This window comes from Pseudomonas sp. SD17-1 (assembly GCF_029201585.1).
Taxonomy (GTDB): domain Bacteria; phylum Pseudomonadota; class Gammaproteobacteria; order Pseudomonadales; family Pseudomonadaceae; genus Aquipseudomonas; species Aquipseudomonas palmensis.
Genome location: NZ_CP104044.1, coordinates 5,540,903 through 5,598,573 on the forward strand (window position 1 = coordinate 5,540,903; position 57,671 = coordinate 5,598,573).

49 protein-coding genes and 1 pseudogene (2 of these 50 running past the window's edge) are annotated in these 57,671 nt (G+C 64.1%); 20 read left to right on the top strand and 30 right to left on the bottom strand.

Annotation, left to right across the window (positions count from 1 at the left end; genetic code table 11):
- A protein-coding gene (locus N0B28_RS25365) for a class I adenylate cyclase (RefSeq protein ID WP_275729510.1) crosses the window boundary here: on the top strand, positions 1-162 show its 3' portion. 2,688 nt of this gene lie to the left of the window's left edge; the window shows 162 of its 2,850 coding nt (coding positions 2,689-2,850); its start codon lies beyond the left edge, outside the window; it ends in the stop codon at positions 160-162.
- On the opposite strand, the gene rnk is transcribed toward N0B28_RS25365, so the two are convergent.
- The 3 genes from rnk to cyaY all read right to left on the bottom strand — a co-directional run bounded on the left by rnk (position 163) and on the right by cyaY (position 1,285).
- Positions 163-582, bottom strand: a complete 420-nt coding sequence (gene rnk, locus N0B28_RS25370; RefSeq protein WP_043863363.1) for a nucleoside diphosphate kinase regulator — start codon at positions 580-582, stop codon at positions 163-165.
- Between the two features lie 153 nt (positions 583-735).
- The gene (locus N0B28_RS25375) at positions 736-951 is read right to left on the bottom strand and encodes a DUF1289 domain-containing protein (protein ID WP_043863362.1); all 216 of its coding nucleotides are present in this window, start codon (positions 949-951) and stop codon (positions 736-738) included.
- A gap of 1 nt (position 952) precedes the next feature.
- On the bottom strand, positions 953-1,285 hold the full coding sequence (gene cyaY / locus N0B28_RS25380; protein ID WP_043863361.1) for an iron donor protein CyaY: 333 nt from the start codon (positions 1,283-1,285) through the stop codon (positions 953-955).
- Between the two features lie 195 nt (positions 1,286-1,480).
- Here cyaY and N0B28_RS25385 point away from each other — a divergent pair.
- The 6 genes and pseudogenes from N0B28_RS25385 to N0B28_RS25410 form a co-directional block, all read left to right on the top strand.
- Positions 1,481-1,612 (top strand): annotated as a pseudogene (locus tag N0B28_RS25385) (lipoprotein); the annotation flags it as partial.
- A 16-nt stretch (positions 1,613-1,628) separates the two neighbouring features.
- Complete coding sequence (gene lysA / locus N0B28_RS25390) at positions 1,629-2,876, top strand: diaminopimelate decarboxylase (RefSeq protein ID WP_043863359.1); 1,248 nt, start codon at positions 1,629-1,631, stop codon at positions 2,874-2,876.
- A 4-nt stretch (positions 2,877-2,880) separates the two neighbouring features.
- Entirely contained in the window at positions 2,881-3,711 is an 831-nt protein-coding gene (gene dapF / locus N0B28_RS25395; RefSeq protein ID WP_058541735.1) for a diaminopimelate epimerase, read from the top strand.
- Between the two features lie 13 nt (positions 3,712-3,724).
- Entirely contained in the window at positions 3,725-4,462 is a 738-nt protein-coding gene (locus N0B28_RS25400; protein ID WP_043863357.1) for a DUF484 family protein, read from the top strand.
- Positions 4,462-5,361, top strand: a complete 900-nt coding sequence (gene xerC / locus N0B28_RS25405) for a tyrosine recombinase XerC (RefSeq protein WP_078480655.1) — start codon at positions 4,462-4,464, stop codon at positions 5,359-5,361. The genes N0B28_RS25400 and xerC overlap by 1 nt, the downstream gene beginning before the upstream one ends.
- Complete coding sequence (locus N0B28_RS25410; RefSeq protein WP_123753391.1) at positions 5,358-6,053, top strand: HAD-IA family hydrolase; 696 nt, start codon at positions 5,358-5,360, stop codon at positions 6,051-6,053. Before xerC ends, N0B28_RS25410 begins: the two co-directional genes overlap by 4 nt.
- A 159-nt stretch (positions 6,054-6,212) precedes the next feature.
- Here N0B28_RS25410 and sutA read toward each other — a convergent pair whose 3' ends face one another.
- The 3 genes from sutA to glnK form a co-directional block, all read right to left on the bottom strand.
- Positions 6,213-6,536 carry a transcriptional regulator SutA gene (gene sutA / locus N0B28_RS25415; protein ID WP_043863351.1) on the bottom strand — a complete coding sequence of 108 codons (324 nt, stop codon included), beginning with the start codon at positions 6,534-6,536 and terminating at the stop codon, positions 6,213-6,215.
- Positions 6,537-7,001: 465 nt separating this feature from the next.
- Complete coding sequence (locus N0B28_RS25420) at positions 7,002-8,327, bottom strand: ammonium transporter (RefSeq protein ID WP_043863350.1); 1,326 nt, start codon at positions 8,325-8,327, stop codon at positions 7,002-7,004.
- A gap of 41 nt (positions 8,328-8,368) precedes the next feature.
- Positions 8,369-8,707 carry a P-II family nitrogen regulator gene (glnK, locus tag N0B28_RS25425; protein ID WP_002555808.1) on the bottom strand — a complete coding sequence of 113 codons (339 nt, stop codon included), beginning with the start codon at positions 8,705-8,707 and terminating at the stop codon, positions 8,369-8,371.
- A 341-nt stretch (positions 8,708-9,048) separates the two neighbouring features.
- Here glnK and N0B28_RS25430 point away from each other — a divergent pair, with 341 nt between their 5' ends.
- The 4 genes from N0B28_RS25430 (at position 9,049) to N0B28_RS25445 (ending at position 12,914) form a co-directional block, all read left to right on the top strand.
- Positions 9,049-9,312, top strand: a complete 264-nt coding sequence (locus N0B28_RS25430) for an accessory factor UbiK family protein (protein ID WP_043863349.1) — start codon at positions 9,049-9,051, stop codon at positions 9,310-9,312.
- 313 nt (positions 9,313-9,625) lie between these two features.
- The gene (locus tag N0B28_RS25435) at positions 9,626-11,116 is read left to right on the top strand and encodes a YifB family Mg chelatase-like AAA ATPase (RefSeq protein ID WP_043863348.1); all 1,491 of its coding nucleotides are present in this window, start codon (positions 9,626-9,628) and stop codon (positions 11,114-11,116) included.
- Between the two features lie 121 nt (positions 11,117-11,237).
- Entirely contained in the window at positions 11,238-11,375 is a 138-nt protein-coding gene (locus N0B28_RS25440) for a hypothetical protein (protein WP_196932072.1), read from the top strand.
- A gap of 147 nt (positions 11,376-11,522) precedes the next feature.
- Positions 11,523-12,914: a PAAR domain-containing protein gene (locus N0B28_RS25445; RefSeq protein ID WP_275729524.1), complete on the top strand. Its 1,392-nt coding sequence runs from the start codon at positions 11,523-11,525 to the stop codon at positions 12,912-12,914.
- 484 nt (positions 12,915-13,398) lie between these two features.
- Here the strand turns inward: N0B28_RS25445 and N0B28_RS25450 are convergent, their stop codons facing one another.
- From N0B28_RS25450 to N0B28_RS25465, 4 genes are all read right to left on the bottom strand, one after another.
- Positions 13,399-15,213 (bottom strand): M48 family metalloprotease, encoded by a 1,815-nt coding sequence (locus N0B28_RS25450; protein ID WP_058541728.1) that lies wholly within the window; start codon positions 15,211-15,213, stop codon positions 13,399-13,401.
- Positions 15,214-15,218: 5 nt separating this feature from the next.
- Positions 15,219-17,219: a DUF4034 domain-containing protein gene (locus N0B28_RS25455; protein WP_116052415.1), complete on the bottom strand. Its 2,001-nt coding sequence runs from the start codon at positions 17,217-17,219 to the stop codon at positions 15,219-15,221.
- A 245-nt stretch (positions 17,220-17,464) separates the two neighbouring features.
- Entirely contained in the window at positions 17,465-18,751 is a 1,287-nt protein-coding gene (locus tag N0B28_RS25460) for an FAD-binding oxidoreductase (protein WP_058541726.1), read from the bottom strand.
- 112 nt (positions 18,752-18,863) lie between these two features.
- Positions 18,864-20,354 (bottom strand): aldehyde dehydrogenase family protein, encoded by a 1,491-nt coding sequence (locus N0B28_RS25465; RefSeq protein ID WP_043863343.1) that lies wholly within the window; start codon positions 20,352-20,354, stop codon positions 18,864-18,866.
- Between the two features lie 139 nt (positions 20,355-20,493).
- Between N0B28_RS25465 and N0B28_RS25470 the strand changes: the two genes are divergently transcribed.
- Together N0B28_RS25470 and N0B28_RS25475 are read left to right on the top strand one after the other, a co-directional pair.
- Positions 20,494-21,393 (top strand): LysR family transcriptional regulator, encoded by a 900-nt coding sequence (locus N0B28_RS25470; RefSeq protein ID WP_275729528.1) that lies wholly within the window; start codon positions 20,494-20,496, stop codon positions 21,391-21,393.
- Between the two features lie 95 nt (positions 21,394-21,488).
- Complete coding sequence (locus N0B28_RS25475; protein ID WP_104572799.1) at positions 21,489-22,889, top strand: VOC family protein; 1,401 nt, start codon at positions 21,489-21,491, stop codon at positions 22,887-22,889.
- Positions 22,890-22,951: 62 nt separating this feature from the next.
- Here N0B28_RS25475 and N0B28_RS25480 read toward each other — a convergent pair whose 3' ends face one another.
- On the bottom strand, positions 22,952-24,937 hold the full coding sequence (locus N0B28_RS25480; protein WP_275729530.1) for a methyl-accepting chemotaxis protein: 1,986 nt from the start codon (positions 24,935-24,937) through the stop codon (positions 22,952-22,954).
- A gap of 153 nt (positions 24,938-25,090) precedes the next feature.
- On the bottom strand, positions 25,091-26,035 hold the full coding sequence (locus tag N0B28_RS25485) for a LysR substrate-binding domain-containing protein (protein WP_043863339.1): 945 nt from the start codon (positions 26,033-26,035) through the stop codon (positions 25,091-25,093).
- Between the two features lie 150 nt (positions 26,036-26,185).
- On the opposite strand from N0B28_RS25485, the gene N0B28_RS25490 reads away from it, so the two are divergent.
- Entirely contained in the window at positions 26,186-27,571 is a 1,386-nt protein-coding gene (locus N0B28_RS25490) for a NorM family multidrug efflux MATE transporter (protein WP_100634197.1), read from the top strand.
- A 59-nt stretch (positions 27,572-27,630) separates the two neighbouring features.
- Here N0B28_RS25490 and N0B28_RS25495 read toward each other — a convergent pair whose 3' ends face one another.
- Positions 27,631-29,295, bottom strand: a complete 1,665-nt coding sequence (locus N0B28_RS25495) for a bifunctional diguanylate cyclase/phosphodiesterase (protein WP_275729535.1) — start codon at positions 29,293-29,295, stop codon at positions 27,631-27,633.
- 265 nt (positions 29,296-29,560) lie between these two features.
- On the opposite strand from N0B28_RS25495, the gene rep reads away from it, so the two are divergent.
- Together rep and N0B28_RS25505 are read left to right on the top strand one after the other, a co-directional pair.
- Complete coding sequence (gene rep, locus N0B28_RS25500) at positions 29,561-31,570, top strand: DNA helicase Rep (RefSeq protein WP_043863336.1); 2,010 nt, start codon at positions 29,561-29,563, stop codon at positions 31,568-31,570.
- A 62-nt stretch (positions 31,571-31,632) separates the two neighbouring features.
- Positions 31,633-32,205, top strand: a complete 573-nt coding sequence (locus N0B28_RS25505) for a xanthine phosphoribosyltransferase (RefSeq protein WP_043863335.1) — start codon at positions 31,633-31,635, stop codon at positions 32,203-32,205.
- A gap of 84 nt (positions 32,206-32,289) precedes the next feature.
- On the opposite strand, the gene N0B28_RS25510 is transcribed toward N0B28_RS25505, so the two are convergent.
- The 6 genes from N0B28_RS25510 to dadA all read right to left on the bottom strand — a co-directional run bounded on the left by N0B28_RS25510 (position 32,290) and on the right by dadA (position 38,246).
- Positions 32,290-34,149 (bottom strand): acetyl-CoA hydrolase/transferase C-terminal domain-containing protein, encoded by a 1,860-nt coding sequence (locus N0B28_RS25510; RefSeq protein ID WP_275729538.1) that lies wholly within the window; start codon positions 34,147-34,149, stop codon positions 32,290-32,292.
- A gap of 123 nt (positions 34,150-34,272) precedes the next feature.
- A complete protein-coding gene (locus N0B28_RS25515) occupies positions 34,273-34,680 on the bottom strand; it encodes a c-type cytochrome (protein ID WP_043863333.1) in 408 nt (135 codons plus the stop codon).
- Between the two features lie 168 nt (positions 34,681-34,848).
- Complete coding sequence (locus N0B28_RS25520) at positions 34,849-35,397, bottom strand: cupin domain-containing protein (protein ID WP_043863332.1); 549 nt, start codon at positions 35,395-35,397, stop codon at positions 34,849-34,851.
- Positions 35,398-35,505: 108 nt separating this feature from the next.
- Positions 35,506-36,579: an alanine racemase gene (gene alr, locus N0B28_RS25525; protein WP_088514602.1), complete on the bottom strand. Its 1,074-nt coding sequence runs from the start codon at positions 36,577-36,579 to the stop codon at positions 35,506-35,508.
- Between the two features lie 40 nt (positions 36,580-36,619).
- Positions 36,620-36,973, bottom strand: coding sequence for a RidA family protein (locus N0B28_RS25530; protein WP_043863330.1), 354 nt, complete (start codon positions 36,971-36,973; stop codon positions 36,620-36,622).
- Positions 36,945-38,246, bottom strand: coding sequence for a D-amino acid dehydrogenase (dadA, locus tag N0B28_RS25535; RefSeq protein ID WP_043863329.1), 1,302 nt, complete (start codon positions 38,244-38,246; stop codon positions 36,945-36,947). Before dadA ends, N0B28_RS25530 begins: the two co-directional genes overlap by 29 nt.
- A gap of 156 nt (positions 38,247-38,402) precedes the next feature.
- Here dadA and dadR point away from each other — a divergent pair, with 156 nt between their 5' ends.
- On the top strand, positions 38,403-38,891 hold the full coding sequence (dadR, locus tag N0B28_RS25540) for a transcriptional regulator DadR (RefSeq protein ID WP_042121505.1): 489 nt from the start codon (positions 38,403-38,405) through the stop codon (positions 38,889-38,891).
- A 3-nt stretch (positions 38,892-38,894) separates the two neighbouring features.
- Here the strand turns inward: dadR and N0B28_RS25545 are convergent, their stop codons facing one another.
- Positions 38,895-39,248: a YkgJ family cysteine cluster protein gene (locus N0B28_RS25545; protein ID WP_043863328.1), complete on the bottom strand. Its 354-nt coding sequence runs from the start codon at positions 39,246-39,248 to the stop codon at positions 38,895-38,897.
- A gap of 117 nt (positions 39,249-39,365) precedes the next feature.
- Here N0B28_RS25545 and N0B28_RS25550 point away from each other — a divergent pair, with 117 nt between their 5' ends.
- Positions 39,366-40,643 carry an FAD-binding oxidoreductase gene (locus tag N0B28_RS25550; protein ID WP_275729543.1) on the top strand — a complete coding sequence of 426 codons (1,278 nt, stop codon included), beginning with the start codon at positions 39,366-39,368 and terminating at the stop codon, positions 40,641-40,643.
- Here the strand turns inward: N0B28_RS25550 and N0B28_RS25555 are convergent.
- Positions 40,640-40,855, bottom strand: a complete 216-nt coding sequence (locus N0B28_RS25555) for a DUF1127 domain-containing protein (protein WP_078480636.1) — start codon at positions 40,853-40,855, stop codon at positions 40,640-40,642. The genes N0B28_RS25550 and N0B28_RS25555 overlap by 4 nt on opposite strands.
- A 177-nt stretch (positions 40,856-41,032) precedes the next feature.
- On the opposite strand from N0B28_RS25555, the gene N0B28_RS25560 reads away from it, so the two are divergent.
- A complete protein-coding gene (locus tag N0B28_RS25560) occupies positions 41,033-42,463 on the top strand; it encodes a PLP-dependent aminotransferase family protein (protein WP_043863325.1) in 1,431 nt (476 codons plus the stop codon).
- 93 nt (positions 42,464-42,556) lie between these two features.
- Positions 42,557-44,080 (top strand): phospholipase D family protein, encoded by a 1,524-nt coding sequence (locus N0B28_RS25565; RefSeq protein WP_058541849.1) that lies wholly within the window; start codon positions 42,557-42,559, stop codon positions 44,078-44,080.
- Positions 44,081-44,593: 513 nt separating this feature from the next.
- On the opposite strand, the gene N0B28_RS25570 is transcribed toward N0B28_RS25565, so the two are convergent.
- From N0B28_RS25570 to N0B28_RS25610, 9 genes are all read right to left on the bottom strand, one after another.
- Positions 44,594-45,091, bottom strand: coding sequence for a hypothetical protein (locus tag N0B28_RS25570; protein ID WP_275729545.1), 498 nt, complete (start codon positions 45,089-45,091; stop codon positions 44,594-44,596).
- Positions 45,092-45,238: 147 nt separating this feature from the next.
- Positions 45,239-45,688 (bottom strand): hypothetical protein, encoded by a 450-nt coding sequence (locus tag N0B28_RS25575; RefSeq protein WP_275729547.1) that lies wholly within the window; start codon positions 45,686-45,688, stop codon positions 45,239-45,241.
- 1 nt (position 45,689) lies between these two features.
- Complete coding sequence (locus N0B28_RS25580) at positions 45,690-46,178, bottom strand: RHS repeat-associated core domain-containing protein (protein WP_275729548.1); 489 nt, start codon at positions 46,176-46,178, stop codon at positions 45,690-45,692.
- 167 nt (positions 46,179-46,345) lie between these two features.
- A complete protein-coding gene (locus N0B28_RS25585) occupies positions 46,346-46,963 on the bottom strand; it encodes a hypothetical protein (protein WP_146095031.1) in 618 nt (205 codons plus the stop codon).
- Positions 46,960-51,606, bottom strand: coding sequence for an RHS repeat-associated core domain-containing protein (locus tag N0B28_RS25590; protein WP_275729549.1), 4,647 nt, complete (start codon positions 51,604-51,606; stop codon positions 46,960-46,962). The genes N0B28_RS25585 and N0B28_RS25590 overlap by 4 nt, the downstream gene beginning before the upstream one ends.
- Complete coding sequence (tssI, locus tag N0B28_RS25595; protein ID WP_275729551.1) at positions 51,603-54,458, bottom strand: type VI secretion system tip protein TssI/VgrG; 2,856 nt, start codon at positions 54,456-54,458, stop codon at positions 51,603-51,605. The genes N0B28_RS25590 and tssI overlap by 4 nt, the downstream gene beginning before the upstream one ends.
- A 99-nt stretch (positions 54,459-54,557) precedes the next feature.
- A complete protein-coding gene (locus tag N0B28_RS25600) occupies positions 54,558-55,076 on the bottom strand; it encodes an Hcp family type VI secretion system effector (protein ID WP_043859617.1) in 519 nt (172 codons plus the stop codon).
- Positions 55,077-55,435: 359 nt separating this feature from the next.
- Positions 55,436-56,575 carry an MFS transporter gene (locus N0B28_RS25605; RefSeq protein ID WP_043859849.1) on the bottom strand — a complete coding sequence of 380 codons (1,140 nt, stop codon included), beginning with the start codon at positions 56,573-56,575 and terminating at the stop codon, positions 55,436-55,438.
- Positions 56,576-56,693: 118 nt separating this feature from the next.
- Positions 56,694-57,671, bottom strand: partial view of an aldehyde dehydrogenase gene (locus tag N0B28_RS25610; protein ID WP_043859850.1) — the 3' portion only. 516 nt of this gene lie beyond the right edge of the window; 978 of the gene's 1,494 nt are visible here — the last part of the coding sequence; its start codon lies off the right edge, out of view — the gene reads right to left on this strand; its stop codon occupies positions 56,694-56,696.

Consider the following 57,671-nt stretch of genomic DNA (forward strand, 5'->3'; position numbering starts at 1 on the left):
GAGATCGTCGGCCAGCGCCGTGACGCCCAGCGCTACCGCTGCTACATCACCGACCTGGACCTGTCCGACCTGCTTGCCGAAGGCCAGGGCTCGAGCATCCTGTACCTGCGCTACAAGCAGGAACTGGAGCGGGTGCTGAACCAGGCGCTGGAAGCGGCCTGATCAGAGGTCGAAGTCGCCTGCGGCTTCGGGCTGGTACTCGACTTCGAGCAGCTTGAGCTTGAGGGTCTTGCCGCCGGGCACCGGCCAGTCGATCTGCTCGCCCACCGACAGGCCGAGCAATGCGCTGCCCATCGGCGCCAGGATCGAGACCGTGCCTTCGGCGCCGGCGTCCTTCGGGTACACCAGGGTCAGGTGGTAGTCCTTGCCGCTGACTTCATCGCGGCAATGCACGCGCGAGTTCATGGTCACGACACCGGCCGGAACCTCCTCGTGGCTCACTACCTGCTCGGCGCGGTCCAGCTCGTCCTGCAGGGCGAGCACACCCGGCGAGTCCTGCGTCTTTTCATCGAGGCCATCGATCAGACGCTCGAGACGCTGTACGTCCAATCGGGTGAGGATAAGGGAAGGCTTGGTGCTCATGATCCAGTCAGACTCCTTGTTCATGGGTAAAAGTGCTGGGCGTTATAAAGCAAAACCCCGCCCAAGGGCGGGGTTTGCATGTTTTTCGGCCAGGCCGATCAACCTCGACACTACCACAGCACAATAAATACACAAGAGGCTCGCCGTCGCAGCCTAGCCGGCCGCCTGGCGTCGTACCTGTGCCTGGGCGCAGATCTCGCGGCGGCGCTGGTCGTCGGCGCTGCGCCACTGGCGAATGTCCTCGACATGGCGAAAGCAGCCCAGGCACACCTTGGCCTCGTCCAGCCGGCAGAGGCTGATGCAGGGCGACGGCACCGCCGGGCTGACATTGCTGTACAGCGGCTTGGCCGGTTTGGCAGCAGTGCTCATCTCAGATCTCGTCGAAGTCGAGCTTTTCGCCGACCCGCTCCCAGACGATGCGCTCGAGCATCTCGCCGAGCAGTTCCTCGGTCTTCTCACAGGTCCATTTGCCGCTGGCTTCGTCATAGTCGAAATGGAAACCACCCGACTTGTCGGCCAGCCACAGCTGGCGCAGCGGCTCCTGGCGGCTGAAGATCAACTGGCTGCCGTTGTCGAACTTGATGGTCAGAACGCCCGCCGAGTTCTCCATGTCCAGGTCCAGGTCGGTTTCATCGAACAGGTCTTCCAGGGCCTGTTGGGTCGCGTCGACCAGGTCGTGAAAACGCGCTTCGCTCAAACTCATTGCAAGAACCTCGAAAATGTCTGCACACACGCAAGCCGGGCAAGATACGAGCGCCGCGCCACGAATGCAAAGGTTAACGCCCGCAGCCGACACCCTGCACGGGCGCCTGTCCGACGGCGCAGCGGCTACATAGGCAAGGCGCCGGGCGCTCGGTATACTCGGGCGCAATACTGCTTAAATTCAAAGGATTTCGCCATGAAGCGCCTGATTTCCTCCCTCGCGGCGCTAGTCGCGATTGCCTGCCTCGTCTCCGCTTGCGGTCAGAAAGGCCCACTGTACCTGCCTGAAGACGGCAAAGACGGCAAAAAGTCGCAATCGCACCAGCACTGATTAAGGGATCCCCATGGACGCTTTCAACTACCGCGACGGCGAGCTGTTCGCGGAAGGCGTGGCGCTGTCGGCGATTGCCGAACGCTTCGGCACGCCTACCTACGTGTACTCGCGGGCGCATATCGAAGCCCAGTACCGTAGCTACGCCGATGCATTGCAGGGTGTTTCGCACCTGGTGTGCTTCGCCGTAAAAGCCAACTCCAACCTCGGCGTGCTGAACGTGCTGGCACGACTGGGCGCAGGCTTCGACATCGTCTCGGGCGGTGAACTGGAGCGTGTGCTGGCCGCCGGCGGGCGCGCCGACCGTGTGGTGTTCTCCGGCGTGGGCAAGACCCGCGACGACATGCGCCGCGCCCTCGAAGTGGGCGTGCACTGCTTCAACGTCGAGTCCACCGACGAGCTGGAGCGCCTGCAGGTGGTTGCCGCCGAAATGGGCGTACGCGCGCCGATCTCGCTGCGGGTCAACCCGGATGTCGATGCCGGCACCCACCCGTACATTTCCACCGGCCTCAAAGAGAACAAGTTCGGTATCGCCATTGCCGATGCCGAAGAAGTCTACGTGCGCGCCGCGCAGCTGCCGAACCTGGAAATCGTCGGCGTCGACTGCCACATCGGTTCGCAGCTGACAACGCTGGAGCCCTTCCTCGATGCCCTCGACCGCCTGCTGGCGCTGATCGACCGCCTCGGCGAGTGCGGCATCTACCTGCGCCACCTGGACCTGGGCGGCGGCGTGGGCGTGCGCTATCGCGACGAAGAGCCGCCACTGGCCGGCGACTACATCAAGGCCATCCGCGAGCGCGTGGGCGACCGCGACCTGGCGCTGGTATTCGAACCGGGCCGCTACATCGTGGCCAATGCCGGCGTGCTGCTGACCCGCGTCGAGTACCTCAAGCACACCGAGCACAAGGACTTCGCCATCGTCGACGCGGCGATGAACGACCTGATCCGCCCGGCGCTGTACCAGGCCTGGATGGACGTGACCGCCGTGCAGCCGCGTGATGGCGAGCCGCGCAGCTATGACGTGGTCGGCCCGATCTGCGAGACCGGCGACTTCCTGGCCAAGGACCGTGCGCTGAACCTGGCCGAAGGCGACCTGCTGGCCGTGCATTCGGCCGGTGCCTACGGTTTCGTCATGAGTTCGAACTACAACACCCGTGGTCGCTGCGCCGAAGTACTGGTGGATGCCGATCAGGCCTTCGAAGTGCGCCGTCGCGAAACCGTGGCCGAGCTGTTTGCCGGCGAAAGCCTGCTGCCGGAGTGACCCCATGCTGCTGCGTTTTACCAAGATGCACGGCCTGGGCAACGACTTCATGGTCCTCGACCTGGTCAGCCAGCACGCGCACATCCTGCCCAAGCACGCCAAGCAATGGGGTGACCGGCACACCGGCATCGGTTTCGACCAACTGCTGATCGTCGAGGCGCCGAGCAATCCGGACGTGGACTTTCGCTACCGGATCTTCAACGCCGACGGGTCCGAAGTCGAGCAGTGCGGCAACGGTGCGCGCTGCTTCGCGCGCTTCGTGCTGGACAAGCGCCTGACGGCGAAAAAGCGCATCCGCGTCGAGACCAAGAGCGGCATCATCGAACTCGATGTGCGCGGCGACGGGCAGATCAGCGTCGACATGGGCCCACCGCGCCTGGTGCCGTCCGAGATCCCCTTCGACGCCCCTGCCCAGGCCCTGAGCTACCCGCTGGAAGTGGCCGGTCGCACGGTCAACCTGGCTGCTGTGTCGATGGGCAACCCCCATGCGGTGCTGCGCGTCGACGACATCAACAGCGCCCCGGTGCACGACCTCGGCCCGCAGATCGAGAACCACCCGCGCTTCCCGCAGCGGGTCAACGTCGGCTTCCTCCAGGTCATCGACCGCCACCGCGCCCAGTTGCGCGTGTGGGAGCGCGGCGCCGGGGAAACCCAGGCCTGCGGCACCGGTGCCTGCGCCGCGGCGGTGGCTGCCATCAGCCAGGGCTGGATGGATTCGCCGCTGCTGATCGACCTGCCCGGAGGGCGCCTGTCCATCGAATGGGGCGGCCCGGGCCGGCCTGTAGTGATGACAGGCCCTGCCGTACGCGTGTATGAAGGACAGGTTCGCCTATGAGTGAGTACCAGCCATGACCGACCAGCCCCACACGCCCACCGCAGAGCCCGACGCCTCCGACGCCCAGGGCTCGACGCCCAGCGTCGGGGCCCAGGACGTGGTGGCTTACCTGCGTGCCAACCCGGCGTTCTTCGCCGAGCATGACGACCTGCTGCTGGAGCTGCAGGTCCCTCACCAGCGCGGCGACAGCGTGTCGCTGGTGGAGCGCCAGCTCAAGCTGCTGCGCGACCGCAACATCGAGATGCGCCACCGCCTCTCGCACCTGATGGACGTGGCCCGCGACAACGACCGGCTGTTCGAGAAGACCCGCCGGCTGATCCTCGACCTGCTCGACGCCGACAGCCTCGAGGCCGTGGTGATGGCCGTCGAGGACAGCCTGCGCCAGGAGTTCAAGGTGCCGTTCGTGAGCCTGATCCTGTTCGGCGATACCGTGGCCCCCGTGGGCCGCTGGGTCAACCCGACCGAAGCGCAACAGGCCATCGGCGGCCTGCTGTGCGCGGGCAAGACGGTCAGCGGCACCCTGCGCGACCACGAGCTGGACTTCCTGTTCGGCGAGGCCCAGCGCCCCGAAGTCGGCTCCAGTGCCGTCGCCGCGCTCGACTATCAGGGCCTGCATGGCGTGCTCGCCATCGCCAGCCACGACCCGCAGCACTACAAGAGCAGCGTCGGCACCCTGTTCCTGAGCTACATCGCCGAAGTGCTCGGCCGCGTGCTACCGCGCTTTACCCAGACCCTGCGCCCGGTACGCTGATGGAGCGCCAGCTGGACGCGTTCATCGCGCACCTGCGCAACGAGCGCCAGGTGTCGGAGCATACCCAGCTGGCCTACCGGCGTGACCTGGCCAACGTGCTGGCCTACTGCGAGAAAACCGGCATCGCCAGCTGGAGCGCCCTGCAGATCCAGCACCTGCGCCAGTTCGTGGCGCGCCAGCACCATGCCGGGCAGTCGTCTCGCAGCCTGGCGCGCATGCTTTCGGCGGTGCGCGGCCTGTACCGCTACCTGAACCGCGAAGGCCTGTGCGACCACGACCCGGCCAACGGCCTGGCCGCGCCCAAGGGCGAGCGCCGGCTGCCCAAGACCCTCGATACCGACCGCGCGCTGCAATTGCTCGAAGGCGCTGTGGACGACGACTTTCTCGCCCGCCGCGACCAGGCCATGCTCGAGCTGTTCTACTCCTCGGGCCTGCGCCTGTCGGAGCTGACCAGCCTCGATCTCGATCAGCTCGACCTGCCAGCCGGCCTGGTGCAGGTGCATGGCAAGGGCAGCAAGACCCGCGTGCTGCCGGTAGGCCGCAAAGCCAGAGAGGCATTGGAAAAGTGGCTGGCGCTGCGCGGCATCAGCGCCCCGCAGGACAACGCGGTGTTCGTCAGCCAGCAAGGCCGGCGCCTGGGCCCGCGGGCGATCCAGCTGCGGGTCCAGGCGGCGGGCAGCCGCGAGCTGGGGCAGAACCTGCACCCGCACATGCTGCGCCACTCCTTCGCCAGCCACCTGCTCGAATCGTCCCAGGACCTGCGTGCGGTGCAGGAAATGCTCGGGCATGCCGACATCGCCACCACGCAGATCTACACTCACCTGGACTTCCAGCACCTGGCGAGCGTCTATGACAGCGCCCACCCAAGGGCCAAACGCAGCAAGGACAGTGACTCATGAGCATTCAGCTGATCACCTTCGACCTGGACGACACCCTGTGGGACACCGCCCCGGTCATTGTCAGTGCCGAGGCCGTGCTGCGCGACTGGCTGGCGGCGAATGCACCCGACCTGGGCGCGGTGCCGGTGGAGCACCTGTATGCCATTCGCGAGCGCCTGGTGCAGGCCGAGCCGGGCCTGCGGCATCGCATCAGCGCCTTGCGGCGCAAGGTGCTGTTCCATGCCATGAGCGACGTCGGCTACAGCGAAGCCAGGGCCCACGCCCTGGCCAACGAGGGCTTTGAAGTGTTCCTGCATGCGCGCCACCAGGTGGATATCTTCCCCGAGGTGCAGCCAGTGCTGGAGGTGCTGCGCCATCGCTACACCCTGGGCGTGGTCACCAATGGCAATGCCGACGTGAGGCGCCTGGGGCTGGCCGACTATTTCAGGTTCGCCCTGTGCGCCGAGGACCTGGGCATCGGCAAGCCCGACCCGCAGCCGTTTCTCGAAGCATTGCGCCAGGGCCAGGCCGAGGCCGGCAATGCCGTGCATATCGGCGACCATCCGGGCGACGACATCGCCGGGGCCCAGCAGGCCGGCCTGCGCGCGATATGGTTCAACCCGCAGGGCAAGGCGTGGACGGCCAAGGGGCAGCCGGATGCCGAGATCCAGCGCCTGTCGCAGTTGCCTGAGCTGTTGCTCAGTTGGCGTTAGCCCCGCTGGCCCTATCGCGGGTCAAGCCCGCTCCCACAAGGGTTGCGGTGATCGTTGTAGGAGCGGGCCTGCCCCGCCATAGCGTCAGCAGCGGCAACCCGTAACGCCACCCACAAAAAAGCCCGCAGCGACGGCGGGCTCTTCTGTTCGACGGCACCCTCAGATAGGACGGCTACCGTACTTATTGTCTGGCTTCTTGGGCGGATCGGCGACCACGTTGGCCTCCACTTCCTGCACCTTGCCGCCACGCGACAGGAACTCTTCCATCGCCTTGGCGAGCGCGTCGCGCTCCTTCTGCTTGGCTTCCATGCTGGGCATTTCGTCGACCGAGACCGCAGCCTTGGACTTGCCCTTGGCTACCGGTGCGGGGCTGTCGTCACCGCTGTCATCGGCAACGTCGTCGGCAGCCGCTTCCAAGCCTTCATCGGTATCGTCTTCGTCGCCCACTTCGAGGTCGTCGTTTTCCAGATCATCGTCGCTCATGTTCTACCTCATGACTTGCGAAAAGCAGATAAGTTATAGACCAACAGCGCCAGGTGCGGCCACTGCCGGAAAAATCCAGGGCCACGGGTAGCCCGCGGCCAGCGGCGCCCGCCCTACCACCTGGCGAGCACCGTGCGGGCCCGTGCAGGGCCCGACAAAAAGAAAGAGCTGCCGGCATTGCTTCACCAGCTGACCCCGCCGTGAGCGGCCTGTTCAATGCCAAGCCTAGCAAAGGGTATCGAAGTGCGCGGACAGGTCATCCGCACCCTACGGCGCGCATTCTAGCGTGATGTGTGAAAAAGCAAAGTGCCTAAATATCCTTGTTCGCTGTAAGTTTTATGCTTGATGGCCATTACAGCGTCAAGCGCCTGCAAATGCCCCCTTGGAAACCGTTTGCGTGCCCTTGGATGGACAAAATCCAGGCAAAAAAATGCCCGGCAAGCCGGGCATGTTTTTTCGAGCATGTTACAGGTTGTAGCCACGCTCGTTGTGCTGCGCGAGGTCGAGGCCGACCGCTTCTTCCTCTTCGTTGACCCGCAGGCCCATCACCAGGTCCAGCACCTTCAGAATCACGTAGGTGACGATGGCGGTGTAGATCACCGTGAAGCCCACGCCCTTGGCCTGCACCCAGACCTGTGCGCCGATATCTTCGACGGTACCGAAGCCGCCCAGTGCAGGGGCCGCGAACACGCCGGTGAGAATCGCGCCGACGATGCCGCCGATGCCATGCACGCCGAAGGCGTCCAGGGAGTCGTCATAGCCCATCTTGCGCTTGAGGCTGGTGGCGCAGAAGAAGCACACCACACCCGATACCAGGCCGATCACCAGTGCGCCCATCGGGCCTACGGTGCCCGCAGCCGGGGTGATCGCCACCAGGCCTGCCACCACACCGGAGGCGATGCCCAGGGCGCTGGGTTTGCCGTGGGTGATCCACTCGGCGAACATCCAGCCCAGCGCAGCGGCGGCCGTGGCGATCTGGGTCACCAGCATGGCCATGCCGGCGGTGCCGTTGGCAGCGGCTGCGGAGCCGGCGTTGAAGCCGAACCAGCCGATCCACAGCATGGCCGCGCCCATCAGGGTGTAGCCCAGGTTGTGCGGGGCCATCGGGGTGGTTGGGAAGCCCTTGCGCTTGCCCAGCACCAGGCACGCCACCAGGCCTGCGATACCCGCATTGATATGCACCACAGTGCCACCGGCAAAGTCCAGTACGCCCCAGTCCCACATCAGGCCGCCGGCACCGGACCAGACCATGTGCGCGATCGGTGCGTAGACCAGGGTGAACCACACGGCCATGAAGATCAGCATGGCCGAGAACTTCATGCGCTCGGCAAAGGCACCGACGATCAGGGCCGGAGTGATGATGGCGAAGGTCATCTGGAAGGTGATGAACACCGCCTCGGGGAACAACGAGGTCAGGCTTGCGGGGGTGACGCCGGCCAGGAAGGCCTTGGAGAACCCGCCGACGAAGGAATTGAAGTTGACCACGCCCTCTTCCATACCCGTGGTATCGAACGCCAGGCTGTAGCCGTAGACCATCCACAGAATGCTGATCAGGCCGGTGATGGCGAAACACTGCATCATCACCGAAAGCACGTTCTTGGAACGCACCATGCCGCCGTAGAACAACGCCAGGCCCGGGATGGTCATGAACAGCACCAGCGCGGTGGCGGTCAACATCCAGGCGGTGTCGCCGGAGTTGAGCACGGGGGCGGCTGCCTCCTCTGCCATGGCCATGCCAGGCATTACGAGGGACAAAAGGGCTCCTAGCCCTGCGAACTGACGCAGAGTCATATTGTTATCTCCTGGGGCGTTGGGGTTTGGGGCGGCGTTACTTAGATCGCGTCGGTATCGGTTTCACCGGTACGGATGCGGATGGCCTGTTCCAGATTGACCACGAAAATCTTGCCGTCACCGATCTTGCCGGTGTTGGCCGCCTTGGTGATCGCCTCGATGACCCGGTCCAGGTCCTTGTCGTCGATGGCGACATCGATCTTCACCTTGGGCAGGAAATCGACTACGTATTCAGCACCGCGATACAGCTCGGTGTGGCCTTTCTGCCGTCCGAAGCCTTTGACTTCCGTGACGGTAATGCCCTGCACGCCGATTTCGGACAGCGACTCGCGCACGTCGTCCAACTTGAATGGCTTGATGATGGCAGTGACTAGCTTCATGAAACTCTCTCCCGAATTGGTGGACTTGCCCCAGGAAAACAAACCCGTCTCAAGTCTAAGCGCAGTGCCTGGCTTTGTAACGCTTCGTCGGCCTCAATCCCAAGGCCCGACACCAGTGCATGAGTCACTTGGCTCTAAGCAGAAACCTTGCCATGTCTGCCAAGGCCACCAATTACAAGGGCTTGCGTGCCTTGCTTGGAATTGGCCAGTCGCCAGCAGGGCAAACACGCACAAAAACGGTGCGCTACCGATCGGGGGAATGCGCGAAAAGCGTGCGGGGCGAGCGGGCGTGGGGTGCGTGTTACACTGGCCGCCTCTTTGCATTTACCGGACGGACCAACATGCTCGCGCCCAAAGCCTTTCTCGATGCCCTGAGCGACCAGGCCTCGCGCCTGTTCAGCGGTGACACCGCGCAGCCGCGCAGCGAACTGGAAAGCCAGTTCAAGGCGCTGCTGCAAAGTGGTTTCAGCAAGCTGGAACTGGTCAGCCGTGAGGAGTTCGACAGCCAGATGGTAGTGCTGGCCCGCACCCGCGCACGCCTGGAGGCGCTGGAGGCCAAGGTCGAAGAGATGGAAGCGCGGCTGAACCCGGCGGCTGCCGAGTAGAGCGCAGCGCAGCCTTCGTCGGCGGGGCCGGCGCCTGCAGGGTCATGCAGGGGCCTGCCTCACCTTCTCATACCGCACATCCCCCTCCTCCAACTGCGCCACCACCTCCCACCCCCAAGCGGCGATAGAAGCCATTGGCACGCACGCCGTCGCGGCCCGAAGGCTGCACCGGGGCGCCGTGATCTTGACCAGCGCTCCTGGCCCCGTCAACCGCTGCAAAACCTCGACTCACTCTCCCCCGCGCACCCTGCGCGCGCACCACTATCCTTGCCCCAGCCGCAGGACGCGGCATTGTCCCGATCATGGAGTGTGCATGTCCCTCGCCCTTGTCCACAGCCGCGCCCAGGTGGGCGTACTGGCCCCTGCGGTCACCATCGAAGCGCACCTGGCCAACGGCCTGCCCAACCTGACCCTGGTCGGCCTGCCCGAAGCCACGGTAAAGGAAAGCAAGGACCGTGTGCGCAGCGCCATCCTCAACTCCGGCCTGGAGTTCCCCGCGCGGCGCATCACCCTCAACCTCGCCCCCGCCGACCTGCCCAAGGATGGCGGACGCTTCGACCTGGCCATAGCCCTGGGCATCCTGGCCGCCAACGGGCAGATGCCGATCGCCTCGCTGCACGCAGTGGAATGCCTGGGCGAGCTGGCGCTGTCGGGGGCGGTGCGCTGCGTGCAGGGCGTGCTGCCTGCCGCCCTTGCCGCCCGCGAAGCCGGGCGCGCCCTGGTGGTGCCACGGGAGAATGCCGAGGAGGCCTGCCTGGCTTCGGGCCTGGTGGTGTACGCCGTAGACCACCTGCTGGAACTGGTCGCGCACCTCAACGGCCAGCAGCCCCTCGAACCCTACAAGGCCAACGGCCTGGTCCTGCACAGCCAGCCCTACCCCGACCTCAACGAGGTGCAGGGCCAGCTTGCCGCCAAGCGTGCCCTGCTGGTCGCGGCGGCCGGGGCCCACAACCTGCTGTTCAGCGGGCCACCCGGCACCGGCAAGACTCTGCTCGCCAGCCGCCTGCCCGGCCTGCTGCCACCGCTGAACGAGCGCGAAGCGCTGGAGGTGGCGGCCATCCAGTCGGTCGCCAGCCCGCTGCCGCTCAACAGCTGGCCGCAGCGTCCGTTTCGCCACCCGCATCACTCGGCGTCGGGGGCCGCACTGGTCGGCGGTGGCAGCCGCCCGCAACCCGGCGAGATCACCCTGGCCCACCATGGCGTGCTGTTTCTGGATGAGTTGCCGGAGTTCGAGCGGCGCGTGCTGGAAGTGCTGCGCGAGCCCCTGGAATCGGGCGAAATCGTGATCGCCCGGGCCAAGGACAAGATCCGCTTCCCGGCCCGCTTCCAATTGGTGGCGGCGATGAACCCCTGCCCCTGCGGCTACCATGGCGACCCCACCGGTCGCTGCCGATGCAGCAGCGACCAGATCCAGCGCTACCGCAACAAGCTCTCCGGCCCGTTGCTTGATCGCATCGACCTGCACCTGACCGTCGCCCGTGAAGCCACGGCGCTCTCGCACTGCACCGACAACGGCCCCGCCAGTGCCCACATCGCAGGGCAGGTGGCTGCCGCACGCGAACGACAACAACAGCGCCAGGGCTGTGCCAACGCCTTTCTCGAGCTGCCCGGCCTGCGCCAGCACTGCGCGCTGTCCGCTGACGATCAGCAATGGCTGGAAACCGCGTGCGAACGACTAACCTTGTCGCTACGGGCCGCGCACCGCCTGCTCAAGGTGGCGCGTACGCTGGCCGATCTGGAACAGGCCGCACACATTGCGCGTGTGCACCTGGCCGAGGCCCTGCAGTACCGCCCCGGGCCTTAGGTGCCTTGACGCCCATCGGTTTGTGCAATGCCGGGCGCAGCCTCATCATGCGCCCTCACTGTTCAACGCTGCCGCCGTAGCAGCCCCCTGGAGCCGAGCGATGCCACACGAAGGCAGCCTTTTGCAAACAGCCGTCATCTTCCTGCTTGCCGCGGTCATTGCGGTGCCCCTGGCCAAGCGTTTGCAACTGGGCGCCGTGATCGCCCCGGATACCAGCCACGGCGACAGCCTGGCACACCTGATTACGTCCAAATCCTAAAATCACGCAGGACCTTTCCTTACCGTTCCAAGCCGGGAAAATCCGGGATAAGCAACTGCTAAGTTGCGCTCTTCCCAGCTTGCGACACCCACTCATGACCAAGAAAAACGTTCTCCTTTCCCATTGCTTCCATTGCGCGGGTGAATCATGAGCCAGCGCATGAATATCTTCGGCAAGGGCCAAGGTCTGGACGGAGATCTCACCAGTACAGGTGCAATCTGCATAGCCAGTCATGCGCGCGGCCAGGTGCACGACATCCCTTGGCTACTTGAAGGCGACAGGACCACACCCTGCCCTCACTGCGGTGCAGAAGGCACGATCATCGAGGGTGAATCGCGCTGGCGACAGGACGGCCTCAGCACAGCCGTGGATGGCTCACTGGTTCAGTGCAAATGTCCGCTGGGCAGCAACTATGTCATTGCACCGCTACATCAAGGGCCTGCCATCAGGAGCAGCATTCCACTCCAGCCTAGCGCATCGACGCTCGGATTTGAGTCGACTCCCTCACCACGACAAGCAGTCAGCACAATGACAACATTCGCGCAGCCCAGACTGGAGCCGGGCTTTCATATTGTCCAGCACAGCCAGTCATTCAATCAGGTGCTGCATGGGCTGGCTGACCCGCAGAGGCACCTGGCCATTCGTCTGCAGCGTCTCAACCCAACCTTTGAGAACGGCTTCAAGGCAGGGGAAATCTTTGTCATCGGTGATCCAGGAAGTGCACAGATGTGTACGCGTGAGGAACTGCATCTGATGGAAGCGGCAGAACTGGCGCGAGATAGTCTTGCCGGTCTGAGCACCGATGAGGCCGATTTCATGATGAGGCACCAGGCCGAAATCGCAGGATTACTAAGTGACGTGAGTCTGTCGATGGGGGTGGCCCAGGCCATGATGGCGAGGTCATTCGAAGACCTGAAGAATACACTGCATCAGGTCGAGCTCTTGCATCAGCAGCAATTCTCCAAGCATGGCCATTTGAAAAGCCCACAGTTCTTCGCTTCCCGTAAAGAACTTTTCAAGCGAATGGAAGCGCAGTTGCGGATAGCCTTCCTCAACAAACCGATGAACCTGGGCAGCCATGACACCTTGCGCAGAGGCCTTGGAATATCGAGCAGGAGTCTGGTGCATCATTGGAGCAAAGCGGGCGTCCCAGGACAAATTCCGGGATATGCAACGCACCTGGAGAAGGTGGCAAGGATGTCAACGTACCTGAAGACCGGCGGGCACATCGGCATAGTGATAGGTGCTGCTTCTTCGTACTTCAAGATTCGAGAGGCGTGCATGGCTGGAGAAACCAAGGCGTGTAAAAAGATACGCTTCACCGAGGCTGGCAGTTTCTTGGGAGGGCTTGGTTTTGGTTCACTGGGGGGCGCCGCTGCAAACAGGGTTTTCGCGGTAGGTTGCTTGAGTTTAGGACCGGTGAGTGCGACCGTTTGTAGTGTCGCCATCGTCGGTGCAGGGGCTTTAGCAGGGAGTCTGGGTGGTATGTCAGGTGGTGAATGGCTAGGGGAAGTTATCTATGAGCACGCCCAGCCATGATGGCCTTCTGGGAGTCCCACTGGGCGCTGGCGTTTATGTTAACCCCCTGCTTCTTGGGGATCGGGGGCCTCTTGTCAGAGGTACAACTTGCCCATTCTCGACATTTTTCAAGTTTGCTTCACGCCTTTCGGCGCAGTGACTGTCTGCCCAGATTCTTGCAGATATGGGGAACACACGGCTTCATTTCTCGATGCATGATCGTATCAGCACTCAGCGGGATCATGTTGTATGCAAGACGCTCCATCAAACGAGGGCAGCTGGATCCGAAGGACTTTCATGAATTCCCTCTTGCGCTCAAAAGGCGCCTGACTATTACCTCATGGCTGATCATCATTGGGTTTGCCTGGTTCATGTTTGGCGTAGGCCTGCTCAACTTGAGCAAGCCGTAACGGACGGTAAACCGCCGGCTCCCCAAGCCCCTGACGCAAAAACAGGCAAGTGTTGAAGAGCAGGCAATAAGGCATTTACCAATCGAATCTGAGCGCTACAGCAACGCGCTCAAGCGCAGCTGCGACGCCTGCGAGCAGAACACCAGCCGCGCATCCCCGGCCGACATCACCACGGGCACCAGGTCCAGGCGAATGCGCGGCAGCAGGCGGTTGAGCATCTGCTGGCAATCCCGGCGCAGGTAGCTGTCTTCGCCGGTCAGGCGACTGACCAGGCGGAAAGTCAGCGAGTCCCGCGCCAGTACCAGCAAAATGTAGCGCCGCGTGCCGGTCTCGCGCAGCAGCCACACGCCGGTCGCCAGTTTCAGCAGCGGCGTGAGCGTCTCGATCAGCTTGTTGCGCTCCACGGGCACCAGGTCGTGGGGCACCCACTCGCCGTCTTCACCGTCATCGTCGCTATCGGCACGCTGCAGGGCATCGGCCTCGCGCCGATAGTGCTCGGCCGCGCCGCGGTCATCGCTGCGCAGGGCCAGCACGCTGAGCTTGCGCAGGCTGTACAGCTGCAACGGCCCGCGCTGCTCGGCCACCTGCCGCCACAGTGCTGCGGCGGCGTCCGGGCGCCCGGCCTGGGCATGACACTCGGCCAGCTGATAGCGCACCGCCGCGTCCGGCGCCTGCTGCAGTGCATCTTCCAGCAAACGCAGCGCCTCATCGCCCGCCTCGCCAAGGGTGCGGTACAGCCAGGCCAGCCGGGCAATCTCGTGGCCCGACAGCGCACGGATACGCCGTTTGCGCTGCAGGTCGTGCTGCTCGGCCACCAATGCCTCGCGCTCGTCACGGGCGCGCTGGCAATGCCGGGCATTGTCATCGGCCTGCTGTTCGTCCAGGCGCTGCGCCAATGGCAGGTGCTGCTCACCCAGCCAGGCCTGCGCCGCGCTGGGCTGGCTGCGCTGCCACACCAGTGCCGCATCGGGCTGATCGGGTGCCCCCCCCAGCGCCGCCAGGCGGTCGGCCAGCGCCGGGTGGGTATCGCTGTCGTCGGTCTCGTTGCACAGTGCGCCATGCAGCCAGCTGCGGGCCTCGGCAATGTCCTGCGGCAGGCTCGGCGCACCGCTGCGGGCCAGGTCGGTCAATGGCGTGGCGCTGCCGGCAAGAAACACCTTGGGCCAGAACGCCTGCTCCAGTGCCCGCCCCTGCAAGGCCAGGCCGACCAGCGCCTCGCGCATCGCCTCGACCCCGCCTACCCGCGCCGCCTCGGCGTCGGCCTGGTACTCGCAGCGCCGCGCAAAATCCATGCTCACGGCCAGAAAACGCGGCACGTACCAGCCCACGAACAGACGCAGCGGCGCGCTCGACAACGAGCGATGGCGCTCCAGCCGCTCGCTCGCCGCCTGCCATTGCAGCCGTGCGAAATACACGCGGCTGGCATAGCGGCCATGACGCTGGGCGATGTGCGCGCACTCATGCGCCAGGATCGCCGCACAGGCCCGCGGCGACAGCGTGTCGAGCAAGGGCAGGCCCAGCCACATCACGTTGCGCGTCCTGCGAAACAGTACGTGGTGCTGGCGGATACTGGCGTTGAAGTCGTCGTTCAGGTACACCGCATCCAGCGCAGGCGCGCCGAGTGCCAGGCGCAACCGCTCGATTTCCTCGAACAGCTGCGGCGCGTCCACTGCCTGCAGGGCGATGCCGTCCTCGCTGGAATCGGCACGCGTCGCAAAGGGCAGTTTGAGCATGCTGTAGCCGAACATGCCCGCTGGCAGGGTCACGAACCCGGCCAGCAGCCCCGCAGCACCGGGCAGCCACATGCACATCGCCAGCGGCAGCGCGCACAGGGCCAGCCCGCCCACCAGCAGAAAGCCGTTGCCCAGCAGCAGCCAGGCACGAAGTCGCAACCGTTGCAGTGCGGCCATGGGCGTTACTGCGCCGGCTTGGGCGGCAGGTCGTCGGCGCCGACCTTGCCACGCCCCAGGAACGCACCGAACACGCTGGTGACACTCTTGAGCAGGCTGTGGGAGTTGAGCACCTCGTACTGGACTTCTTGGATGCCTTCGTTGTCGGGCAACTGGGTCACGGCATGCTGCGCCCACTCGATGGCAGCGAAGCGGCTTTGCTGAACGCCCTGCCCGCGCAGGTAGGCCAGTGCGATCTCGGCACTGGTACGCGCCGAGACCCAGTCATCGTCACAGTCGACCAGCGAACGCAGGTACTTCACGCCGGTTTCCTGCTCTTCGGCAGTGCCGAAGTCGCGCAGCAGGATGCCGATGCGGATGCGCGCGCGCTGTTCTGCCCGCGACGATTGGCGGGCGCCTTCGAACAGGCGCAGCACCTCGTCGAGGTTGGCACGCACACGCATGTCCAGCTCGTCGTCGAAGAGCTTTTTCCAGGCCAGGTTGAACATGCTCTGCGGGCAGCCGTCCTGGGCACCGCGCTCCAGCCAGCGCAGGCTTTCGCCCTCGTCCACATAGCGTTGCGGGGCCTCTTCACGGGCACCGGTGTGTACCTCGTGCAGGAAATAGGCCGCGCCCGGCAGGCCACGCTCGCCCCATTGCACCGCCAGGAAGTAACCCTCGTCGTGGCGCCCACCGTCCCACAGGAATGACGGCAGGCTGACGATGTCCAGGCCCGAGTCACCCAGGTCGTGTTCGCCCAGCACCCGCGCGCGGTCCAGCAAGGCCGGCACACACTGCGGGTCCTTGTCGAAACCCCACAGGCCGAACTGGTGACCGACAGCCTTGATCGCCACCGGCACGCCCAACTCGTTCATCGCGCACATGCGCTCGACCGCCACCTTGAAGGCACCGGTTTCGTCGGCCATGTTGGCCACCATGGTGAGGTAGACGAAGCTGTGGAACGGCCCCTCGACATGGCGGAAGTACTCGCCTTCGGGGAAGGCCTGCACGCTCGCGACCTGCATCGCCATCGCACGTGGCTGGTTGTCCAGCGAGTAGCTGCAGAACTGGCCGAAGTAACCCAGCGCATAACCGCGGTAGGCTGGCAGCAAGTCGCGCTGCAGCCAGGCCTCGAAGTGCTCGAGGTACTCGCGTGCAGCGTTGAATTCCTCCTTGGCGGGGTAATCCTCGTGGATGTCGTAGAACGCCAGCCAGCGGATCGCATTGCGCTGCGCCTCGCTCAGCGCGGCGCACAGCGGCCCGCTGGCAAAGCCTTCGATGTCTTCGTAGCTGCCGCCCCAGCGCGGCAACAGGTAGTTGGCATAGTTGAGCAGCGCTTCCAGGCAGTCCGGGCGCCACTCCATCACGCGGTGCAGCCAGTAATCCTGCCCCTGGTCCATCTCGTGCGCCTGGCGTTGCGGCAGGCCGGCCGGCAGCGCCGTGGGGGCCTGTTGCAAGGGCGTCAGGCCGTAGTGGGCCAGGTGTTCGACCGCCATCTCCAGCAGTTCGGGGTCCTGGTTGTCGCTGGCCATGCCCTTGGCAGGCTCGCCACCGAACAGCGCGTTCAGCCACGCCGGCTCGTGGAAGTGCGCGCACAGCTCCATCAGGGTGACGCCTGCAGCCACCGGCTGCGGCGAACGTTCGAGTGCCGCCAGCAGGTGCACCGCCGACAGTTCACAAGCCAGCGCCGCGCCCAGCCAGCAGTCGTCGGTCACGCTGTTGGCCCAGCCGTTGCCGCGGATATTGCCGGCGCGGCCATAGCAGTAGTTGCCCAGAAACAGGCGCGGATGGAAGGCATCCGGGCAGGCGGCGACCCAGGCCTGCAGAAAGCGTGCGATCTCCGGCGCCGGGGTCACACTGAAGTCGAACAGCGTGCCGGTGCGGGCGGTGTCCAGATAATGGTGGGTGCCAGGCTCGGCGCTGCTCCACTCGGCCTGCAGGGTATCGAAATAGCTGTTCAGCTCGGCGAAGGACTCGGTACGAACCAGGTCACGCAGGTGGAGGCGAATATGGGGAATGTTGTGCAAGTGGCACCCTTCAAGTCCGTTTTAGCGAGCGCGTTCAGCGCAAAGGCGCTCATGATGGCGGCGAAGGCTAAACGACACTACCGATTGGATCCAGTCCAATTGAAAAAATCGCGGGTGTTAATGATTCTTGACCGGGCGCGAGCGGTACGGGGCGTTGAAAATGCGGGCAGGTGGACGGCATGCGGGCAATGCCGGAGGCCATCGACCAGGGCATCCCGTTCGATGGCCGCGCACTGGAGCGGGGGTTACAGCAGCACGCGCAGGCACTGCCCGGCGTGGTACAGCGAAAAGCCGGTTTCGTAGAAGCCGGTGCGCAGCAACGGGGCCGATACCGGTTTCATCGGGGCGAACGGGATCGGCAGTGCATCCGGATCGTCCTGCAGCAGGTACTGTGCGAAGGCCTTGCCGATCACAGTACCGGTGGTGTTGCCACGGCCGTTGTAGCCGGTGACCGCAACGATGCCCGGGGCCGGTTCGAACAGGCGCATCAGGTGGTCCGGGGTGAAGTCGATACAGCCGGTCCAGTGCATTTCCCAGTCGACCTTGCCCAGTTGCGGGAAGTAGTGCCCCTGGATGCGGTCGGCCCAGCTGCGCACGAACCACGCCGGCTTGTTGTCGACCCGGCCCATGCTGCCCAGCAGCAGGCGGCCCTGGTCGTCGCGACGGATGCTGCTGAGCACCGTGCGCGTGTCCCACGAGCCCTGGCCGTGCTTGAGCACGTTGTCGGCCGCAGCGCCCTGCAGGGGCTTGGAAGCCACCTGGTAGTAGTAGCCGCGAAAGTACTGCTTCTGCAACGCGGTCCAGTCGCCCTCGGTGTAGGCACCGGTGGAGATCACCACTTTGTCGGCGCTGACCGCGCCCTGGGCAGTCTTCACCAGCCAGGCGCTGCCTTCGCGGGTGAGCCCGGTGACAGCGGACTGTTCGAACACCTGCCCACCCAGACGGCGTACCGCGGCGGCCAGGCCACGGGTGTAGCCCATGGGGTTGATGGTGCCGGCGCGGCGGTCGAGCAGCGCGGCGGAAATCTTGTCGGTACCGCAGTATTCCTGGCACTGCGCACCGGTCAGCAGTTCGACGTCGGCACCGCGTCGGCTCCATTGCTGGTGACGCGATTGCAGGTCGGCTACGCCGTTGGCGTTGTGCGCCATGTGCAGGGTGCCTTCGTTGCGTGCCTGGCAGTCGATGCCCAGGCGTTCGATCATGGCGAACACCTCGGCCGGGGCTTCACCCAGTACCTTGTTCAGGCGGCTGCCCTGTTGCTGGCCCAGGGTGGCCTCGACATCGTCGGGGCGGATCCAGGTGCCGGCATTGACCAGCCCGACGTTGCGCCCCGAGCCACCATGGCCGATGACACGGGCTTCGAGCAGCGCGACGGACTTGCCCTGCTCGAGCAGGTTGATGGCCGTGCACAGACCGGTGATACCCCCGCCGATCACGCACACATCGGCCTTGATCTGTGCCGTCAGTGCGGCGGCAGGCGCCGCAGGCGGAGTGACGAACTCCCACAGACATTCTTGACGCAGGTCGGTCATGGCCGCCTCCGTTGGTTGGCCTTGGAACGGGAAGCACCCTTCACCGGCAAGGCCGGCCCCTACACGGTTGCGGTAGGAGCCGGCCTTGCCGGCGAAGGGGCCGACGCGGTTATCAGTCGAACACGATGCCCTGCGCCAGCGGCAGCTCGCGCGAGTAGTTCACGGTGTTGGTCTGACGACGCATGTAGGCCTTCCACGAATCAGAACCCGACTCACGGCCACCGCCGGTCTCTTTCTCGCCACCGAACGCGCCACCGATCTCGGCACCGCTGGTGCCGATGTTGACGTTGGCGATGCCGCAGTCGCTGCCCGCCGCGCTCTGGAAGCGCTCGGCCTCACGCAGGTCGGTGGTGAAGATGCACGAGCTCAGGCCCTGTGGCACTTCGTTGTTCAGGCGCAGCGCTTCATCGAATTCGTCATAGGCCAGCACGTAGAGAATCGGCGCGAAGGTTTCATGGCGCACCACCTCGCTCTGACCAGGCATCTCGACGATCGCCGGGCTCACGTAGTAGGCATCCGGGTACTGCTGCTGCAACTGGCGCTCGCCGCCGAACACGCTGCCGCCTTCATCACGGGCACGGGCCAGGGAGTCCTGCATGGCGGTGAACGAACCCTTGTCGATCAGCGGGCCGACCAGGTTGTCCTGGCGCGGGTCGCCGATACGTACCTTGGCGTAGGCGGCTTTGACGCGGGCCACCACTTCGTCCTTGATGGAGCGGTGCACGATCAGGCGACGCAGGGTGGTGCAGCGCTGCCCGGCGGTACCCACGGCGCTGAACAGAATGCCGCGCACGGCCAGGTCCAGGTCGGCGCTCGGGGCCAGGATCATTGCGTTGTTGCCACCCAGCTCGAGGATGCTGCGACCGAAGCGTGCCGCCACGCGTGGGCCGACTTCGCGCCCCATGCGGGTGCTGCCGGTGGCGCTTACCAGCGGTACGCGCGGGTCGTCGACCAGTGCCTGGCCGGCGTCGCGGTCGCCGATGATCAGCTGCGCCAGGCCTTGCGGCGCTTCGCCAAAGGCTTTCAGGGCTTTTTCGAACAGCGCCTGGCAAGCCAGTGCGGTCAGCGGGGTCTTTTCCGATGGCTTCCAGATCACGGCGTTGCCGCATACCAGCGCCAGGGTGGTGTTCCACGCCCACACGGCCACCGGGAAGTTGAAGGCGCTGATCACGCCAACCACACCCAGCGGGTGCCAGGTTTCACGCATGTGGTGGCCCGGGCGCTCGGAGGCGATGGTCAGGCCATACAGCTGGCGCGACAGGCCGACGGCGAAGTCGCAGATGTCGATCATTTCCTGCACTTCGCCCAGGCCTTCCTGGGTGATCTTGCCGGCTTCGATGGATACCAGTTCGCCCAGTTGCGCCTTGTGCTCACGCAGCACTTCACCAAACAGGCGGATCAGCTCACCGCGACGCGGCGCCGGCACGTTGCGCCAGGCCAGGAAGGCCTGTTCGGCCTGTTCGATCTTGCCCAGTACCTGAGCCTTGGACTCCAGGTGCACCGAGGCAATCGCGCTGCCGTCGATCGGGGTGTGAACGGGATGGTTGCCATGGGTGTAGGCAGAGGCCGGTACACCCAGGCGGTCGAGCAATCCATCAACCATTATTCTTCTCCTGCAAGGCGGTGAGTGGTTGTAATTGGTGATGGGATCAGTATTAATCCGATCACTCTGGCGCTACAAACGACCTTTATTCTGCACATCATTCCGCCAGGTAATGATTCGACGGGTGAGTGATACCGCTATGTCCAAACGTCTGGTGCCGTCGATGGCCGCCCTGCAATGCTTCGAGGCGGCCGCCCGACACCTGAGCTTCACCCGCGCTGCGCAAGAGCTGCACCTGACCCAGAGCGCGGTGAGCAAGCAGGTGGCGCAGCTCGAAGACATGCTGCGCCATCACCTGTTCCTGCGGATCCGCCGACGCCTGCAGCTGACCCCGGCGGGCGCGCTGTACCTGGCCGAGGTGAACAAGATCCTCACCCAGGTCGACATGTCCAGCCGCTACATCCTGTCCTACGGGCAGCAGACCGAAGTGCTCAAGGTGGCCACCCAGCCGAGCTTCGGCGTGCGCTGGCTGATCCCGCACCTGAAGGGCTTCGGCAAGCGCTACCCGAATATACACCTGGACATCTGCAACGAGATGGAGCCTTTCGCCCTGCTGCAGAACACCGCCGACGTGGTGTTCTTCTATGGCCAGGGCACCTGGCCGGGGGCCACGTGCATCGAGCTGTTCGGCGACGAGGTGGTGCCGGTGTGCGCCCCGGAACTGCTGCAGGGGCACACCCTGACCGAGGCCGGCGAGCTGGCCGAGCGCGTGTTGCTGCAAAGCACCTCGCGCCCGGAGGCCTGGCACGAGTGGTTTCTGGAACAGGGCCTGCACTCGGCCAACAGCTACCACGGCCCGCGTTTCGATACCTTCTATATGTGCGTGGGCGCCGCGTTGTCGGGCTGCGGCGTGGCGCTGGTGCCGCGCTATCTGGTGGAGCAGGAACTGGCCGAGGACAAGCTGGTGATACCGTGGCCCTACGCGATGCGCAGCAGCGGCGCGTACTTTGTGGCGTTCGCCGAGCATGCCGCCGAGGTACCCAAGGTGCGCAGCCTGGTGGAATGGATCCGTGAACAGGCGACCGCGCCGAGGTCCTGAATTACAGGAATGATCCCTCGAATTTTTTTCGCTTGTGCCCGGCCTGCATTCCTCGCTTTCATGTAAGGGTGACTTTTACCACCAGGAAGCTTTCGATGCCCGCTCAAGATTTCGTCAGCCCGGACAGCATTCGCGCGCAGTTTTCCGCGGCCATGTCGCTCATGTACAAGCAGGAGGTGCCGCTCTACGGCACCCTGCTGGAACTGGTGAGCGAGATCAACCAACAGGTGATGACCCAGCAGCCCAAGGTGGCCGAGGCGCTACGCTGGACCGGCGAGATCGAACGCCTGGACCAGGAACGCCACGGCGCCATCCGCGTCGGCACCGCCCAGGAACTGGCGACCATCGGCCGCCTGTTCGCGGTGATGGGCATGTACCCGGTGGGCTACTACGACCTCAGCTCGGCCGGCGTACCGGTGCACTCCACCGCGTTTCGCGCGGTACACGAGCAGTCGCTGCACATCAGCCCGTTCCGCGTGTTCACTTCGCTGCTGCGCCTGGAGCTGATCGACAACCCGGCCCTGCGCGAGCTGGCCGCATCGATCCTGGCCAAGCGGCAGATCTTCACCCCGCGTGCCTTGCAGCTGATTGCCCAGTTCGAAGCCGACGCAGGCCTGAATGCCGCCGACGCCGAGGCGTTCGTCAATGAAGCACTGCACACCTTCCGCTGGCACCACGACGCGACGGTCACGGCCGAGCAGTACCAGCAACTGCACGACCAGCACCGCCTGATCGCCGATGTGGTGGCCTTCAAGGGCCCGCACATCAACCACCTGACGCCGCGCACCCTGGACATCGATGCGATCCAGGTCGGCATGCCGGCCAAGGGCATTCCGCCCAAGGCCGTGATCGAGGGCCCGCCACCGCGTCGTTGCCCGATCCTGTTGCGTCAGACCAGCTTCAAGGCCTTGCAGGAGCGCGTGGCATTCACCGACCAGCAGGGCAGCGAAGGGGGCAGCCATACCGCACGCTTCGGCGAGATCGAGCAACGCGGCGCGGCGCTGACCCCCAAGGGTCGCGTGCTGTACGACCAGTTGCTGGACGCAGCGCGGGCCGACCTGGGCGGCGTGCCGGCCGAGGCCAATGCCGAGCGCTACATGAGCCTGCTGGGCAAGCGTTTCGAAGCCTTCCCGGACGACCTGGCGCAGATGCGCGAGCAGGGGCTGGCGTACTTCCGCTACTTCCCGACCGAAGCCGGCCTGAGTGCCCGCGACCAGGCGCAGCGGCCGACCTCGCTGAACGCGTTGATCGAAGCCGGGCATGTGCACTTCGAAGCCCTGGTCTACGAGGACTTCCTGCCGGTGAGTGCGGCGGGGATCTTCCAGTCCAACCTGGGCGAAGGCGCGCAGAGCGAGTACGGCAGCAATGCCAACCGCGACGCGTTCGAGCAGGCTCTGGGCAAGTCGGTGCAGGATGAGCTGGCGCTGTATGCCGAGAGCGAGCGGCGCTCGCTGGCAGCGTGTGCGCAGGCGTTGAACCTGCCTGGGCTGATTTAACAGCTTCGCCGGCAAGGTCGGCTCCTACACTGCAGGAGCCGGCCTTGCCGGCGAAGGGGCCCTCAATGCCCCACCTCAAACCGCCCCACTTCTGCCCGCAGCTGCCCCGCCAAACCCTCCAGCTCCCGCGCCGTAGCCGCCAGGTTGGCTGCCACCTCGCGCTGCTCGCTGTTGGCCAGCGCAATACTCTGCAAGTTGCTGCTCAGCAACGTCGCCGTGCTGCTCTGCTCCTGAGTCGCGGTGGTGATCGCGGCAAACTGCTGCCCCGCCGCCCGGCTCTGCTCGTCGATGCGCGCCAAGGCCTCGGCGACCTTGGCATTGCGTTGCAAGCCGTCCTCCATCAAGCGGTTGCCCTGCTCCATGGTGCTGATGGCGTTGCCGGTCTCCTGCTGAATGCTGGCGATCATGCCGGAGATCTCGTCGGTGGCTTCGCGGGTGCGCGCCGCCAGGTTGCGCACCTCGTCCGCCACCACGGCGAACCCGCGCCCCTGCTCGCCCGCCCGTGCCGCCTCGATGGCCGCGTTCAGCGCCAGCAGGTTGGTCCGCTCGGCAATCGAGGTGATGGTGCCGACAATGCCGCCAATCTCCTTCGAGCGCACCCCAAGGGTATCGATCACTGTCGCGGTGCTGCCCAGCGCCTGCGCGATCTGCTGCAACGAGGTGGACGCTTCGTCCATCGATGCACGGCCAATGCGCGTCTGCTGCGCGTTGTCCTGGGCCATGCGTTCGGTGCTGCCCATGTTGTCAGCGATGTTCAGGGAGGTGGCGCTGAACTGCTCGACTGCACCGGCCATGCTGGTGATTTCGCCCGACTGCTGCTCCATGCCCTCGCAAGCACCCGACGACAGCCCCGCCAGCGCCTGAGCACGCTGGCTGACCTGCTGCGAGGCATCACGAATGTGCAGCACAGTGCTCGCCAGCGCTTCGCTCATCTGATTGAAACTGCGCGCCAGTTGGCCGATTTCGTCGTGGCTGGCCACCGCCAGGCGGGCACTCAGGTCGCCCGCGCCCAGGGCCTGGGCCTGACGCACCAGGTCGGCCAGCGGCCGCAGCTTGCGGCGCAGCAGCCACAGGGTGGCGCCCACCGCCAGCATCATGGCCAGCAGGCTGCCAATGGCCAACCTTGCGCCCACGCTCCAGGTCACGGCACGAATCTCGGCCTTGGGCATGCTTGCCAGTACTGTCCACGGGCCGTCGGCAAAGGGCATGGCCACGCTATAGAGGGTTTCGACCCCATCGTTCCAGAAGCGCCCTTCCCCTGCATGCGCAGCAAACCCGCCCAGTTGGTGGGCAGCCAGTGCCGTGTCGCTGACACCTGCCGGCGCCACCAACCAGTGTTGCTGTTCGTCCAGCAGCGCCAGCGACCCCGTCTGGCCGATACGGAAGCGCCGGAGGTTGTCGAACTGGGCGTTCTGCGCGTCCGTATAGTCGAAGCCGACGAACAGGACCGCGATGACCCGACCCGACACGTCACGCACCGGTGTGTACTGGGTCATATACGAGCGCTCGAACAGCACGGCACGCCCCACGTAGGGCTGCCCGGCCATCAGCCGCGCGTAGGCCGGGTGCTGGTGATCGAGCTGAGTGCCGATGGCGCGGCTGCCGTCCTGCTTGGTCAGCGATGTGCTGATACGAATGAAGTCCTCACCGCTGCGCACGAACACGGTGGCAACACCCGCCGTCATCTGGCGAAAGTCGTCAACCTCGCGAAAATCGTTGTTCAGCGCATGGTCCGCCAGGTACAGCGCCGGCGTGGCCACTCCGGCCACGCTGAGTGACTGGTCGGAGGCAAGCCGCAGCCCGCCGGCAAAGCGTTTTTCGAACAGGCCACTGAGGCGCTGGGTACTCTCGCGCAAGGTGCTGTGGAACGTGTCGAGCTGGTCGGCGAGCAGCCGTGCCTCGCTGGCCAGGTGTTCCTGGCGGGTGATCAGGTTGGCGCTGTCGAGCGAGCGCAGGGCAAACAGCGTACTGCCGGTAATGACGACCGCCAGCACGGCGGCCAGGGCAATACCGAGTTGCGAGGCAATTCGGGCACGGGGTTGGGACATGGAAGCTCCTGGCAATGGGGGCCGGATCATCCTGATCACGCTGCACCGTCGGCATGGGGAAGTGGAGCCATTCTGGTTGTGGCTCTCGACCCCACTGATTCGGCGGCGTCATCGATTACTTGAGTGCATCACAGGGATATTCTGCGCAAACGTTCAATCGCCGATGTTGGGCTCATTTGCCCCCAGTATCTGCACCTTGGGCAGGTCCATCGCACGGGCCTCGCCCTGCAGGAAGTCGCTGAGCCGGCGCAGACGCTCGCCACCGGGACGCGTGCGTGGCCACACCAGGTAGTAATTCAGGCCGCTGGCCACCGCCGTCGGCCAGGGCAGGCTCAGGCGCCGCTGGGCGACATCCTCGGCCACCATCAGCAAGTCCCCCATCGACACACCATACCCTCGCGCGGCAGCGATCATGCCCAGCTCGAGGGTATCGAACACCTGGCCGCCCTTGAGCGAGACCTGTTCGGTCAGCCCCATCTGCGCCAGCCAGCTGCGCCAGTCGCGCTTGTCGGGCGTGGGATGCAGCAGTTCGCAGGCCTTCAACTGCTCCACGTCCCAGGGTGTCTGATCAAGCAGCGCGGGCGCACCCACCGGTATCAGCAGTTCAGGGAACAGCGGGCTGACCTCCCAGTCCGGCGGAAAATGCCCGTCGCCCAACAGCACTGCGCAATCGAAGGGTTCATGGTTGAAATCCACATGGTCGACGTCCATCCAGGCACTGGTGAGCTGCACCTCGTTGCCGGGCTGCAAGTGGCGAAAACGGCTCAGGCGCGCCAGCAGCCAGCGCATGGTCAGGGTCGAAGGGGCCTTCATGCGGATCACCCCATCTTCGCTGTGCAGGGTGTTGCAGGCACGCTCAAGTGCGGCGAAACCCTCGCGCACACCGGGCAACAGCAGGCGCGCCGCCTCGCTCAACTGCAGGGTGCGGCCATTGCGCAGAAACAGCCGGCAGGCGAAGTGCTCCTCCAGCGTGCGGATGTGCCGGCTGACCGCACTCTGGGTTATCGATAACTCATCGGCGGCACGGGTGAACGAACTGTGCCTGGCAGCGGCCTCGAACGCCCGCAAGGCGTAGAGAGGCGGTAAACGGCGTGACATGCGGGCGTGCTCCAGCAATGAAATACGGGTTGGCACGAATCATACTCACATGAGTTTTAATCATGCCAATGATCGTTTTTATCCTTTTGTGCAATGGCCCGCAAAGGCCGAGAATCCACGGCTCACCCTTCCCTTTTCAGGAGCTGCATCATGCAGGCTGCGCCCGTTACCGAACTCAAGGCATTGCTACGGCTGGCCGGGCCGCTGATCGCCTCGCAGTTGGCGCACATGCTGATGCTGCTCACCGACACCCTGATGATGGCCAAAATCAGCCCCGAGGCCCTGGCTGGTGGCGGGTTGGGCGCGGCCAGCTATTCCTTCGTGTCGATCTTCTGCCTGGGGGTGATTGCCGCCGTCGGTACTCTGGTCGCAATTCGCCAGGGTGCGGGCGACAACCCCGGTGCCACGCGCCTGACCCAGGCCGGGCTATGGCTGGCCTGGGGCATGGCCATCGTCGCCGCGCTGGTGCTGTGGAACCTGTCGCCGGTGCTGCTGATGCTGGGCCAGACACCTGGCAACGTGGCTTTTGCCAGCCAGTTCCTGCTGGTGCTGCCGCTGGCCCTGCCCGGCTACCTGAGCTTCATGGCGTTGCGCGGGTTCACCAGTGCACTGGGGCGTTCGACGCCGGTGATGGTGATCAGCCTGGTCGGCACCGTGGTCAATTTCCTGCTCAACTACGCCTTGATCGAAGGCATGTTCGGCCTGCCGAAGCTGGGCCTGATGGGCATCGGCCTGGTGACCGCGTTGGTGGCCAATGCCATGGCCATCGCACTGGCGCTGTACATCCGCCGCCATCCGGCCTACGCGGACTTCCCGATACGCCAGGGCCTGAGCCGCCCGCACCTGCCGGCGTTGCGCGAGCTGTGGCGCCTGGGCCTGCCGATTGGTGGCACCTACACCGTGGAGGTCGGGCTGTTTGCCTTCGCAGCGCTGTGCATCGGCACCATGGGCACCACCGACCTGGGCGCGCACCAGATCGCCCTGCAGATCGTCTCGACCGCGTTCATGATCCCGGCGGGCCTGTCATACGCGGTGACCATGCGTGTGGGCCTGCATTACGGCGCCGACCGCCTGCTGGCGGCGCGTCAGGCCGGGCGCGTGGGCATCGGTTTTGGCGCGGCGATGATGCTCGGTTTCTCGCTGCTGTTCTGGCTGATGCCCGAGGCGCTGGTGGGGCTGTTTCTGGACCGCCAGGACCCGGCCTTCGCCGATGTGATCCGGGTGGCGGTGAGCCTGTTGATGGTGGCGGCGTGGTTCGAGCTGTTCGACGGTATTCAGACCATCGCGATGGGCTCTATTCGCGGGCTCAAGGACGCCAAGACCACGTTCCTGGTGGGGTTGGCCGGGTACTGGCTGATCGGCGCACCGGCGGCGTGGGTGTTCGCGTTTCCCATGGGCGGCGGCGCGGTAGGCGTGTGGTGGGGGCTGGCGCTGGGGTTGGCGTGTGCGGCAATCGGGCTGACGGTGGCGTTCGAGTGGCGGATGCGGCGGTTGCTGGGCAGTTCGCAGATGGCACAGATTTCTGTACAACCTTGAGGGCCTGTTCGCCGTCAAGGCCGGCTCCTACCCTGTTTCGCGCATGCCGGCGACGGGGCCTACAGCGCCACTGCGCTCTGCCCCGCCCCCTGCACCAGATACTCGACCAGTTGCTCGATCGGCAGCGGCCGGCTGATCAGAAAGCCCTGCACCTGGTCGCAGCCAAAGCTGCGCAGCAACGCCAGCTGTTCCTCGGTCTCCACGCCCTCGGCCACCACCTCCAGGTTCAGGTTGTGCGCCAGGTTGATCATGGCGTGCACCAGCTTGCGGTTCTCTTCGCGCTGCTCCATGCCACCGACAAAGCTGCGGTCGACCTTGAGCAGGGCGATCGGCAGGCTGTTCAGGTGCACGAACGACGAAAAGCCGGTGCCGAAGTCATCCAGCGAAAACCGCACCCCCAAGCGTCCCAGCGCGTCCATCGTCTGCTTGACCAGGTCGTTGCGCCGCATCACTGCGGTCTCGGTCAGTTCGAACTCCAGCCAACCCGCATCCACCCCGTGCTCGACGATCAACCGCCCCAGCGTTGCCAGCAGTTGGCTGTCCTGAAACTGGCGAAATGACAGGTTGACCGCCATGTGCAATGGCGCCAGCCCCTGCTCGCGCAGTGCCTGCATGTCGCGCAGGGCACGCGAGATCACCCAGTAGCCCAGCGGCACGATCAGCCCGCTCTGCTCGGCCAGCGGCACGAATTCGCTCGGTGGCAGCAGGCCACGCTCGCTGTGGCGCCAGCGCACCAGTGCCTCCAGGCCGACGATGCGCCCGTCGCTCAGGTCCAGGCGTGGCTGGTAGTGCAGTTCCAGTTCGTCGCGGCGCAGGCCTCGGCGCAGCTCGCTTTCCAGGTCGGCCAGGCTGCGTGCGTTGCGGTTGATGCGCTCGTTGAAGATGTGAAAGGTGCAGCCCTGGGTGCTCTTGGCCTGCTGCATGGCGATGTGCGCGTGCCACATCAGCGGGTCGGCACCAGCCTGCGCACGGGCATGCGCCACGCCCAGGCTGCACCCCAGCAGCAGGCTTTCGCCGTCGATCCAGTAGGGTTCGGCCAGGGCCTCGGTGATGCGCTCGGCCATCCACTCGGCACGCTGCGGCTCGCGCCGGGTGTCGATCAGCAGGGCGAATTCGTCGCTGCCCAGGCGCGCCACCTGATCGCCTGCCTCGAGCTGGCGCTTGAGCCGGCTGACCACCTGCAGGATCAGGCGGTCACCGGCCTGGTGGCCGAGGGCATCGTTGGCGTGGCGGAAGTTGTCCAGGTCCAGGTGCCCGAGGGCCACACCGCGCCCGTCGTTTTCGGCCAGACGCGCGGCCAGCAGGGTCTGGAAGCCCTGGCGGTTGGCAATGCCGGTCAGCGGGTCCTGCTCGGCCAGGCGCTGCAGGGTGGCTTCGAGCACACCTCGCTCGCGCACATGGCGCAGGCAGCGGCGCAGCATGTCGCCGCTCAGCTGCTCGAACACCAGCCAGTCGCTCACACCCGGCGGCGCCTCGCTCGGCTCCTGCTCCAGCAGCAGCACCATGGGCAGGTCGCAACGCCCGGGCGCCGGCTGCAAGCCCGGGGTGGCCAGCACCAGCGCGTTGCGGTCGCGGGCGAACAGGCTGTCGACCGCGTCCCAGCCGGGTGCGGTCACCAGCACCGCGCCACCGCCCAGCGGCAGCAGGCATTCACCAAGGGCAACGGCCCAGTGCGGCCCGTCCGCCAGCAGAAGCAGACGCAACGGTTCGACAAGCGTAGACAAGCTGGCTCCTTAGCACGAGAACGCGGTCAATGACGATGTGGGCGGGATGCTCGATCCTGAACCATCAAATGTAAATGGTTTTCACTTTAACTCACGACATTCCTTCGTCCTGATCCCGCGGTATTTCGCCACGCATCCTGCGGGAAAGTATCAAAAGCGGCAAATTAAGATCGCGTGGTACGTCACACTGTCAGACGGTCGCGGCACAATTGCTCTGCGCCTGCTAAAATGCCCGGCTATTTTTCAGCGACCCCCGGTTAACGTCATGTCCCGACTCAACCCCCGGCAACAGGAAGCCGTGAGCTACGTCGGCGGCCCTCTTTTGGTGCTCGCCGGTGCTGGCTCCGGCAAGACCAGCGTGATCACGCGCAAGATCGCCCACCTGATCCAGAACTGCGGCATCCGTGCCCAGTACATCGTGGCCATGACCTTCACCAACAAGGCGGCGCGCGAGATGAAGGAGCGCGTGGGCACCCTGCTGCGCGGCGGCGAGGGGCGCGGCCTGACGGTATCGACCTTCCACAACCTTGGCCTGAACATCATTCGCAAGGAGCATGAACGGCTGGGCTTCAAGCCGGGTTTCTCGATTTTCGACGAAACCGACGTCAAGGCCCTGATGACCGACATCATGCAGAAGGAATACTCCGGGGACGATGGCGTCGACGAGATCAAGAACATGATCGGCGCCTGGAAGAACGACCTGATCCTGCCGCCCGAGGCCCTGGAGAACGCGCGCAACCCCAAGGAGCAGACCGCCGCCATCGTGTATGCGCACTATCAGCGCACGCTCAAGGCGTTCAACGCGGTCGACTTCGACGACTTGATCCTGCTGCCGGTCAAGCTGTTCCAGGACCACCCCGACATTCTGCAGAAGTGGCAGAACAAGGTGCGCTACCTGCTGGTGGACGAATACCAGGACACCAACGCCAGCCAGTACCTGCTGGTGAAGATGCTGATCGGTACGCGCAACCAGTTCACCGTGGTGGGTGACGACGACCAGTCGATCTATGCCTGGCGCGGCGCGCGCCCTGAAAACCTGATGCTGCTCAAGGACGACTACCCGTCCCTGAAGGTGGTGATGCTGGAGCAGAACTACCGCTCCACCAGCCGCATCCTGCGCTGCGCCAACGTGCTGATCTCCAACAACCCCCACGCCTTCGAGAAGCAGCTGTGGAGCGAGATGGGCCACGGCGACGAGATCCGCGTGATCCGCTGCAAGAACGAGGAAGCCGAGGCCGAGCGCGTGGCCATGGAGATCCTCAGCCTGCACCTGCGTACCGACCGCCCGTACAGCGACTTCGCCATCCTCTACCGCGGCAACTACCAGGCCAAGCTGATCGAGCTGAAGCTGCAACACCACCAGATCCCCTACCGCCTGTCGGGCGGCAACAGTTTCTTCGGCCGCCAGGAAGTAAAAGACCTGATGGCCTACTTCCGCCTGCTGGTGAATCCGGACGACGACAACGCCTACCTGCGCGTGATCAACGTGCCGCGCCGCGAAATCGGCTCCACCACCCTGGAAAAACTCGGCAACTACGCCACCGAGCGCAAGGTGTCGATGTATGCCGCCAGCGAGGAGCTGGGCCTGGGCGAGCACCTGGACAGCCGCTTCACCGATCGCCTGCAGCGCTTCAAACGCTGGATGGACAAGGTGCGCGAGCAGGTCGCGCTGGAAGACCCGATCGCCGCGCTGCGCAGCATGGTGACCGACATCGACTACGAGAACTGGATCCGTACCAACAGTTCCAGTGACAAGGCCGCGGACTTTCGCATGGGCAACGTCTGGTTCCTGATCGAGGCGTTGAAAAACACCCTCGAGAAGGACGAGGAAGGCGGCATGACCATCGAGGAAGCCATCGGCAAGCTGGTGTTGCGCGACATGCTCGAACGCCAGCAGGAAGAGGAAGAAGGCGCCGAGGGCGTGCAGATGATGACGCTGCATGCCTCCAAGGGCCTGGAGTTTCCCTACGTGTTCATCATGGGCATGGAAGAGGAAATCCTCCCGCACCGCTCCAGCATCGAGGCCGACACCATCGAGGAGGAGCGGCGCCTGGCCTACGTGGGCATCACCCGCGCACGCCAGACCCTGGCCTTCACCTTTGCCGCCAAGCGCAAGCAGTACGGCGAGATCATCGATTGCGCGCCAAGCCGCTTCCTCGATGAATTGCCCGATGACGACCTGGCCTGGGAAGGCCTGGACGATACACCCACGGAAGTCAAAGCCGTGCGTGGCAATACGGCCCTGGCCGATATCCGCGCCATGCTCAAACGATAGATAATCCACCTTTGCCCTGGCTTGTTGCCGGGGCCTTTTGGCTACATCGAGGAATTACACCAGTGGAAGCACTGCACCAGAAGATTCGCGAAGAAGGCATCGTGCTTTCCGATCAGGTTCTCAAAGTCGATGCGTTTCTCAACCATCAGATCGACCCTGCGCTGATGCAACTGATTGGCGACGAGTTCGCCCGTCTGTTCGCCGATGCGGGCGTGACCAAGATCGTCACCATCGAGGCCTCGGGGATTGCCCCGGCGGTGATGACCGGTTTGAAGCTGGGCGTGCCGGTGATCTTCGCCCGCAAGCACCAGTCGCTGACCCTGACCGAGAACCTGCTGGTGGCTTCGGTGTACTCGTTCACCAAACAGACCGAGAACACCGTGGCGATTTCGCCGCGTCACCTCAACAGCAGCGACCGCGTGCTGGTGATCGACGACTTCCTGGCCAACGGCAAGGCGTCGCAGGCGCTGATCTCGATCATCAAGCAGGCCGGCGCAACCGTGGCCGGGCTGGGCATCGTGATCGAGAAGTCGTTCCAGGGCGGGCGTGCCGAGCTGGACAGCCAGGGCTATCGCGTCGAGTCGCTGGCCCGGGTGAAGTCGCTGGACGGTGGTGTGGTCAGCTTTATCGAGTAAGGCTTACCGACCGCTTCGCCAGCAAGACTGGCTCCTACAGGTGCTCCACCGCCTGCAGGAGCCGGCCTTGCCGGCGAAAGCGCTCTACGCGGTAGCCTGCAAAGCCGCCAGCAGCAACCGCTGGTACAGGTCCTCCTTCAGCCCGTCCGGCTCGCTCAGGCCCATGCGCCGCAGATGCTCGGGATACCGCTCCGGCCCCGGCGCATCCAGTGCCGCCTTGCCCAGCTCCAGCGCCTCGCTCAACTTGAACTTGCTCTTAAGCCAGTTCAGCGCGCGCAGCAGGTCCTTCTCTTCAGCGGTGAAATCGCTGCCCAGCGGATACTCGGCAAACAACCGCGCATGCCGCCCACGCAATGCCTCCAGCCGCTGCGGCGTGTTCTGCGTGAAGCGCGCATCCAGCTCGAAATCCTGCGCCAGCTTGCCGGCCTTTTTCGCCTGCTCCATCAGCCCGGGCTGAAACCGCGAATCGCTGATCGCCAGCAACCGCGCAATCACCTCGGCGTCGGTCTGCCCGCGCAGGTCGGCAATGCCGTATTCGGTCACCACGATATCGCGCAGATGCCGCGGGATGGTGCAGTGCCCGTAGGTCCACAGCAGGTTGGAACTGACCTCCCCGCCGGCTTCGCGCCAGCTGCGCAGCAGCAGGATGGAACGCCCGCCTTCCAGCGCATGGGCCTGGGCGACGAAGTTGTACTGCCCGCCCACCCCGCTCAGTACGCGACCGTCCTCGAGCTGGTCGGCCACCCCCGCCCCCATCAGGGTCATGGTGAACACCGTGTTGATGAAGCGTGCATCGCGGCGCTGTTCGCGCTTGAGGGCCTCGTCACCGTACAGCTCGTTGATGAAGCTGATCGCGTGCATGGCAAAGGATTTGCGCTGCGCCAGCGGCATCTCGCGCAGGCGCTGGTAGAACGCCTGCGGCCCGAGGAAGAAACCGCCATGCACCAGCACCCCGTCGGCCACCGGCCGGCGCACCACGCCCGCCTCCGCCAGCGCGAGCAATCCGTTCACGAACATCTCGCTGCAGCCATACAGGCCCTGGGCAAACGGCGCAGTGCCGCCTTCACGCTCGATCAGCACCTGCCAGGGCGCCAGGTCGAGGTCGGCGAGCAGCGCCTGGTACTCCGGCGCGTCCCCCTGGCGCGCCAGCAACGCGGCGGCCAGCGCATCGCCCATGGCGCCGATGCCGATCTGCAGGGTGCCGCCGTCGCGCACCAGGGTGCTGGCGTGCACGCCGATGAAGTGGTCCTGGGTGGTGACGGGCATGTTCGGCGTGGAGAACAGCCGAGTGGTTTCCGGGGCGTCGATCAACAGGTCGAAATCGTCCTGCGCCAGTTCGCTGTCGCCCGGCATGTAGGGCAGCTCGTCGTGCACGTGCCCCAGCATCAGGATGGTTTCGCCGGCTGCACGCCGGCGCGCGATCATCGGCAGCAGGTCGAGGGTGATGTCGGGGTTGCAGCTCAGGCTCAGGTGCCCGGGGCGCTCGGGGTGGGCGGCAACGATCTGCGCCACCAGGTTCAGGCCCTTGGCATTGATGTCGCGGGCCGCATGACTGTAGTTGCTGCTGACGTAGTCCTGCTGGGCCATGTGGCTGTGCAGCATGCTGCCCGGCTGCATGAAGAACTGCTCGACGCGGATGTTGGCCGGCAACCGGTCGCGGCGCAGGTCCTGCAGGTAGTCCAGTTCGGGGTAGTCGGCGAACACGCGCTCCACGAAGGGTTCGAGAAAGCGCCGCTGCAGGCCGTCACCCAGGTCCGGGCGGCCCAGGGTCAGTGCGGTGTAGATGGTCAGTTGCCGCTCGGGCAGCTCACGCACCCGTGCATACAGCGCATTGACGAAGCGGTTGGGCTTGCCCAGGCCCAGTGGCAGGCCCATGTGGATGTGCGCCGGCAAACGCGCCAGCACTTCGTCCACGGCGATCTCGATCGAACAGCGGTGCGCCATCTCGGCCTCCTAGGCATCCGTGATTCCAGGGTTGGACCGAGCATGCCCCGCGTTTGCTGCAATGGCCAGCGTCAGAAACGACAAAGCCCGCACGTGGCGGGCCTTGTAGCTGCAGCGTCGGGCTTACTTGAGGCCGGACATCTTCTCGATGGCGGCCTTGAGGTCGTCATCCGAGCAGTCGGCACAGGTGCCTTTTGGCGGCATGGCGTTGATGCCGGTGATGGCCTTGGCCAGGATGCCGTCCAGGCCGCCCTGGTGGTCGGCGCGCTCTTTCCAGGCGGCGGTATCGCCGATCTTCGGTGCGCCCAGCAGACCGCTGCCATGGCACGCGTTGCAGTGCTTGGCGATGACTTCATCCGGGGTCTTGGCACCGCCACCGCCGGCAGTGGCGGCCACTTCCATGCCCTTGCATTCCTGCCCTTGTACACACACCTGACCGACCGGCTCCAGCCGCTTGGCGATGTCGTCATTGGTCACAGCCTGGGCGTTGACGGCCCATAGGGCTACTACGGCTGCTGGTACGGCCAGCATTGTCTTGATTAGATTCACGCGTACACCCTCATGGTGGCTAGTCACGCCCGCGGCCACGGTTTCGCAGGCCGCGCAAGTATAGCGGGAACCCCGCCTCACCGAAACAACCCTAAAGACCAAAGGGGTTTAGCCGCGACAATCCGCCGCGCATTGGCGACGCGCGTGGGCTCAGAAGTTGGCCGGGGTGGCGGCACTGATCAGCCGGGCCGGCTCATCGTAGGGATTGCGGAATCGATGCGGCTTGGTGCTCTCGAAATAGTAGCTGTCGCCCGCCTCGAGGATGAAGGTTTCAAGCCCCACCACCAGTTCCAGGCGCCCTTCGAGCAGGATGCCGGTCTCTTCGCCGTCGTGGGTGAGCATCTCTTCGCCGGTGTCGGCACCGGGCGGGTAGATCTCGTTTAGAAAGGCAATGGCGCGGCTGGCGTGGGCCTTGCCGACCAGCTTCATGGTGACTGCGCCGTCGGATATATCGATCAGTTCGTTGGCCTTGTACACGATCTGGGTCGGGTTCTCGGGCTGCAGCTCTTCGGAAAAGAACTCCACCATCGACATCGGAATACCGCCCAGCACCTTGCGCAGCGAGCTGATCGAAGGGCTCACGCTGTTCTTCTCGATCATCGAGATGGTGCTGTTGGTCACGCCCGCCCGCTTGGCCAGCTCGCGTTGAGACAGGCCTTTGAGCTTGCGAATGGCTTGCAGTCGTTCACCGACGTCCAAGGCCTGGGCCCTCCTAAACGAACACGTGGGGTCGAAATTGAACGGTATCATCGCAACAGCGTTCAGTATTTACAACACTTCGACCCGCAGCCCGTCCGCTTTGGCGCCTCAATTGCCGCTGTACACCATCGGCACCCGACGCAGGTTGCAGAAGATCTGATACGGGATGGTGCCCGCCTGGATCGCCACGTCGCTGGCCAGCACGTGCTTGCCCCACAACTCCACCGGGCTGCCCAGCCCGGCCTCGGGCACATCGGTGAGGTCGATGCACAGCATGTCCATCGACACGCGGCCAATCAGCTGGCTGCGCTTGCCGGCCACCAGCACCGGGGTACCGGTGGGTGCCAGGCGCGGGTAGCCGTCGGCATAGCCCATGGCGACCACACCCACGCGGGTGGGGCGCGGGCTGATGAATTTCGCGCCGTAGCCCACCGGCTCGCCGGCCGGCAGTTCGCGCACGCAGATCACTTTGGATTCCAGGGTCATCACCGGCTGCAGGCGCTGAGCCTGGGCCTGCGGCACCTCGAAGGGCGTGGCGCCATACAGCATGATGCCCGGACGCACCCAGTCGCTGGGCACCTGCGGCCAGCCCAGCACCGCCGGCGAGTTGCGCAGGCTGACCTCGGCACTCAGGCCCTGGCGCGCGGCTTCGAACACCGCCACCTGCTCGCTGCTGGCCGTGCTGTCGAGTTCGTCGGCACGGGCGAAGTGGCTCATCAGCACGATGCGCGCCACCTTGCCGCTGGCCAGCAGACGTTGGTAGGCGCCGTGGTAGTCCTTGGGGTGCAGCCCGACGCGGTGCATGCCGGTGTCGAGCTTGAGCCACACGGTGATCGGGCGGGTCAGGCCTGCCTGTTCGATGGCTTCGAGCTGCCACAGCGAATGCACCACGCACCACAGGTCCTGCTCGGCAATCAGGGGCAGCTCGCTGGCTTCGAAAATGCCCTCGAGCAGCAGCACCGGGGCCTTGATGCCGGCAGCACGCAGCTCCAGCGCCTCTTCGATGCAAGCCACGGCGAACCCGTCGGCCTCGCCCTCCAGCGCCTGGGCGCAGCGCACCGCGCCGTGCCCGTAGGCGTCGGCCTTGATCACGGCCAGCGCCTTGGCGCCGGTCAGTTCGCGGGCGAGTTGATAGTTGTGGCGCAGCGCTTGGAGATCGATCAGGGCACGGGCGGGACGCATGACGGCAGCCTTCTGGCAGTCGGGTGAGTTGGGTAACGGATTACGGCAGGGCGGCAACGATCGAGATCTCGACCAGCATCTGCGGATTGCACAGCCGGGCCTGGACGGTGGCGCGGGCCGGGGCATTGCCTTTGGCCAGCCACTGGTCCCACACCGTGTTCATGGCCTGGAACTGGGTGTCGATGTCGCTGAGGTAGATGGTCGCCGACAGCACGCGGCTCTTGTCGGTACCGGCCAGGTCCAGCAGCCGCTCGATGTTGGCCAGCACCTCGCGGGTCTGCTGGCCGACGTCGCCGTTCAGGTCATTACCCACCTGGCCCGACAGGTAGACGGTGCCGTTGTGGGTAACGATCTGGCTCATGCGCTCATTGGTGAGCTGGCGCTGGATTGACATGCTTTGCAGTCTCCTGACTGTTGCTGTAGCGGGAAATGTCGAGGCCTTCGGCGCTGATCTGCGGCTTCTTGCGCGCCATCAGGTCGGCCAGCAGGCGACCCGAACCGCACGCCATGGTCCAGCCGAGGGTGCCGTGGCCGGTGTTCAGGAACAGGTTGCGAAACGCCGTGGCGCCCACGATCGGCGTGCCGTCGGGGGTGGTCGGGCGCAGGCCGGTCCAGAAGCTGGCCTGGCTCAGGTCGCCGCCGCGAGGATAAAGGTCGTTGACGATCATCTCCAGCGTTTCGCGCCGACGCGGGTTGAGCGACAGGTCGAAACCGGCGATCTCGGCCATGCCGCCGACGCGGATGCGGTTGTCGAAGCGGGTGATCGCGACCTTGTAGGTCTCGTCGAGAATCGTCGAGGTCGGGGCCATGGCCGGGTCGGTGATCGGCACGGTCAGCGAGTAGCCCTTGAGCGGGTACACCGGGGCCTTGATGCCCAGCGGCTTGAGCAGTTGCGGCGAGTAGCTGCCCAGGGCCAGCACGTAGCGATCGGCGGTTTCCAGCTTGCCGTCGATCCATACGCCGTTGACCCGGTCGCCCGCGTGATCGAGGCGCTCGATGTTCTGCCCGAAGCGGAATTCCACGCCCAGGTCGCGCGCCATTTCGGCCAGGCGCGTGGTGAACAGCTGGCAGTCGCCGGTCTGGTCGTTGGGCAGGCGCAGGGCACCGGCGAGGATGTCGGTGACATTGGCCAGGGCAGGCTCCACGCGGGCAATGCCGTCGCGGTCGAGCAGCTCGTAGGGCACACCGGACTGTTCCAGCACGGCGATATCCTTGGCCGCGTTGTCCAGTTGCGCCTGGGTGCGGAACAGCTGGGTGGTGCCCAGGGTGCGGCCTTCGTAGGCAATGCCGGTTTCGGCACGCAGCTCGTCGAGGCAGTCGCGGCTGTACTCGGACAGGCGCACCATGCGCTCCTTGTTCACCGCATAGCGGTTGGCCGTGCAGTTGCGCAGCATCTGCGCCATCCACAGGTACTGGTCGATGTCGGCGGTGGCCTTGATGGCCAGCGGGGCGTGGCGCTCGAGCAGCCACTTGATGGCCTTGAGCGGCACACCGGGTGCAGCCCAGGGCGAGGCATAACCCGGCGATACCTGGCCAGCGTTGGCGAAGCTGGTTTCCATGGCCACCGCCGGCTGGCGATCGACCACCACCACTTCAAACCCCTGACGAGCCAGATAGTAGGCACTGGCGGTCCCGATGACGCCGCTACCAAGTACCAGAACGCGCATGTTGTTATCCCTCGAGGCGGCGTACCGCACACATTTGTTGTTTAAGGCATGGATGGGCGCAGTATAGGAAGGTAGAGGCAGTGCTTTTCACTATATAAAAGCCTATATTTGGCGAGAATTCTCGGCAGGGTCGGCTTTTACGGAGGGGCATCCACTATGAGAACCCAGCATCAAAGCAAACGTGAACTGGACAAGATCGACCGCAACATCCTGCGCATCCTGCAGACCGACGGGCGCATCTCGTTCACCGAACTGGGCGAGAAGGTCGGCCTGTCGACCACCCCGTGCACCGAGCGGGTCCGGCGTCTGGAGCGCGAAGGCATCATCATGGGCTACAACGCCCGGCTCAACCCACAGCACCTCAAGGGCAGCCTGCTGGTGTTCGTCGAGATCAGCCTGGACTACAAGTCGGGGGACACTTTCGAAGAGTTTCGCCGTGCGGTGCTCAAGCTGCCCCACGTGTTGGAATGCCACCTGGTATCGGGCGATTTCGACTACCTGGTGAAGGCGCGCATCTCGGAGATGGCCTCGTACCGCAAGCTGCTGGGCGACATCCTGCTCAAGCTGCCACACGTGCGCGAATCCAAGAGCTACATCGTGATGGAAGAGGTGAAGGAAAGCCTCAACCTGCCGATCCCGGACTGAGCCTTACACCAGCACCTGGCGGGTGCTGGCGATGTACTGGTGCACCAGGCGCTCGGCCTGCGGGTCGATCATCTCGGCGGGGCCGCGACCATTGGGGCACGGCAGCCTCGGGGTGGTGCCGAACAGGCGGCAGATCAGCGGCCGCTCCTCGTACACCGTGCAGCCCTCGGGGCCCAGGTGCACACAGTTGAGCTCATCCAGCGCGGCCTGTTGCTCGGCCGCGCTCTTGCGTGGCAGGCGCGCCATTTCCTCGCTGGAGGTGGTCACCGGGCCGCAGCAATCGTGGCAGCCCGGCACGCAGGCGAACGACGGGATCTGCTCACGCAGGAAGCGGATCTTGTGACTGTTGCAACTCATGGCAGACTCGTGGCGGGAAAGGCTGAAGCGCCATTTTGCCCCACGGTTGCCTGCCGATCAAAGCACCGCCTATGCTGTGTCAAATTTTCCACACAGCCCTACCAGGATCCTTCAAACGTGCATACCACTTCCTACTACGCTGCCCACAGCGCCGGGCAACCGGCGTACCCGCCCCTGCAAGGCGAGCTGAACTGTGATGTGTGCGTGGTGGGCGGCGGCTTTTCGGGCCTCAATACCGCCATCGAACTGGCCGAACGCGGCCTGAGCGTGGTGCTGCTCGAAGCGCACAAGATCGGTTGGGGCGCCAGTGGACGCAATGGCGGGCAGCTGATTCGCGGGGTCGGACACGGCCTGGACCAATTCACCCCGGTGATCGGCAGCGAGGGAGTGCGCAGCCTCAAACTGATGGGCCTGGAGGCAGTGGACATCGTGCGCCAGCGCATCGAACGCCATGCCATCGACTGCGACCTGACCTGGGGCTACTGCGACCTGGCCAACAAGCCACGGGAATTCGAGGGCTTCAGCGAAGAGATCGACGAGCTGCGCGGACTGGGCTACACCCATGAGCTGCGCCTGGTGCAGCCCGACCAGATGCACACGGTGGTCGGCTCGCGTCGCTACGCCGGCGGGCTGGTGGACATGGGCTCGGGGCACCTGCACCCGCTGAACCTGGCGCTGGGCGAGGCCGAGGCCGCGCGCCAGCTGGGCGTGCAGGCGTTCGAGCATTCCCGTGTCACCCGCATCGAGCACGGCCCGCAGGTGCATGTGCACACCGCCAAGGGCTCGGTGCGGGCGAACACGCTGGTGCTGTGCTGCAATGCCTACATCAACGACCTGGACCGCGAGCTCAGTGGCAAGGTGCTGCCAGCCGGCAGCTACATCATCGCCACCGAACCGCTGAGCGAAGCCCTGGCCAACGAGTTGCTGCCGCAGAACATGGCGGTGTGCGACCAGCAGGTGACCGTGGACTACTATCGCCTCTCGGCCGACCGGCGCCTGCTGTTCGGTGGCGCCTGCCACTACTCGGGGCGCGATCCGCAGGACATCGGCGCCTACATGCGGCCCAAGATGCTCAAGGTGTTCCCGCAACTGGCCGACACCCGCATCGAATACCAGTGGGGCGGCATGATCGGCATCGGCGCCAACCGCCTGCCGCAGATCGGCCGCCTGCGCGACCGGCCCAACGTTTACTACGCCCAGGCCTATGCCGGCCACGGGCTCAACGCCACGCACCTGGCCGGGCGGCTGCTGGGCGAGGCGATCAGCGGCCAGCAGAGCGGGCGCTTCGACCTGTTCGCCCAGGTGCCGCACATCACCTTCCCTGGCGGCAAGCACCTGCGCTCGCCGCTGTTGGCGCTGGGCATGCTGTGGCACCGCCTCAAGGCACTGGCCTAGGGTCTCCAGAACGGCCTGAGACCTTCCTTCACGGCCTGTTCGCGGGTCAGGCCGATATCGCGCAGCTGCTCGGCATCGAGCTGAAGCAGCGCATGGCGTGAACGCCACCGCCGCATCATCACAGCCCAGCGACTCGGGCTGGCGGGCGCCTCATGTCGCGCCACCTCGCCTTTGGTGCACAGTGGCAGGCCTGCATCGCTCGCGCCGTTCATCGCTTCATTCCTCCAGGGTGGGTAACCGTGCAGCCATGATGCGCGGGTGCTGCAAGGCATTACAGATTCAACCGCCAGGTATTATTTCCATACAGATGTGTCGATAACGGCGCTGAATGCTGTATTTTTGCCCAATCTGTACCGGTTGCCAGCCGATTGCCCGCCCAGGAGTACGCCATGACCCTCTACGTCAACCTCGCCGAGCTGATTGGCGCACGCATCGAGCAGGGCCTCTACCGCCCCGGCGACCGCCTGCCGTCGGTGCGGGCCCTGAGCGTCGAGCATGGCGTGAGCCTGAGTACCGTGCAGCAGGCGTATCGGGTGCTGGAAGACCACGGGCTGGCTGCGCCCAGGCCCAAGTCCGGCTATTTCGTGCCTGACCATCGCCCACTACCCGCCCTGCCCGACGTCAGCCGCCCGGCCCAGCGCCCTGTGGATATCTCGCAATGGGACCAGGTGTTCGAGCTGGTGCGCAGCGTGCCGCGCAAGGACGTGGTGCAACTGGGCCGCGGCATGCCCGATGTCGGCAGCCCCACCCTCAAGCCGTTGCTGCGCAGCCTGGCGCAGCTGAGCCGGCGCCAGGACATGCCCGGCCTGTACTACGACACCGTCGCCGGCACCGAAGCCCTGCGCGAGCAGGTGGCGCGGCTGATGCTCGATTCGGGCTGCAGCCTGAGCACGGCAGACCTGGTGATCACCACCGGCTGCCAGGAAGCCCTGTCGATCAGCGTGCGCGCGGTGTGCCAGCCGGGCGACATCGTCGCGGTCGAATCACCGAGCTTTCACGGCGCCATGCAGACCCTCAAGGGCCTGGGCATGAAAGCGTTGGAGATCCCCACCGACCCCCTCACCGGCATCAGCCTCGAAGCCCTGGAGCTGGCCCTGGAACAGTGGCCGATCAAGCTGATCCAGCTGACCCCCAGCTGCAACAATCCATTGGGCTACATCATGCCCGAGGCGCGCAAACGCGCCCTGCTGACCCTGGCCCAGCGCTTCGACGTGGCGATCCTGGAGGACGACGTGTATGGCGACCTGGCCTACACCTACCCGCGCCCACGCACCATCAAGTCGTTCGACGACGACGGCCGCGTGCTGCTGTGCAGCTCGTTCTCCAAGACCCTTGCACCCGGCCTGCGGGTGGGCTGGGTGGCGCCGGGGCGCTACCTAGAGCGGGTGATGCACATGAAGTACATCAGCACCGGCTACACCGCCACCCAGCCGCAGCTGGCGATTGCCGACTTCATCGAGGGCGGCCACTACCAGCCGCACCTGCGCCGTGTGCGCGGCCAGTACCAGCGCGCCCGCGATCAGATGATCGACTGGGTGAGCCGCTACTTCCCCGCCGGCACCCGCGCCAGCCGGCCCCAGGGCGGCTTCGTGCTGTGGGTGGAACTGCCGGAAAGTTTCGACACCTTGCGCCTGAACCGGGCTTTACTAGAGCAAGGTGTGCAGATTGCGGTGGGCAGCATCTTTTCGGCGTCGGGCAAGTTCCGCAACTGCCTGCGCATGAACTTTGCCGCCCGCGCCACTGCCGAAATCGAAGCGGCCGTGCGCAAGGTCGGCGAAACCGCCATTCGTCTACTGGCCGAGGATGAGCGCGGCGGGTAACGTTGCGCCGCCCCGCGTGGTCCAACCCCCAACTGCCTTCCTGCTCAAGGACATGCCCCTTTGACCAAACCCAGGGCCTTCGCGCTGTTACTGATGCTGGCGCTCACCCTTGCCGGGTGCGCCACCTCCAGCACGCCCCGTACCGTGACCCAGGCCCTGCCCGCCAGCGACTCGGCCTTTGGCCGTTCGGTGCAGCGCCAGGCCAGCGCTCATGAGGGGCGGTCCGGCTTTCGCCTGCTGCCCAACAGCACCGAGGCGTTCCACGCCCGCGCCGAGCTGATCCGTAACGCCCAGAGCAGCATCGACCTGCAGTACTACATCGTGCATGACGGGCTCAGCACCCGCGCGCTGGTGCACGAACTGCTGCAGGCTGCCGACCGTGGCGTGCGCGTGCGCATCCTGCTCGACGACACCACCAGCGACGGCCTGGACGAGGTCATCGCCACCCTGGCGGCGCACCCGAAGGTACAGATTCGCGTGTTCAACCCGCTGCACCTGGGGCGCAGCACCGGCGTGACCCGTGCCCTGGGCAGGCTGTTCAACCTGTCGCTGCAGCACCGGCGCATGCACAACAAGCTGTGGCTGGTGGACAACAGCATGGCCATCGTCGGCGGGCGCAACCTGGGTGACGAATACTTCGACGCCGAGCCCAACCTGAACTTCACCGACATCGACATGCTGGGCGTGGGGCCGGTGGCCGAACAGCTGGGGCACAGCTTCGACCAGTACTGGAACAGCGCCCTGAGCCGACCGATTGGCGACTTCATGTTCAGCACCCCGAACGCCGACGACCTGCGTGTGAGCCGCGAGCGCCTGGAGGCTTCGCTCAGCGAGGCCAGGGTCAAGCGCAAGGCACTGTACGACCGCCTGATGGCCTACAAGACCCACCCGCGCCTGGATTCCTGGCGCAACGAGTTGATCTGGGCACACAACCAGGCGCTGTGGGATGCGCCAAGCAAGGTGCTGGCCCAGGCCGAGCCAGACCCGCGGTTGCTGCTGACCCAGCAGTTGGCGCCCGACCTGAACGACGTGCACCATGAGCTGATCCTGGTATCGGCCTACTTCGTGCCTGGAGAGACCGGCCTGCTGTACCTGACCAGCCATGCCGACGCCGGGGTGTCGGTGAGCCTGCTGACCAACTCGCTGGAGGCCACCGACGTGCCGGCGGTACACGGCGGCTATGCGCCGTACCGCAAGGCGCTGCTGGAACACGGGGTAAAACTGTACGAACTGCGCCGCCAGCCCGGCGACCCCAGCAGCGGGCGTATCCATCACTTCGGCAGTGCATCGGACTCGAGCCTGCACAGCAAGGCGATCGTGTTCGATCGGCAGAAGACCTTCATCGGCTCGTTCAACTTCGACCCCCGCTCGGTGCTGTGGAACACCGAGGTCGGCGTGCTGGTGGACAGCCCGCAACTGGCCGAATACACCCGCGACCTGGCGCTGCAGGGCATGGCCCCGGCGCTGAGCTACGAGCCGCGGCTGGTCGACGGCAAGCTGGTGTGGGTGACCGAGGACAATGGGCAGTTGCACACGTTGACGACAGAGCCGGGTGGGCTGTGGCGACGATTCAATGCGTGGGTGAGCAAGGCGGTGGGGTTGGAGAGGATGTTGTAGGGTGAAGCTATGCGGCTTGTTCGCTGCGGTGATCGCTTGGGTTAGCTTGCCGATACCGTTGCGGTCGTAGGCAGAGCGATAGGTTTGCGACTGGCCACTCAGGTTGGCCGTAAGCTCGGCCAAATGACCCATGCTGTCGAACGCAGAGTCGATGCGGAGCTAGGGACCTGCGTGGAGGCAGTTCGTCAAGGGTTACCGGCGAGCCAATTTCTTGGTCTGGATGCGTATTCGAACACGTTCAATCCACCTGAAACCCGATCGGATGCTGCCCAATAAACCGCCCCCGGATCATAGTAGCCGTACCGGTTTTGGTGCCGCTTCGCCTCACGATCGTGATGCTGCCTCTGAATCCGTATCGGATTAATCAGATAAATATATTTCGCCCAGTTCGATCGTTGCCTGCAAGTAGCTATAACAACCATAGTTTGCTGAACTGCTGCGGCACTGCACCTATAGCGTGGCGCCTAAAGAGGTTTACCGCCACATAATCACTCAATAGAGTCAGCTCTAAACCTACCTTTGACTTAGATATCTTGATATTTTTTCAATTTCATTCATTGTATTAGAGTCTCGCTTGGATTGTTTTGCTATCGCATCAAGACCCAACGCGATACCTTTTCTGCCTTCAGAAGTTACATCATTAACCAAATCTCCAAATGCTTTTAGTGCAACAGAGCGTTCATAATTCCGAGCTACGATGTCACACAGCACCCAGCAAAACTCCAAATCAGAGTATCGTGAGTAGTTCAATTGCACAGCACTAAGCATTTGCGCCTTTTGAGTCAATGAAAACTTATTCATATCGAAAGATATGTTCACTAGGAACGCGCTCATTCCAGGCCGATTGAATAGCTCTTCGCTGGACAACAAGTCTAGGATAAACTCAAAAGCCTCATCTGAAATATCACTCGACATTAACTCTGTCATTTCAAATTCAGCAGCAAGATTTAAAATTGTTTTTCGAGATCCTTTGCCCACAGCCTCACATATTGATTGCCTTATGTTTTTCATGCTGCCTCCGCCATGATAGCTCAATAAAAACAACAACCCACATGCTACTTAACCTTTGAACATGAGCATTTAGAGGATACGCTATCCTCCCTCCACTCATATACTGCGAGTAAAGTCACACAAAGACAGTCAATATCTACCTAACAATCAGAATCGAGAGCCGATAGTAACGAAGACCTCTCCAGTCTCTTCATCATATATACGTCGCGTTACTGCATACTCCGCACCAAATTCTTTAAATATTTTAGAGTTCCAGCTTTCAGAAATTATTAGGGCAACTTCCATGGCTTGCTCCGTAGGAAGCTCATCAAAAACTCCCGTTACCTCTAGCAGGTTCATCCAGAACTGAGCCTCCTCGAGATTTTTGCTCAAACTCAAGTGACGCTCAAACATCTCAGGATCGAACAGCTCAGTAACAAAAACCTTATCATTCAAAATATTGAAACTTGGCCATAAAAATCTTGCAAACCAAACAATGAAGTCCGATGCCAAATCGTGGCTCACATAAATTGCCCTTACATAATCAATACCTGTTACAGCGTGATCCTTATTGGCATCCACAAAAGAAGAGTAGTCAAATGATTTAATACTATCCACGTTATTCACCTTTGGGATATTCGTCTGGTACTGGATGGCGCACGCGCCCTTTATCTATGAATACACGACCGTCTGGCCTAGTATTTTTCGTCGCTTCTTTTATGTTCGGCCTAGCAATATTTCCGTGATCTTTGCCCGACCCACGGTGCTCCTTCCACGTACCATCCCCATAGTGTGTCGTGTACTGGTCATCAACACCCGGACGCTCAATAATTGAGTGCGGCCTTCCTTCTGCTGCTTCCATTGGCGGCGGCGGTTTGTTTCGAGACGAACATGCCTTTTCGCAACCTTCCAACCCCAATGGGTATACCAAACCCACAGGGTTTGGCGCGTACTGGTGCAGATTCAGCCCACCCGCGTAACTAATCGGGTCGTTGCTAACGAACCGCCTCACCCCAGGATCATCGTACCGATACCGGTTGTAATGCAGCCCGGTCTCCCGGTCGTGATACTGCCCCTGAAATCCAGTAGTGCGCGGTGGATTGCCCACCTCGTCATGGAACCACTAAAGCTTGCTCGCCGCATTGAGCGCCTGGATCAGATTGCCATTGCCGGCATAGACAAAGCGCTCGGTCTGCGACTGGTTACCCTGGCTGGCGGTACGCTCGCCAGCCGCCCCATGGGGTCAAAACGCAGGTCATCACAACGCTGGCCACCCTACCAACAGGGCATCTCTCGCATCTTTTCGATGAACACTAGGCGTCCTTCATCGCCTACTAAGCTTTCTAACTTAGTCAAGAAACCATCCATGTCCCTGGAAATCAAATCAAATGCTCCCCAACCGTGTTCTTGAGCACGTTGAGAAATCCCAAAATACTCACAAGAAGACAACAGACTTTCATACAACGGGCTTTCAATCCTGCTTTCATTTTGCAAGAAGTGAGATAGCTCAGAAGGTTCAGGTTTTTTAATGCATCTATGCCGGGAAATAATACTATACTTTTTCATATCTAGAACATAACGCTCATGCATAGCAACCATCCTAGCAAATGCACCGCCTTTATCTTTAAAGAAAAAATTCGGCATGCGCCCCTTGGGGAATGCTCTTGGATGATTAATACTGCCAGAGCCGCGCAAGCAGTAGCATTCTCCTAGCAGATCATCCAAAATATTTTGTGAAATCGGGTTTGCATTGAACCCTAGCGTACCATTTAGATCGCGAACCATCACAGCAGAAAAATCATCGTCATCACTTGCTGGCAAAGACGAGATAAACCCATCAGCTCCTTTTTTGAAATATTCAAATTTCGACCTATGAATCAATACTTCAATCATTTCAGCACCCCCGGATAAGTAAATATTATGCCTTCACCCTTCTTGTTTTTCGCGTGCACATGCGGCCCGTCATGATGAGCAGGGAATCCTTCACCTACCAAATGAGGATGTCCGTCTGGATGATCAAAAACTTGCGCCTGACCGCCTATTTCCTCCCGCCCCAGCGTACTGTCTCTAGCGCACAGGCATGCATAATTCTTACCTCTGCTCTCAACTCTAAGTTGCTGAGTAGTAATGTCTTCGCCTCCTCGACCTACTCTCGGAACTTGAGCATGCTGTTGTGCTAGCCTCAACGCATGCGCACGGCTTCTAGCGGCAACAACTTTCTCCAGTCCGAGTGGGTCCGTCCATTCGATAGGGTTTGGTGCGTATAAGTAGAGATTCAATCCACCCGCGTAACTAATCGGGTCCTTGCTAACAAATCGCCCAACCCCCGGATCATAGTACCGATACCGGTTGTAATGCAGCCCAGTCTCCCGGTCGTGATACTGCCCCTGAAACCGTAGCGGGTTACTCAGCCCTACCTGCGTTGCCCAAACCGACCGCTCCTCACGCACCTCCCCCCACGCCTTGTACTGCCCCGCCCACGCCATCTCGCCATTGTGGTCGGTCAGCTCCATTGGCGTGCCCAGGTGATCGCACTGGTACCACGCAAGCGCATCAAACGCCTGCGGCGGCATATGCGTTTGCCACAGCGGGTCCTGGTCGAAGTCGTAACTGCGCTGGCTCCAGTCCGGCTGCTTGTGCAGCCGCACCGGCCCCCTGCGCAGGGCCTGGGCCACCGGCACAAAGCTGCCCGGCTCATACAGGTAATGCACCGTACGGCCCGTATCGCCTTCATCACGCGGCGGGGCGCTTTCCCACGCCAGTGTGTCGCCGTCCCAGCCAAACAGCGTGAAGCCACAGTCCAGCTCACGCTGGCGCTTGGCCCGTTCAAGTTGATTCCAGCCCGTGCCGGCCTGCGGCTTGTTCGAGTAATGCGCAACCGAGTGTTTGTGCAATCGCCGGCCGAGGGCGTCATAGCTGTACTCGACCTTGAGTTTGTCGTCGCTGTAGCTCTGCAGCCGGTCGAACAGGTCCCAGGTGAACTGCGCACGCACGCCGTTGTGCAGCCGTTCGGCGAGGTTGCCGCGCACGTCGTAGGTGTAATGGGTGCCGGCGTATTCGCGCAGCAGGTTGTCCATCAACCTGTTGCGTTTGGGGGCCTGGTCCAGAGGGCGGTTGAGCTGCTGCGTCTTCTCGTCCAGCAGGTTACCGGCCGGGTCAAACGCGAATGTCTCCACCCCCAGGCGACTGGTGGCCTGCAACAGGCGACCGACAGGGTCGTACTGGTAGGCCAACTGACCACGTCGGCTGTCGTGAATGTCGGTGAGTTGCCCGGCGCCATCGTACTGGTACTGACGCTTGAGCAACGTGGACTTGCCGTCGTGGCTGCCTAGCAGTTGCTCCTGCAGCCGTCCGGCCGGGTCCCAGGCCTGGGTCTGCATCAGCTTGTTGCCCTGATGGCGCGCCACTTCACGGTGCAGGTCATCGCGCTCGTAGCTGAGCATGTCGTGCTGGTCGAGCTTCATGCCCAGCAGGTGGCCGCTGCCGTAGGTCAGCCAACTGACCGTGTGGCCATCGGGGCGTACGGTCGCGATGCGCTGGTTGAGCACGTCGTACTCGTGCGTCCACACCGCCACCACCGGCTGCTGCAACCCCAGGTAATGCTGATGCTCGCGGGTCAGATTGCCCGCCTCGTCATGGAACCACTGCAACTGGCTTGCCGCGTTGATCGCCTGGATCAGCCTGCCGTTGCCGTCATAGGCAAAGCGCTCGGTCTGGGACTGATCGCCCAGCCTGGCGGTACGCTCGGCCAGCCGCCCCATGGGGTCGAAACGCAGGTCGATGCGGCGCTGGCCGACCTGGGTCGAGGCCAGGCGACCGCTGTACGGGTCGTATTGATAACGGGTGGTCAGGCCATCGAAGCCGGTCTCCTGCAACAGGCGACCGACCGGGTCGTACACGAAGCTCGCCTGGCTGGTGTTTTCGTTTTCCAGGCCGATCAGCCGGCCCAGTTTGTCCCAGCGGTAGCGCAGGGTGTGCTCGTTGGCGTCGACGCGCTCGGCCAGAAGCCCGGCGCCGGAATAGGTCCAGGTAGTGCAGCGGTCGAGCGCGTCGAGGTACGCCAGCAGACGGCCTTCGGCATCACGTTCGAAGCGCTCTTCGGTGTTGTCGGGGTGTGTGACCCTGGACAGTTGCCCGGCCTTGTACTCATAGGCGGTCTTGTTGCCCGCTGCGTCGGCGAACTGCACCAGCTGGCCGAAGTCGTTGTAGGCCCACTGGCTGGTCTTGCCGGAGCAGTCGACGTACTCGAGTAGTTGCCCGGCGTCGTTGTAGGCCAGCGCCTTCTGGTTGCCGTTGGCGTCCTTGATCGCACTTACCAGGCCGCTTGGGGTGTAGGCAAATTCGGTCTTGTTGCCCAGCGGGTCGACCGTCTCTACCAGGTTGCCGCGCTCGTCGTAGTCGCGCAGCCAAAGGCCACCCTCGGCATCGCGGATCTTAATCAGCTGGTCATGGTCGTCGTAGGCGTAGTGCAGCGTGCTGTGGTCGGGACGGATGTGCTGCAGCAGGTTGCTACGCTCATCAAAGCTGTAGCGTTCCTGGCTACCGTCGGGGTGCACGTGGCGGATGATGTTCTTGCGCTCATCCCGGAACAGCCACTCCGAATTGCCGTCCGGATGACGGATGCGGTAGGTGTAGCCCTGGATGTCGTAGTAGTGCCAGGTTTCCTGGCCATGGGCGTCGGTCACATAGGTGAGGCGGATACGCTCATCCCACTCCAGGCGCACTTCGAAGCTGCCGTCATCTGCCCACTCATGGATGGCCCTGGCGTGCGGGCCGTTGCCGTCCCACTCCAGGTTGAAACCGCGCCCGGTTCGGTCGGTGTAACGGGTAACCAGGTGGTGCTGGTACGCGTAATGCCAGGCAGCGCCGTTTTCGTCCTGGGCCGCCACCAGGTCACCTGCGCCGTCGTAGTGATAGGCGCACAGTTGGCGCAGCGGCTTGCCATCGACCACTTGCCAGAGACCCTGGATATGCCCGTGCGCGTCGAGCCGCGTTCCCAGTTGCAGGTGTACCTTGCTGGGGTCGTCGTCCTGGTAGGTGTTGATGTCGGACAGCACCGGCTGGCCGTTGTGGCGATGCTCGTAGTGCAGCATGGCGCCCGCGCCGCTGCGTAGCTGAATGTGCGTCAGATAGAAGCGATCGCCATGGCGCGCATAGGTCTCCCGGCGATCCAGGCCACGCAGCAGTACCAGTTGCTGTTCGCCGGTGCGCACCAGGGTGAGGTACTCGACAGCGTCGTAGTGGGGCTTGCCCTTTTCGGGCATTGGAAAATCGTGACTGCGCCCATCGAAGTCAAGCAGCACCAGGCCCTGGCCGACCACGTCGATGCAGGTGGTGAACTCGGTGAGCCAACGGGCACCGAGGCTGGCGTTGTCGAGGCGCTCGAGACGCGAATTGTAAGTACGGGTCCAGATGACGGGAAACGGGCCTGGCAGGCTGAAGTCGGTGTGGTCCAGCGACTCGCTGCCAAGGGCGAAGTTGATACGGTTGCAACTGCTGGCACAGGTGCCGTTCTTGCTGTCGTTGGCCGCTTGTTTGGCCGACGCCTGCCGGGTAATGGCCTCGGTCTCGCCCTTGGCATCCTGATGCCTGGCCTGGGTGGTCTTGTCGCCCTTGACCGTGCTGCCGAGTGCCTTGGGATTGCGCTTGTGCCAGAGCACACTGCTGTTGTGCAGGATAAGGCGCATGCTCTCGATGGATTGCGGGTTGGCTGCACTGGTCATGCTCATCAGTTGCGTACGCATCTGTGGCGCCAGGCTACGCAGGGCCCGGGTACGGGCCAGCACTTCATGCTGTACCCCCTCGGGCACGGCATTGCGCATGATCATGTTGGCGGCGCCCTTGCCCATCGCGGCGTAGGCATCGCTGAGGGCGGCGAAGGCGTTTTCGAAGACCACCGAGGGGTCGGAACGCAACGCGTTCTTTGCTGCAATGGCGCTGCGCCCGGCAGCCTCCAGATTCTCGGCGCTGTCGAGCTTGCCGGTAATCACGGCATCGATCGCGTTGGCGGTGTTGTTGACCAGCTTCTCACCGACGTCGGCGCACTCCTTGAGGATCGCCTCCAACTGCCCTTCTGCGTCAGCGAGAAAGGCATCGATTTCGCCAAGCAAGGTGGCATTGAGGTGGCCGACGATGATCTCGATCAACGAGTCGCCGAGCATCTGCTTGCCTTCCTGACGGGCCAGCACCAGCATCGGCCGCAGGCTCTTGCGCGCAGCCGCCATGGTCGGTGGCGTGGGAATCACGCCGATCAGGTTGATGCCCAGGCTGACCCAGTCGAGCGGGTCGGGCTTGTCGCTGGAGGCCAGGTTGACAACGTCGCCGACCGCATCGACCAGGGCGATGATGTTGCCGATGACCGGCAGCACCTCAGCCACCTCCTTGAGGCGCTCGAGGTTGACGTAGCCACCGCTGATATCCCGCAGCCAGGCGTCGAACACGGCGGCGCCGCTACTCACGTCCTCGATGCCGATCTGATCCAGGGGAACGACTGCGGCCTGTGGTGGCCGTTGTTTGGCGGGGGTGTTGTCGCTCATGAGATCAGTTCACCTGGCAGCAGATCGGTAACGGTATTCAGGCCTGGAGCCTTGAGGTCGGTCAGTGAGAGGGCCGGCAGCGTGGGCAGGCTGGCCCTGGCGCCCTTGGGTGCAGCGCCCGCCTGGTCGGCCACGCCCAGGGCGGCCGAGGCAGCAGGCAGGGCAGAGCTGGCGGCACTGACCAGTTGCCTGGCACTGCCAAAAAGGCTGCCCTTGCCATCGTTGGGCAGCACCAGCTTGTCGACCAGCGTTGCCACTACCGTGGGCGAGTGGCTGGGGTCAGGTAGCTGCAACGGCCAGTTGACCAAACCGATGTAGCTGCTCGGTGTCCACGGCGGGGTCGGGTCGCGTCCGAACCTGACCGACGCCGGCCCCGGTGCCACCCCCGACACGGCATTGAACCCCTGGCCATCGAGGCTGCCCTTGAGCACCGTGCCCAGTGCATCGGTCACTTCGTAATCGCCGGCCTGGATGCCCTTGGCATTGGCGTACAGGTTGAACAGCTCCAGGCTGCCCTTGCCCGGCTTGGGCGGCTCGGGGAAGGTCCCGGCCAGGCTCTTGGGCCCCATATGGGCGAAGTTCGCCGCGTGCGCGGTGTACGGCCCGGTGGTCACGTGGGTGATGCCGCTGGCGTTGTAGGTGGTGGCACTGCCGCCGCCCTGTACCACCAGTTCGGTCTTGGCTGTCAGCGTGATGCGGTCGGCATTGGCAGTGATGTCGAGCTTGGCCAGCAGGTTGATGCTGTCTTTCAGCGCTTTGATATCGATATCGCCCGACGCCGCCACCAACCGCCAGCCCATGTTCTGCACGAACAACCGCATGCCCTGGCTGGCACTGGCCAACAGCCGCTTGCCGATCGACAGGCTCGTATGCCCGGTGCTGCTCAACGCCAGGTGTTCACCGGTCGCGACATGCGTCGAGCGCGGCGTGGTCAGGGCGATGCCCGCCGGGCTGGCCAGCACCAGGTGCGGTTCGCTGAACTCGGGAAACTCGTTGGCGCTCTGGTTGGTCGGGCCGCTGCCGACGATGCCCTGGTGCTGCGCATGCAGGGCCTTGGCCACCTCGTCCTGATCGCCCGACTCCTGCGCCTGCACCTCGCGTGCCTGCTGGCCGAAGCCGTCCTGCTGCTCGCTGGCGGTGGCCAGGCGTTCGGCGGTTTCGGGCAGGTCCTTGTGGTGCTTGGCTTCGTGATGCCGGGGCTCGGTGGTCAGCAGCAGGCCCGCCGCCGCGCGCACGGCGCCATGCCGGTCGGTGCGCAGTTCGAAACCCTCACCGCGCGGCTGGCCGCCCGAGGGGCGCGGGTGGGTCAGGTAGCCCAGGTTGATCGCGCTGGCGCCGTGGTCGCTGCGCAACGCGATGCTGATCTCGCTGGTGGTGTCGTCGATGCGCAGCTCGTTGCTGCGGCTGCCCTTGTATTCCTTGCTCTTGACCGTGGCCAGGGTCTTGAAGTCGGGCAACCGGTACGGCGGCAGGTTGGCGCCGTGGTACAGGCAACCGGTGATCAGCGGCTGGTCGGGGTCGCCTTCCAGAAAGGTGATCAGCACCTCCATGCCGATACGCGGCAGCGAGATGGCGCCGAAGCTGCTCTGGCTGGCCCAGTTGGAGGCCACGCGCATCCAGCAGGTGGTCTTGTCGTCCGATTGGCCTTCGCGGTCCCAGAAGAACTGCACCTTGACCCGGCCGTACTCGTCGCAATAGATCTCCTCGCCTTCCGGGCCGGTCACTACCGCACGTTGCGCACCCAGCACTTTGGGCTTGGGATGCCTCAGCGGCGGCCGATACGGCACGTCCCACGGCGTGGCGCAGAAGCGGTTGCGATAGCCCTGGTGGAAGTCGTCCTTGAGGTCGGTGACGTCGCTGCTGATCACCTCTTCGAGCACCTGCGGCTGCTTGCCTTCGTGGATGATTTCGGTGAGCAACCACAGGTCGTTCCAGGCCGGGTTGGCGTGCTCGGTCAGGCTCAGAAAATGCCCGCTGACCAGGCTCGGCTGGTCGCTGCGCCCCTCGGCCAGGCGGTAGTCGCTGCGGTGGCGCTCCAGGGCACGGGTGGCCAGGTGCTTGCCGCGCGCGCGGTCGCTGAAGCGCGCCGGGTAGTCGTAGTCTTCCAGGTCCGGCGCAGCACCGCTGTCGGCGTCGCTTTCGAGCTGGATGCGCGGTTTGGTGAAGTCGTAGTCGCGCCGCGTGGTGCGACTGGTGCGCGTGGCCAGGCGCAGGCCGAAGCGCTTGATCACCGGCACGTCGGCCACCAGCCCGGTGTCCTGCTGGTAGGCCACCGGGGCCAGCGTGGGGAATACGGTCTGGTCGTCGCCGAACACCAGCGCATGGCCCTGCGGGCTGTGCTGGAAGTGGTAGTGGATGCCCTCCTCCTCGCACAGGCGCTGGATGAAGTGCAGGTCGGACTCGTCGTACTGCACGCAGTACACCCGCTCGGGGTACACCGCGCCGAGCACGAAGCGGTGGTCGCTGGCGAGGATGCCGTGCTCTTCGAGCACCTGGGCGATGATCTGCGGCACCGTCTTGTGCTGGAAGATGCGCTGGTTGATGCGGTGCGCCAGGTACGCCAGCTGCGGGCGCAGCACCAGCCGGTAGCGCGACAGGCGCCGCCCGGCCTCGCCCTGCGCGGCGCTGTAGACCAGCCCGTGAATGCCGCTGCCGCTGGGCGACAGCTGCAGGAAGGCGAGCGTGTGCAGGAGGGATTCGAGGTTCAGCGACGCCCGTTCACTGACCAGCTCCAGTTCGAATTCGAACGGCTGGCTGAGCGCTTCGCGCCCGCTGAACGACAGCACCTGAAAGTCGCTGTCGACCCCGTCCAGGGTCAGGGTGAAATGGGGCTGGTTGGCCGCTGAGAACATCCGATGTTCCTCCCGCTGCAAAAACTGGGGTGACAGGCTGCCCCGGCCGGCCATGCTGGCTGGCTGGCTGGCTGGCCGGGGCAGTGAACTAACGCAGGCTTAGCCGGCGACCGGGGTACGCCAGTCGTCCGAGCCGGAGGTACCGGACACTTCGTGGGTCCAGGTGATCTTGCGGTAGGTGAAGTGCACGTCTTCGAGGTGGGTGAAGTGCGCGTTGGCCGGGTCCTGGCAGTTGTGCATGTAGTCCTTGATGTCGACGATGATCGCGTCTTCGAGCTTGGTGGTGAAATAGTGCTCCTGGGTGCCGGCCGCCGAGGTGCGGTACCAGTGGATGACGATTTCGGTCAGGCGCTCGCCGGAGGTCAGCGCGGCCAGCAGCAGGGGCGACGCCTTGTCGAAGACCTTGGTGATGACCACCGGCTTGTGCACGCGCTGGCCGGTCGGCTGACCGGACTGCGGGTCGCGCGGGATGATCACTTCGTGGTTGAAGCCCTGGACCATGACCTGGTCTTCGTGGCCTTCCTGGTAGGTGTTGCCGACCGAATCGGCGGTGAAGGCACCGGCGGTGATCAGGCCTTGTTTGGTGCCGGTGACGGACATGTAGGCAGGTGTTGCCATGGGGTTTGCTCCTTGCAAAAAGTGAAGCCGAACAGGCGAAAAATGCCGTGCGACTGCAAGGAGACAGTTCAAGACCCGTGCCAACTGAAATTTAATTGTTGTTAATCAGTGGCTTGTGTTTTTGCTGTACGTTTTTTGAGCACTTTTACGCGAGAAAACCCGAAAAAGTGCGCAACTTCTTGCGCAGTACTGTGCAAGAAGTTGCGCAGTTGGCTGCAGGCCACGCTTATTATGGCCTGCAGCAATATATGCACAGGTTTATCCACATTTTGGTGCGCAAGAAGTTGCGCAGCTGGGTGAAAGATGAAATCCCCCGAGAAGAGCGCTCCTCGAGGAGATTCAACCAGTACAAAGCGACCCTAGGCCGTGGCAGGCTCGAAGGCATTCGGCCGCATCGCCAACAGCACCAGCCCGAACGCGCCCGCCGCCATCAGCAGCGGCAACGCATGCCCGCTCACCCACTGGCTACCGGCCCCAGCAGCCAATGGCCCGATCAGGCAGCCGATGCCCCACAGCTGCGCCACGTGGGCGTTGGCGCGCACCAGCGCATCATCGCGATAGCGTTCGCCGATCAGGATCAGCGACAGGGTGAACAGGCCACCGGCACTGGCGCCGAACAGCACCCACAATGGCCAGATCGCCGGCGTGTGCATCAGCACCGGAATGGCCAGGCTCGACACCAGCAGGGTCATGGCGCAGCCGGTGAACAGCGTACGGCGAGACATGTAGTCGGCCAGCGCCCCGATCGGCAGTTGCAGTACCGCATCGCCCACCACCACGGTACTGACCATGAACAGCGCCAGCTCGGTGGTGAAGCCCTGCTGCAGGCAGTACACCGGCAACAGGGTGAGGATCATCGCCTCGAACGCGGCGAACAGCGCAATGGCCCAGGCGATTACCGGTAAGCGCCGGCAGAAGCCCACCAGGTCACGCAGGCCCACACCACAGGCTTCAGCGCTGGGCGCCCCGCTGCGACCGATCAGCACCAGCGGTGCCACCACCAGCAACCCGGCCCCGATCCAGAAGCCCAGGTCATCCTCCGAACCCAGCACGCCCAGCAGCAGCGGCCCGGCCAGCTGGCTGAGGGCATAGCTGCTGCCATACAGCGCCACCAGGCGGCCCCGCCATTGCTCGACCACCAGCTGGTTGATCCAGCTTTCGCCAAGGATGAACACGATGGTCAGGATCACCCCGATCAGCAGGCGCAACGCCAGCCACACCGGATAGCTGGGCAGCAGCGCCAGCAGGCCGATGGACAACGCACCGGCCAGCAGGCACAGGCGCATCAGCGTGGCGGTGCCGAAATACGCCGCCAGGCGGCTGGACAGGCTGGCGCCAACCAGCACGCCAATTGCCGGCATCGCCGCCATCACGCCAATGGCAAAGCTGCCATAGCCCCAGCTCTCCAGACGCAGCGATACCAACGGCATGCTCACGCCCAGGGCAAGGCCGACGCTCAGAACCGACGACAGCACGGCGAAGTAGGTAGCCCAACGCATGTGTACTTCCTCGCAGAATGATGGATCGCCACAAGCAACACAGCCGGGCCTGCGCTAACGCAGGGCCCGGCTGTGGCGCGGATCGCTCGGGGCGCGGCACCAGGCCGCGCCCATGGCCTTACAGCTTGATCCAGGTGGCCTTGAGCTCGGTGTACTTGTCCAGTGCGTGCAGCGACTTGTCACGGCCGTTGCCCGACTGCTTGAAGCCACCGAACGGCGCAGTCATGTCGCCACCGTCGTACTGGTTGACCCACACGCTGCCGGCACGCAGGGCCTTGGCGGTCTTGTGCGCCTTGCTGATGTCGGCGGTCCATACACCTGCGGCCAGGCCGTAAGGGGTGTCGTTGGCGATCTGGATGGCTTCTTCGACGCTGTCGAAGGTGATCACCGACAGTACCGGACCGAAGATCTCTTCCTTGGCGATGCGCATGGCGTTGCTCACGCCGTCGAAGATGGTCGGTTCGACATAGGTGCCGCCGGTTTCTTCGAGGATGCGCTTGCCGCCCACCAGCAGCTTGGCGCCATCGGTGTGGCCAGCCTCGATGTAGGACAGCACGGTGTTCATCTGCTGGGTGTCGACCAGGGCACCAACGGTGGTGGCCGGGTCCAGCGGGTTGCCAGGCTTCCAGGCCTTGAGGGCCTCGAGTACCAGCGGCAGGAACTTGTCCTTGATCGAGCGCTCGACCAGCAGACGCGAACCTGCGGTGCACACTTCGCCCTGGTTGAAGGCGATGGCACTGGCCGCGGCGGCGGCAGCGGCGTTCAGGTCCGGGGCATCGGCGAACACGATGTTCGGGCTCTTGCCGCCGGCTTCCAGCCACACGCGCTTCATGTTCGATTCGCCGGCGTAGATCATCAGCTGCTTGGCGATCTTGGTCGAGCCGGTGAACACCAGGGTATCGACGTCCATGTGCAGGGCCAGAGCCTTGCCGACGGTGTGGCCGTAGCCAGGCAGCACGTTCAGCACGCCGGCCGGGATACCGGCCTCGATGGCCAGCTGGGCGATGCGGATGGCGGTCAGCGGGGACTTCTCGGACGGCTTGAGCACCACCGAGTTACCGGTGGCCAGCGCCGGGCCGAGTTTCCAGCTGGCCAT

Bases quoted from the DNA above. Each gene is read 5' to 3' on its own strand.
- N0B28_RS25475 (WP_104572799.1), top strand. From the start codon at position 21,489: ATGCCCGCTCAAGATTTCGTCAGCCCGGACAGCATTCGCGCGCAGTTT.
- rep (WP_043863336.1), top strand. From the start codon at position 29,561: ATGTCCCGACTCAACCCCCGGCAACAGGAAGCCGTGAGCTACGTCGGC.
- N0B28_RS25410 (WP_123753391.1), top strand. From the start codon at position 5,358: ATGAGCATTCAGCTGATCACCTTCGACCTGGACGACACCCTGTGGGAC.
- N0B28_RS25375 (WP_043863362.1), bottom strand. From the start codon at position 951: ATGAGCACTGCTGCCAAACCGGCCAAGCCGCTGTACAGCAATGTCAGC.
- alr (WP_088514602.1), bottom strand. From the start codon at position 36,579: ATGCGTCCCGCCCGTGCCCTGATCGATCTCCAAGCGCTGCGCCACAAC.
- xerC (WP_078480655.1), top strand. From the start codon at position 4,462: ATGGAGCGCCAGCTGGACGCGTTCATCGCGCACCTGCGCAACGAGCGC.
- sutA (WP_043863351.1), bottom strand. From the start codon at position 6,536: ATGAGCGACGATGATCTGGAAAACGACGACCTCGAAGTGGGCGACGAA.
- N0B28_RS25485 (WP_043863339.1), bottom strand. From the start codon at position 26,035: ATGTCACGCCGTTTACCGCCTCTCTACGCCTTGCGGGCGTTCGAGGCC.
- N0B28_RS25450 (WP_058541728.1), bottom strand. From the start codon at position 15,213: ATGGCCGCACTGCAACGGTTGCGACTTCGTGCCTGGCTGCTGCTGGGC.
- N0B28_RS25570 (WP_275729545.1), bottom strand. From the start codon at position 45,091: ATGAAAAACATAAGGCAATCAATATGTGAGGCTGTGGGCAAAGGATCT.
- N0B28_RS25585 (WP_146095031.1), bottom strand. From the start codon at position 46,963: ATGATTGAAGTATTGATTCATAGGTCGAAATTTGAATATTTCAAAAAA.
- N0B28_RS25565 (WP_058541849.1), top strand. From the start codon at position 42,557: ATGCTGGCGCTCACCCTTGCCGGGTGCGCCACCTCCAGCACGCCCCGT.
- N0B28_RS25465 (WP_043863343.1), bottom strand. From the start codon at position 20,354: ATGGTTGATGGATTGCTCGACCGCCTGGGTGTACCGGCCTCTGCCTAC.
- rnk (WP_043863363.1), bottom strand. From the start codon at position 582: ATGAGCACCAAGCCTTCCCTTATCCTCACCCGATTGGACGTACAGCGT.
- tssI (WP_275729551.1), bottom strand. From the start codon at position 54,458: ATGTTCTCAGCGGCCAACCAGCCCCATTTCACCCTGACCCTGGACGGG.
- N0B28_RS25460 (WP_058541726.1), bottom strand. From the start codon at position 18,751: ATGACCGACCTGCGTCAAGAATGTCTGTGGGAGTTCGTCACTCCGCCT.
- N0B28_RS25605 (WP_043859849.1), bottom strand. From the start codon at position 56,575: ATGCGTTGGGCTACCTACTTCGCCGTGCTGTCGTCGGTTCTGAGCGTC.
- N0B28_RS25560 (WP_043863325.1), top strand. From the start codon at position 41,033: ATGACCCTCTACGTCAACCTCGCCGAGCTGATTGGCGCACGCATCGAG.
- N0B28_RS25545 (WP_043863328.1), bottom strand. From the start codon at position 39,248: ATGAGTTGCAACAGTCACAAGATCCGCTTCCTGCGTGAGCAGATCCCG.
- N0B28_RS25555 (WP_078480636.1), bottom strand. From the start codon at position 40,855: ATGAACGGCGCGAGCGATGCAGGCCTGCCACTGTGCACCAAAGGCGAG.
- N0B28_RS25510 (WP_275729538.1), bottom strand. From the start codon at position 34,149: ATGGCGCACCGCTGTTCGATCGAGATCGCCGTGGACGAAGTGCTGGCG.
- N0B28_RS25490 (WP_100634197.1), top strand. From the start codon at position 26,186: ATGCAGGCTGCGCCCGTTACCGAACTCAAGGCATTGCTACGGCTGGCC.
- dadA (WP_043863329.1), bottom strand. From the start codon at position 38,246: ATGCGCGTTCTGGTACTTGGTAGCGGCGTCATCGGGACCGCCAGTGCC.
- dapF (WP_058541735.1), top strand. From the start codon at position 2,881: ATGCTGCTGCGTTTTACCAAGATGCACGGCCTGGGCAACGACTTCATG.
- cyaY (WP_043863361.1), bottom strand. From the start codon at position 1,285: ATGAGTTTGAGCGAAGCGCGTTTTCACGACCTGGTCGACGCGACCCAA.
- N0B28_RS25420 (WP_043863350.1), bottom strand. From the start codon at position 8,327: ATGACTCTGCGTCAGTTCGCAGGGCTAGGAGCCCTTTTGTCCCTCGTA.
- N0B28_RS25400 (WP_043863357.1), top strand. From the start codon at position 3,725: ATGACCGACCAGCCCCACACGCCCACCGCAGAGCCCGACGCCTCCGAC.
- N0B28_RS25480 (WP_275729530.1), bottom strand. From the start codon at position 24,937: ATGTCCCAACCCCGTGCCCGAATTGCCTCGCAACTCGGTATTGCCCTG.
- N0B28_RS25530 (WP_043863330.1), bottom strand. From the start codon at position 36,973: ATGTCAATCCAGCGCCAGCTCACCAATGAGCGCATGAGCCAGATCGTT.
- N0B28_RS25430 (WP_043863349.1), top strand. From the start codon at position 9,049: ATGCTCGCGCCCAAAGCCTTTCTCGATGCCCTGAGCGACCAGGCCTCG.
- N0B28_RS25590 (WP_275729549.1), bottom strand. From the start codon at position 51,606: ATGAGCGACAACACCCCCGCCAAACAACGGCCACCACAGGCCGCAGTC.
- N0B28_RS25470 (WP_275729528.1), top strand. From the start codon at position 20,494: ATGTCCAAACGTCTGGTGCCGTCGATGGCCGCCCTGCAATGCTTCGAG.
- N0B28_RS25515 (WP_043863333.1), bottom strand. From the start codon at position 34,680: ATGCTGGCCGTACCAGCAGCCGTAGTAGCCCTATGGGCCGTCAACGCC.
- N0B28_RS25445 (WP_275729524.1), top strand. From the start codon at position 11,523: ATGAGCCAGCGCATGAATATCTTCGGCAAGGGCCAAGGTCTGGACGGA.
- N0B28_RS25435 (WP_043863348.1), top strand. From the start codon at position 9,626: ATGTCCCTCGCCCTTGTCCACAGCCGCGCCCAGGTGGGCGTACTGGCC.
- glnK (WP_002555808.1), bottom strand. From the start codon at position 8,707: ATGAAGCTAGTCACTGCCATCATCAAGCCATTCAAGTTGGACGACGTG.
- dadR (WP_042121505.1), top strand. From the start codon at position 38,403: ATGAGAACCCAGCATCAAAGCAAACGTGAACTGGACAAGATCGACCGC.
- N0B28_RS25600 (WP_043859617.1), bottom strand. From the start codon at position 55,076: ATGGCAACACCTGCCTACATGTCCGTCACCGGCACCAAACAAGGCCTG.
- lysA (WP_043863359.1), top strand. From the start codon at position 1,629: ATGGACGCTTTCAACTACCGCGACGGCGAGCTGTTCGCGGAAGGCGTG.